Here is a 57,671-nt window from a genome sequence, read left to right on the forward strand (position 1 = left end):
GAATAACCTCAATCCGCATACCGGTAAGCTTGAGGCCTCTTAGTCCTTCTGCCATATTCTCATCGGTCACCTTATAATGACGCGCTACTGCTAGCGCAGCGAGCGCATTAATTACATTATGCTGTCCCGGCAGCGGAAGGGTGAAGGCTCGCTCCCCATGCCGCAGCGTGGTGAAGGTCATCCCCCCGCTGTGCGTCATCAGGCCGGTCGGATAATCATCATTGTCAGCCGACTGCCCGAAGCGGAAGGTATGCAGCCCTTCAGGCGTGCGGAATCCTGGCTCTGCCAGAACCTCGGCAAGCAGCGGCTCATCCCCGTTATAGATCAGCAGCCCGCCCGGCTGAAGTCCGTCCACAATCTCCAGCTTGGCTCTGGCAATCTCCTTGCGGGAGCCAAGCTGCAGCAGATGGGATTCGCCGACATTGGTAATCACCGCTACGTCAGGAGAAGCGAGCAGAGATAACAGGGCGATCTCTCCCCGTGAGCTCATGCCCATCTCCAGCACCGCGATTTCCACATCACTGTCCATGGAGAGAATCGTAAGCGGCAGGCCGATATGATTGTTGAAGTTGCCTTGAGTCTTGTGTACCTTGTACTGCACTTCCAGCAGGGCCGTAATCATATCCTTGGTCGTCGTCTTGCCGTTGCTTCCCGTTACGGCAACCACCCGGGGGGCAACCTCGGCCAAATAGGCGGAGGACAGCTTCTGCAGTGCCGCTAAAGTGTCCTCTACCAGAATAACCCCGCCGCCTGCGGGTGCTGGCCCCTTATCCCTCTGCCAGAGGGTAGCGGCAGCTCCCGCCGCCAGGGAAGCGGCCGCATAGTGATGGCCGTCGAAGTTCTCTCCAACCAGCGGGACGAACAGGCAGTCCGGCGATATTTTGCGCGAATCGGTTACGACTCCATGAATCTCTATATCCTTAGCTTCGGATGAGGACAGCTCTCCTCCGCACATTTCCGCGACATTATTCAATGTTCTAATAATCAATAGCTTCGGCCCCTTATCACTTCTTTGGCAACGATGCGGTCATCGAAATCATGAACGACTCCCTTGATCAGCTGATAGGTCTCATGACCTTTCCCCGCAATCAATACTACATCGCCGGGGCTTGCCATTTCAATAGCTTTTGTGATGGCTTCCCGCCGGTCCGGGATCATCTCGTAGCGCTCACGGGCTACACCATCCTCGCGCAGACCCGCCTCAATATCGGCCAGAATCTGCAGCGGGTCCTCCGTCCGGGGATTGTCGGAGGTGACCAGCACATGGTCGCTGTATTTAGCAGCTATTTTGCCCATAAGCGGCCGTTTGGTCGTATCGCGGTCCCCGCCGCACCCAAAGACCGTGAGCACCTTGCCCGTTGCGAATTCACATACCGCCTTCAGCACATTCTCCAGACCGTCCGGCGTATGCGCATAGTCAACGATGACTGCGAAATCCTGCCCGGCATCCACCGATTCGACCCGGCCGTCCACGCCCGCTACCGACTCCAGACTGGCCTTGATGTCCGCAAGCGGCACATCCTCCAGAGTAGCAGCCGTAATGGCCGCAAGCGCATTATAGACGTTGAACTTGCCGACCATGCGAAGCGAAATATCCGTCTCACCTTTAAACGTCTCCACGTGGAAAAATGTTCCTTTAGAAGTGATCGATATTTGCGATGCCCGGACATTAGCGGCCTTGTCGATACCATATGTAATGACCTCCGCTGCGGTCTGGGCGGCAAAATAGGCGCTGGCTTCATCGTCGGCATTCAGCACGGCATATTTGCGTTCTTCCTTCCACGGGGAGATCACGTTGCCGAGCCGCGAGAAGAACAAGCCCTTCACTGCGCGGTATTCCTCCATCGTATGGTGGTAATCCAGATGATCCTGGGACAGATTCGTAAAAATCGCTGTGCGGAAGTCGGTCCCTTTCACCCGCCCCTGCTGGAGCGCATGCGAGGATACTTCCATCACACAGCACTGCACGCCCTTAAGCGCCATATGATTCAGGCTGCGCTGAAGCTCCAGCGATTCCTGAGTCGTACCGGACATCGGATAGCTCTGACCGTCATACCGCATCTGGATGGTACCGATCAGTCCGGTCTTCACCCCATGATCCTGCATGATCCGTTCAATCAGATAAGTGGTGGTCGTCTTGCCGTTGGTGCCGGTGATGCCGATCAGCTTCATCCGGCTGCTGGGTGAACTGAAGAAGGCATTGGACAGCACAGACATGGCATAACGGCAGTCATCCACCACGATCTGCGGCAGGTCAATGTCCAGCTTCCGTTCGCAGACCAGGGCAGCCGCGCCCTTGGCGGCAGCCTGCGGCGCGTAATCATGTCCGTCCACCGTATGTCCGGGCAGACAGATGAACAAATCGCCCGGACCCACCTTGCGTGAATCGGCCTGCAAATCCGAAATTTCTACGTCTCCGTCCCCGTATAGACGGGCAGCGGCCAGACAAGAAGAGAGTTCCTTTATTAACATACCTATCCCTCACTCTGCATAAAATCATTATATTTTGGGTAAATTATCCATCTAAATCATTATATGATATGTCTTAAGGTTCACTTGGCGTTCCCATGTAAATCCGGATAGTGGAGCCCTGCTCTACTCTTGCCCCGGCCTTCGGTGCCTGGTTGATCACGGTATTGCCTGAGCCGGAACGGACCAGCATGAAATTCATGTTCAGGTCCTCGTAGATATCCTGAACGGTAGCTCCCGTAAGATCAGGGACCGTCACTATGGGGGTCTCGCCGTACTTATAAGTTCTTGGCAGCTGATCCGTACGCTTAGGAACCTTGAGGTACAGAAGAGAATCCTCAAGAATATTCTGGACAATCGGAGCGGCAACTACACCCCCGAACTGAATTCCCTTCGGGTTATCGACCGCCGTATAGACCACGATCTGCGGATCATCCGCCGGTGCAAAGCCGATAAAGGATACGATATGCTCCGTAGGAGAATACCGGCCGTTGATTACTTTCTGTGCTGTCCCTGTCTTGCCGCCCACACGGTAGCCGTCAATAAATGCCGGCCGGCCTGTGCCTTTGGCAACCACGCTCTCAAGGGCAGCCCGCACTTTCTTTGAGGTCTCCTCCGAGATCACCTGCCGCACTTCCTCCGGTTCGGTCTCAGAGACAACGTTCCCGGTATCCGGGTTAATCCAGGCCTTGGCCACATGCGGAGTATACAGCTTGCCGCCGTTGATGGCTGCCGATACTGCAGCAATCTGCTGGATCGGCGTGACGGATACCCCCTGGCCGAAGGCAGTGGTCGCCAGCTCCACCGGGCCCACCTGGGCCGGCTTGAACAGAATCCCATTCGCTTCCCCATTCAGATCGATGCCCGTCTTGCTCCCGAAGCCGAAATCACGGATATATTTGAACAGTGTATCCTTACCCAGACGCTGCCCCAGGGCTACGAAGCCCGGGTTACAGGAGTTCTCGACCACTTCAAGGAAGGTCTGGCTTCCGTGTCCGCCCTTCTTCCAGCAGCGCAGCTTCGCTCCTCCTACCTCAATATAGCCCGGATCGAAAAAATGCTCATGCTGCAGATCCACCTTCCCCTCCTGCAATGCCGCAGCCAGAGTTATGATCTTGAAGGTAGAGCCCGGTTCATAGGTCATCCAGATCGGAAGATTACGGTTATATACCTCGGCATCGTACTCCTGGTAAGTCCCCGGTTCATAACCCGGCCGGCTCGCCATCGCCAGAATCTCGCCATTGCGGGGGTCCATGGCAATAGACCAGGCCCCCTGCGCCTGATACTTCACCATAGCCTGATCCAGCTCACGTTCCATAATGGATTGAATCTGCTTGTCGATGGTCAGCTGCAGGCTAAGTCCATCCTGCGGCTCGGTGTACTTCTCGGAGGACCCGGGCATCAGCCGGCCTCCGGCATCAGAGAGGTAGGAGATATTGCCCGCGCTCCCCTGAAGCAGCTTATCATAGATGCTCTCGATCCCGGTAATCCCCTGATTGTCGATTCCAGTAAAGCCCAGAATATGTGCGGCAAGATCCCCGAAGGGATAATACCGTTTGTTATCCTCAGCGACAACGATGCCCGGCAGCTGCAAATTACGGATGCTCGCGGCAAGCTCCATCGTAATTTTGCGGCCGCCGGGCTGCAGTTTCACTGAGGCTTTCTTTTGGGTCAGCAGCGTGACCAGCTTCTCCTCGGTCATGCCGAGCAGGGGAGCCAGCCGCTTCGCGGTCTGTTCCTTCTCCTTCACCTGTACAGGAATGGCATAAACCGTTGGTGAGCTGATATTGTAAGCCAGCGCCACGCCTTCCCTGTCCAATATCTCACCGCGTTTGGCGGTGAAGGGGATATTCCGCCGCCATAAATCCTCGGCCCTCTCGCTCAGCTTCTCACCCTGGGTTAACTGTACATAGGCAAGACGCACAGCCAGCGCGCCGAACAACACGGCCAGTCCCAGCAGCGTCCATAGCATTCTCCGCCGGCTTACGACTTTTGATACCTTCATTGTGATCTCCCCGCTTTCGCTCATAGACATGATCTCTTACCTTCATGACTATTCGGGACAAACAGGGGTTAGAACAAGCCTGCCAAGGCGTTACTCCGCAGCATTTTCCGTATCGGTGTCACCCGCCAAGGCTACGGGGATATTCTCTCCATATTCATTAAGAGGACTTAGCTTCAGTGCTACCTGCGTTTTGCCCTTGTTCTTGACCTGACTCTGCTCTGTGACATAGCCTTCTCCCTCAATGGAGATGCCCACCTTCAGCAGGTTCAGAATCTCCAGCGCATCGCGCAGGGACTGTCCGCGCAAATCAGGAAGCGTCAGATTCTCTCCCTGCTCGCTTAACAGATAGATCCGCTGGCCGGCTGTTAAGGCAGTGCCTTTCTCAGGGTACTGGCTAACTACATTAGCACCTTGACCGACCGCTTCAAAATCAAAGCCCTGATTAATGAGCAGTTGTCTCGCTGCCTTCACCGTCTTGCCGGTCAGATCCGGCGCTTTGCGCTGGACCACAGCCTCGGCCTTCACCGTCTTCTTGTCGGCAGGACCTGTGACATCCCCCGCTTTGGGCACGCCCATATAAGGAAGCGCATGGGAGACGATATCCTTGAAGACTGGACCCGCAGCAGCACCGCCGCCGGCAGCATCGGCAGGCTCGTCAATGGTTACGAAGACCACGATCTTCGGATCATTGGCCGGTGCGTAACCGAGGAACGCGGAGCGAACCTTGTCCCGGTCATACCCGCCCTTACCATCTGGCTTGATCGCAGTACCTGTCTTACCTGCTACCCGGTATCCCTCAATGTAAGCATGTCTGCCGGTTCCGTGCTGCTGATCCGCCACTACCTGTTCCAGATAGCTGCCCGTCTCCCGTGCGCTTGCCTCTGAGAGCACCTGACGTACAACCTCCGGCTTGGTGACCGTGGTCTTGCCGGTATTCGGATCGGTAACCTCCTTCACCACATGCGGCACCAGCAGCTTGCCGCCGTTCGCAATCGCCGCCATGGCCGTGAGCTGCTGAATCGGGGTCACCAGCAGCTTGCCGTGACCATAGGCAAGTGTAGCATTCTCTACCGCCCGGTTCGGGTCCGGGTTGACAAGCCCGGTGATTTCGCCCGGAAGATCAATTCCTGTCTTCTCACTAAAACCAAAATCATTGATATACTTCAGCAACTTGTCCTTGCCCAGCATCTCGTAACCGAACTTAACAAAGGCAACGTTACTGGACCGTTTGACCCCCTCCAAGAAGGTGATCGTCCCGTATCCGGCCCGGTTCATATCGAAGATTGGCTTGCTGTACCCTTTGATCCGGATGGAGCCTGATTGAAACTTTTCATTCGGATTGAACAGCTTCTCCTGCACAGCACCGGCCAGCGGGACGATCTTGAATGTTGAACCCGGCTCGAATCTTGTCATAATCGCATGATTAAAGAAGCCCGCCGCATCCTGATTCTGATCGTAATATTCATTCGGGTTAAAGGTCGGCATGTTGGCCAGACCCAGAATCTCCATCGTGTTCGGATCGGCAGCAATGACACTGATCGATTTGGGCTTATACTCGGCAAAAGCCTTCTTCATGGCCTCTTCAATATATAATTGGATCGTGCTGTCGATCGTCAGCTTATAGTTGCTTCCATTCACCACAGGCTGGAACGTATCCTTGGAATCGGGCAGCTTGATGCCCTTACCGTCACTCTGGTAATCCAGCTTCCCATCCGTTCCGGAGAGCTGTTTGTCCAGGAGCTTTTCCAGTCCCATCATTGCTTTGCCGTCTCTGTCTGTGTAGCCCAGAATATGCGCAGCAAGCGAATCCTTAGGATAATAGCGCTTCTGCTCCCTGACGAGCCCGACTCCGGTCTCCAGCGTATCATGTTCTTTCTTAAGCTTCTCTACAAAAGCCTTCACTTTATCGGCCATATCCTGGTTAATCTTCCAGCCTTCATTACGGATCTCACGGTTCTTCAGATATTTTCCGTCTTTATCCTTGGCCTCCACCAGCTTCTTCAGCTCATCCACCGGTTTGTTCAATAGCTCATGCAGGCCCTGAATCACCTCTTCGCCGATCTTTTTCTCGGCAATGACCTGAGGGTTAACCACCACCGTGTAGGCCGGCACATCGCTGGCCAGAACACTGCCGTTACGGTCTTCGATCACCCCGCGGACAGCCTTGATGGTTGAAGTATGCGCCCACTGCGTAGCTGCGGCCTCCTGCCACTCCTTGCCTTGCAAAACCTGAATCCAGAATACTCTGGCGACTAAAACAAGAAAAAAGAGGGTAATACACCCTCCTATAAACAGCGTGCGAAGTTTGATTCTCTTAACCATAAGGTACCTCACAACCTCTATTATTGCGATTGCCGTTCATCGCTGATTATTTACCGGCCTTTTCAGTAGCCTGGCTGCTAAGCGGAACATAGATGGTAGAGTCCTCAGAAGGGACTACAAAACCCATTTCCTTCGCCCGCGGGACGATCGTCTGCTCCAGCGTCTGCTTCTCCATCTGAAATGTTGCAATTTGTTTTTTGCTGTTGGCAATTGCGCTGTCCAGCTTCTGGGCCTGCATATTCAAATCGTAAATATGGACGTAACGCCAGATCAGGGAGGCTGCTACCAGAATAAAGGCTCCCAGCGTCAGCATGTACAAAAGCTTCTCCTGCAGCGGCAGCACTCTGCGCCTGGTGACAACTTTCGTTTTCTCACGGTACAGCGGGTTTGCCGTTTCTTTTCTCTTAGGTTGAACTGCTAAATTTCCGCGGGTATAAGCCATCTCTGATTCTCCTTTATCGTCATCTACAATTTCTCAGCGATACGCAGCTTGGCTGAACGGGCACGCGAGTTAAGCTCCAGCTCTTCTTCTCCCGGCACAATGGGCTTGCGGTTCATTAGCTTCAAGGTACCTTTGGCACCGCATACGCAGTACGGAAGGTCAGGCGGACAAGTACAACGGCTTAGATAGCTGCTGAAAATCTGCTTGCAGATCCGGTCCTCCAACGAGTGAAAGGTGATAACGGATACCCTTCCCTCAGGCGCCAGACAGCGTACAGCCGCATGCAGCCCTTCCTCAAAAGCACCCAGCTCATCATTGACGGCTATCCGCAGCCCCTGAAAACTCCGCTTGGCCGGATGTCCTCCGGTCCTTCTTGCAGCCGCAGGAATGCCTTCCTTGATCAGTTCGGCCAATTCACCGGTGCTCTCCACCGGGCGTTCTTCCCTGCGCTCAACAATCTTCCGGGCAATCCGCCGTGAGAATTTCTCTTCTCCATACTGGAAAAGCACCCTGGCAATTTCCCGCTCACTCCAGGTGTTGACGATATCCGCCGCCGTCAGCTGTGCCGACTGGTCCATCCGCATATCCAGCGGAGCGTCATGATTGTAGCTGAATCCGCGTTCCCCCTCGTCAAACTGCGGAGAAGATACCCCCAGATCAAAGAGAATCCCGTCTACTTGAGGAACTCCGTCCTTCTGTGGAACAAACGGCAGTCCCTTCAGAACCTGCTCCAGATCGCGGAAGTTGGTCTTAACGGTCACCACCTTGTCGCCGTATCCGGACAATCTCTCCTTCGCATTGTTCAGCGCCCAGTCATCCTGATCCAGACAGATCAGCCGGCCCTCACCGCTAAGCTTGGATGCGATAAGGGCGCTGTGCCCGGCTCCTCCGAGCGTACAATCTACATATAGGCCATCCTTCTTGATGTGCAGCCCTTCTGTCGCTTCTTCTTTTAGTACCGTGATGTGGTGAAACAAGCTGCATCCCTCCAAGGCAGTAATTCGAAATGGTATGTTTTATAGATCAAAATTGAAATCCACCAATTTCTCGGCGATTTCGTTGAACGATTCTTCTGACTGTTCGAAGTACTGCTCCCATAGCTGCTTGTTCCAGATCTCCACCCGGTTCGAAACGCCCAGAATAACACAGTCCTTGTCCAGCTTGGCATATTGCCGCAGATTACCCGGCAGATTCACCCTGCCTTGCTTGTCCCATACACACTCAGTCGCTCCCGAGAAAAAAAAGCGGCTGAACGCACGGGCATCCGATTTCATCAGTGATAGGCTTTTAAGCTTTTGCTCCATGATTCCCCATTCTTCCATGGGATAAACAAACAAGCATGAGTCCAGGCCGCGGGTCGCAACGAAGGAGGTTCCGAGCATGTCACGGAACTTGGCCGGGATAATAATCCGGCCTTTATCGTCAATGCTGTGCTGGTATTCCCCCATAAACATGCTTGGTCCCCACCTTTAAATCCCGATTCCCCACTTTGCCCCACTTTTCACCACCTAAGCATAATAGATTCGCCATTAAAAATCAAAAACCTTTTTCCGGAGCAAGGTAATTTTTTCTTATTTGTCAAGAGGCTATTCTTGCAATCCCTGCGGACATGCAAAAGCCCGGGCCAATGTGATTGGCTCCGGGCTCGTGCAGATCCATATCCTTAGTCGTTCAGATTCCAGCTGTCCAGATACTCCACTTGCGCCTGTGTCAGGCTGTCGATGGATATCCCCAGACTTTCCAGCTTGTAACGCGCTACCTGCTCATCCAGCTCATAGGGTACATTCTCCACTTTGACGCCAATACTCTTATAATTATCATTCACATATTTAAGGGACAAGGCCTGGAGTGCGAAGGTGGTATCCATAATCTCTGCCGGATGACCATCCGCTGCGCCAAGGTTCACCAGACGTCCTTCAGCCAGGAGATACAGCTTGCGTCCGTCCTTAAGCTTATACTCTTCGATATTCTTGCGCACCGTCCGCTGGGACACCGAGCGCTCAGCCAGCTCCGGCTTGTTGACCTCCACATCGAAATGTCCGGCATTGCAGAGAATCGCGCCATCTTTCATCACATCATAATGCTCACCGCGGATTACGTAACGGTTGCCAGTGACTGTAACGAAGAAATCACCGTGCTTCGCAGCTTCCGAAATCGGCATGACATGGAATCCGTCCATGTGGGCTTCGACCGCCTTGATCGCATCCACTTCTGTAACAATTACGTTCGCCCCAAGCCCCTTGGCCCGCATCGCTACACCTTTACCGCACCAGCCGTAGCCGACCACAACCACTGTTTTACCGGCCACAATCAGGTTAGTGGTGCGGACGATGCCATCCCATGCCGACTGTCCTGTACCATAGCGGTTATCGAACAAATATTTGCAATAAGCGTCATTTACCGCCACCATCGGGAATTTCAGCATGCCTTGCTTCTGCAGTGCCTTCAGCCGAATGATGCCTGTTGTCGTCTCCTCCGCCCCCCCACGGACATTCTCCATCAGGTCGGGACGCTCGGAGTGCAGCAGGGTGGCGAAATCACCGCCGTCATCGATAATGAGATCCGGCTTGCTCTCCAGTGCCCGGATGTTCAGTGCCTTGAACTCTTCCGGGGAAGGATTGTACTTGGCAAATACGGTAATGCCGTCCTCAACGAGTGCCGCACACACGTCGTCCTGGGTAGATAACGGGTTGGAGCCTGTAATCGTCACCTCAGCGCCACCAGCCTGCACTACCTTGGCCAGATAAGCGGTCTTGGCTTCCAGATGAAGGGTGATTGATACCTTGAGCCCCTTGAACGGCTGCTCGGCTTCGAACTGCTCACGGATGCGGTTCAGTACCGGCATATGCTGGCGAACCCAGTCGATTTTGAGATGCCCCTCAGGTGCAAGCGACATATCGGCAACAATACTGTTTTGCTTGGATATTGAACTCATGGTAGGACCCCCTAGAATAATTTGCTTACATATAAATAATACGGTGTGTTCCACTGTAGTCAGCAGACACAGCCATCAATTCCTCCAGCCATTCCAATCCGTACCGGTTCAGATAATACATCATATTATAGACCCGCTCCTGAAGCTTGCCCAGCGGCATTAGCGATAGCTCGATCCGTTCCCACTGGCGCAGTGCAGCTTCATTCTGCTTCTCCATCGCATCCAGAGCTTTGCCCTGCAGGAAGGAGATCTGGTCGATAATCTTATCCTTGTTATTGCTGCCCAGCTTCAGCAGACCCGCCTGAATGCTCCCAAGCTGTTCGATCAGCGGCTCATACATCCCTGAGAATGCTGCCTTGATCTCTTCGAATTTGTCTTCGAGCTTCAGCTCATCCTGAGCGCTCAGCCACGCTTTGCGTTTATCATCCAGACCCGTCTGCACATCCGTGAAGGACAAGCCGTATTTATCCATATGCTTGTGAAGTGTTCCCTCAATGACTGAAAAAGACATACGCGGAATAATAAGCGGCATCTGTCCGTCCATGATCTTGAAGGCTTGCTGTGGAATTGCCCAGTAAGCCATTTCCCCTTGTCCAAGCACCGTAGCGAGGACAGGAAGCACATAATCCTGCATCAGCGGACGGGTTAGCACATTGTTGCTGAACCGTTCGGGATGGCTCTCCAGCAGCTCCAGCAGCTCAGAACGGGAGAACGAGACTGTCGCCTTCCGGTCTGTGAACCGTCCCTCCACCTTATGGAGCAGAAGCCGTGCACCTTCATGGATATAGAAAAGATTCGCATTGCCGGGCGTCACATCAGCCTGTAGCTCATATCCGCTGTCCGTAATCCGTTCAGCCGCTGCCAGATAAGCTGCCTCCAGCTCGTCATTCCGTTCAATCATGGAAGCGAACATGGGCGCTTCCAGCCTGCGCAGGGCAGGATCGGCAGAATCCAGCAAAATCAGTCCGAATTTGCCGAACAAAGACCCCAGCAGCTTCGCAAACGCCTCCGTCATATTCCCGGCACCCGTTGATGCAGCCGTGACCAGCTCCATCAGTTGCGGCTTGAACTCACTGTCCTGCAATAAGCCGTCCAGCTGCGCAACCACTTGAAGCCAGCTCTCGGCATCCACCTTGATCTCACTGACCGAGGACCGGGGTCCTTCACCTTTATCCAGCTTAATCCGGGTAATTTCGCCGGTCCGGTTCAGCACATAGGTATGATTGACCTCATCCCAGTCATGATCCTCCCCCGCAATCCAGAACAGCGGCACGACGGGCCGTCCAAGCTGAGCCGCCGCCTCCCGGGCAGCCTGAATGGTCGTAATGGCCTTATAGACCACGAAGAGCGGGCCGGTGAACAAGCCGCTCTGCTGACCGCCGGTCACCACGAGAGTTTCTGGCTGCTCAAGCAATTCAAGCGAATGAAGAACTGCCTCATGCGTATTGTGCTTCCCGTTGTAGCTGCGTAAGTATGCAACTACTTCTGCGCGGTCTGCCCGCAGGCTTCCGGTACGATCCAGCCATTCAGCGCGTTCAGCCCGGCTCTCCGGGACGCGGAAGTCCCCGCCATACAAATGTCCTACTGCTTCATATTGATGTATATAGTCACTGGCGAGCGCAGATCCGCCCGGCAGTGGTTCCGGTACAACATTCATGGATTGTGGCCTCCTTGTTCTGCAATAACCTGCTGCTATATGTAATTCATAAATCGATAAACCCTTTATGATTGTATCCAAAGTTAGGGGCGGCGTCAAAGAAAGAAACACCGGGCTCATCCATCAAGCCCACACGATGAAACAATAGGCGAGAGCTAAATGCTCCCGCCTACGTTCCACCTGCCATTTTAAGTTTAGGCAAACTGCTTGGCCACGAAATGTCCTTTGGACACCTCAATCATCTCAAAGTCGCTGTCATTTGTTTTTTCGCCAGCAGCATAAATCGGGCTGCCCAGCTCATCATGCAGATGAATGCGTTTTTTGTTTGCCTCCACCTCTGGGTCCGGAACCGGAATCGCAGAGAGCAGGGATTTGGTATATGGATGGAGCGGATTAGCGTACAATTCTTCACTTTCCGCCAATTCTACCATTTTGCCCAGGTACATAACGGCCACACGGTCACTGATATGCTTAACCATGGACAAGTCATGCGCGATGAAGAGATAAGTAAGTCCAAGACGGTCCTGCAGCTCCTTGAGGAGGTTAACGACCTGTGCCTGGATGGAAACGTCAAGTGCCGAGATCGGCTCATCACAGACGATGAACTTAGGGTTCACGGCAAGCGAGCGGGCAATCCCGATACGTTGGCGTTGTCCGCCGGAGAACTCATGCGGATAACGGGTAGCGTGATCATGGTTAAGACCAACCATATCCAGCAGCTCTTCAATCCGCTTCTTGCGTTCCTGCCGGCTTCCGGCCAGATTGTGAATATCCAATGCTTCGCCAATGATGTCAGATACCGTGAACCGCGGGTTAAGCGAGGCATACGGGTCCTGGAAAATCATTTGCATATCACGGCGCATAGCCTTCATTTTGCCGCCGGACAATTTGTAGATATCTGTACCATTATATTTCACGCTTCCTGCAGTCGGCTCATACAAGCGAAGAACTGTACGGCCGGCAGTAGTCTTGCCGCAGCCGGACTCCCCTACCATACCCAGGGTTTCGCCTTCGCGAATCGAGAAACTAATATTATCAACAGCCTTAAGAACTCTTCCCTTACCAACATTGAAATACTTCTTAAGACCTTCTACTTCAATCAGATTCTTGCTCAAATTCTTACTCAAACGAACTGCACCTCCTTGGCCATCGAATGCAGATTCCAGCAGCCCGCCATAATGCGTCTCACTGAACTCTGTGGCGCCGGGATCAACTCCTTCACAGGGCAGCCATTGCTTCGCTGCAATGCGCTGTGAGCGGATAACCGACCGGCGGCTTAATCAGATCCGGGGAAGTTCCGATGATCGGAATCACCGGCTCGCCCTTCTTGGGGTCAAGACGCGGCACCAGCCGCACAAGACCCTTGGTGTACTACGATAACCCGGTCACATCACACGGCAATTACGCCAGGGATATGTAATCAGGATGATGGAGGTCCCAAGCGAATGTTGCACATCGCCGGAGACTGCGTGGGAGATATTGGTTAAAGCGAGCCTGCGCATTCACACTTTAATAAGTTGATTATACGCTGCGGCCGCTGACATATTCTGATGTCAGATCAAAACTTCGGTTATCTGTTTGCCCACTTGGATCATTGGGTTCAAAGATGTCATCGGGTCTTGAAATATCATGCCAATATCTTTGCCGCATGGGTTCCACCATTGTTTACTTCCTATTTTTTCAGCTTAGGGTCAAGCGCATCACGCAGACCGTCACCAAAAATATTAAAGGAAAGCATCGTTAAACTGATGAGAATCGCAGGGAACAGGAACCGCCACGGATAATACATCCAGCCAGTTAGTGAGTCACTGATCATTGAACCGAGTGAAGCAATAGGAGCTTGTACACCAAGTCCGAGGAAGCTCAGGAACGCTTCGGCAAAAATGGCATTCGGCACAGACAGCGTAATCGTTACGATAATCGGTCCTACAGCATTCGGCAAAAGATGCTTGAACAGCAGTCGCCTGGACCCTGCACCCATTGAACGCGAAGCCAATACGAACTCACGGTTCTTCAGCTGCATAATCTCCCCGCGCACAATCCAGGACATGGTAATCCAGCCTGTTATCGTAAGCGCCAGGATGATCGTTCCAAGACTTGGCTCAAGTACAACTAAGAGCAGGATAACAACCAGCAGGTACGGAATGGAGTACAGAATTTCAGAAATCTTGTTCATAATGTTGTCTACGCGGCCACCGAAGTAACCCATGATTCCGCCGTAGATCACCCCGATAAAGAGGTCAATTGCAGCGGCTGCAAGACCGACAATCAGTGAGATACGTGCGCCGTACCAGGTACGGACAAAGATATCACGGCCCAGATCATCTGTACCAAACCAGTGGTCGGATGAAGGAGGCTTGTTGGTGCTGAGCAAATCGTTAGAATAGTAATTGAATTTTGAGAAGAACGGAGCAATAATCGCAGCCAGCACGATCAGTCCAAGAATACCAAGCGCAGTCATTGCCATTTTATTCTGGCGCAGACGTTCCCAGGAATCGCGCCAAGCGGACAGACTTTCGCGCTGAATGACTTCAGCCTGCCGTTCATCAATTCCGATTTGATGGAAGTCTTCCGGTTTCAGGTTCGCATCCTGCGATACCAAGTTTTTGTCAGAAGCCACTCGTTAGCCCTCCTTTCCGCCAGTTAGTTTGATACGCGGATCTATAAACACATAAGCAATGTCAGTGATAAACCGTGCTACCATAAGCAGTACACCATAGAAGATGGTGATTCCCATAATTACAGTATAATCGCGGACACCAATCGCTTCGACAAATTGCTTGCCGATACCACCGATACCGAAAATCTGCTCGATTACTACAGAACCTGTTACGATGTTAGCTGTCATGGGTCCCATATAGGTTACAACCGGCAAAATCCCGTTGCGCAGCACATGGCGGCTCAGAATTGCTGCCCAGCTTAGGCCTTTGGCCTTAGCCGTCTTGATGTAATCCGCATGCAGCACCTCCAGCATACTGGAGCGCGTCAGCCTCGCTATGAAGGCTATCGGCTGCGCTGATAGTGCAGCTACAGGCAAGAAATAATACATTGGCCCCTTAAATCCGGAGACCGGGAACATGTGGAACTTGTAGGCAAACACATATTGCAGCAGCGAGGCGACTACAAAGCTCGGAACCGCAATCCCCAGCACCGCCAGCACCATTGCTGCACTGTCAATAAACTTGCGGTGATAGAGTGCCGCCATCATGCCGAGAAAGACTCCGACAATAACCGACACAAGAATTGCGATAAGCCCCAGCTTCAGAGACGCCGAGAATGTTTGGCCGATCAAGTGGGTTACATCCTGATTCAGACGCTTCATGGATACACCCAGATCACCTTGAGCGATTTCACCCAAATACTTAACATACTGATGATAGAGCGGCTTGTCCAATCCATACTGCTCGTATAAACGCGCTCTTATTTCTGGTGGAATCTTCTTTTCAGCCGTAAACGGGTCCCCCGGAATAGCTTTCATCAGAAAAAAGGTCGCTGAAATCAATACAAACAGCGAGACAACCATATAGAAAAACTTATTGGCAATATAACGGGCCATCCCCATCAACACCTCCTTTGACTTTTTTCAAGACACATAATTAGATTTTATGAAAAAAATGGCCATTTGTCTAATTTCTTATTTTGTAAGTTCGTGAAATCTTTAACAAAAATCCTGAAATGCAAAAAAAAGGGATATATATGGAATTCCACATATATATCCCGAAGTGTATTGCACCCTTCAGACTACCACTATTCAGTTAAGCAATCTCAAGGTCCAGCAAAACTTAGTGCTCGAGGAGATATCCGCGAGTGAAGTCAATTGCACCGCTGAAGTCAAGAGTTACACCTTTGAGGTACTCTTTAGTCAGGGAGTTGTTTGTGTAGTAGTAGAACGGAATCAGAATCATATCATCCTGAATGATCATTTTCTCAGCTTTGGCAAACATTTCTTGGCGTGCTGCCAGGTCGGAGCTTGTTTTAGCTTCGTTAATCAGCTTGTCATACTCAGGGTTAGCGTAACCTGTATCATTGTTACCGCCGCCTGTTACCCACATATCCAGGAAGGTCATTGGATCATTGTAATCCGCAGTCCAGCCAGCACGTGCGATCTGGTAGTTCAGGTTCTGACGGTTGTCGATAAATACAGCCCATTCCTGGTTCACAGTGTTTACAGTGATATCCAGAGCCTTTTTCCACATATCAGCTACAGCCAAAGCAATTTTCTTGTGGCCTTCACTGGTGTTGTAAGACAATTCAACCGGTGGCAGTGCAGTCAGACCTTCTTCAGCCAGACCTTCTTTAAGCAATGCTTTGGCTCCTTCAATATCTTCCTTGAAGTAGTCGTCTTTAACTGCATTACGGAATTCACCGTCAGCGCCGGCAATACCCGGTGGTACATAACCAAATGCTGGGATTTGTCCACCCAATGTTACGTTGTCGATCAGAGCCTGGCGGTTAATAGACATTGCCAGGGCTTTACGGATTTTAACGTTGTCGAACGGTTTTTCAGTGATGTTGAATTCATAGTAATAGGTACTTGCGATACCTTTTCTCTGGAACTCGTTAGGAAGCTCTTTTTGTACAATTGGAATCTGCTCTTGCGGGATTTCGCCGTGTGGTGCGCCAGCGCGGTCAAGTTCGCCGTTCTTGTAGCTCAGCAGTTCAGTTGCGCCGCTGTTAACCAGGGAGAAGTCGATTTTGGCCAGCTTAACGCTTGCAGCATCCCAATACTTATCGTTCTTGCTTACTTGCAGGGATTGGCCTGTAGTCCACTCAGTCAGGGTGAACGCGCCGTTAGTGATCATAGTGTCTTTACTTGTAGCCCATTTAGCATTACCCTCAACAGATTTGTGTACAGGGTAATAAGTATAGAAGGACAGAAGTCCAAGGAAGTAAGGAGTTGGAGCCTTCAGCGTAACTTCAAGAGTTTTCGCATCTACAGCTTTTACGCCCACTTGACTGAAATCTGTAATTTTCTTTCCATAATATTCTTCAGCATTCTTCAGGTAGTACAGTTGATAAGCGTAAGGTGCAGTAGGATCTGTGTTAGGGTCGAGCACGATTTTCCATGCGCGAACGAAGTCAGCAGCTTCTACAGGGTCACCGTTGCTCCACTGTGCATCACGCAGGTGGAACGTATATACCAGTCCGTCAGCGGAAACATCCCACTTCTCGGCAATACCTGGCTCAGCTTGGCCAGTTTCATCATTCATGCGGGTCAAGCCTTCATACATTGTCTTCAGGACGGTATTGGCTTGGCTGTCCTGAGCTTGTGCAGGGTTAAACGTAGGTGGTTCTGCAGTCAGGTTAACTCTAAGTGTCTGGTCAGCAGCCAGCTTCTCGTCACCTGTTGTTCCTGTGTTCGTGCTGCCTTCGGGTGCAGTCGTCGCCGCTGCATTGGTGCCGCTGTTCGTATTGTTCTTGTTTCCGCCGCAGCCAGCAAGCACTGTGCCGATAACTAAAACTAATGCGAACATGAGCAATAGACTTTTACTCTTCTTCATCTAGCAGTTCCCCCTAAATAGAATGTGGTATATGGTTTATGATTATACAACCAGTGGTCAAAAAAATCTAGAGCAATATTTTCTGAAAACGACTTTTTTTTAATTCTTTAAAATTTTGTGACGTTGACGCTTCACCGGAGCAGTGGAACGTTACATCGCTTGTGATATGTATTGAATGAGGCCTACCACCATAAATAATACGTAGCCTACGCCCAGGAAAAAGAAAGAAAGCCGCCAAACTGCACGAAGCAGCCGTTTTCCGTCCACCCCTCCTTTGAGGCGGTTTTGCGCGCCGCCAATCAGTCCGGCGGATATTAATACAATAAGTAGTATAAGAAAGAAGCCAAATGATGAGTCGAAAATAATATTAAACAATCCGGAAACTGACAGCAATAAAAACAAAGTCGTTACGTCCATCGCCATCATCATTGTTTTTCTCTTGTCATGCCTCAGCCCGATTCCTGCGAAATACACAATTAAAAAAGGAACAATCGGAATAACGCTTAACACGCCGAACGAATTCCGGAGAAATTCCAAACAGCCTCACCCCTCCCTCACAGTCATGCCTTCTACCAGTCCGCAGATCCCGCGGTGCAGTGGCGCCTGAACGCCCTGCTGCAGCCCCATATTCACAATGCTTCCGTTAATCCAGCGGATTTCCGTCTCCCTTACAGCAAGCACATCAGCCAGCATCGATGATGTATTGCCCGAGGTCGCACGGCATACTTCAAGAATGGCTTCCCAGGCACCCTGCTCCAGGGTGATCCCGCAGGCCTCGAATATCCCGATTGCCTCTGTATACAGTTCCCTCATAAGGTGTACACGTTCAGGAGAGGCCAGCAATTCGCCGTTCTGGACCCGCCAAATGGCGGTTAAAGGATTAATTACAGCATTGATTAGAAGCTTCCGGTAAATGATGGTATCCACTTCTTTCGACAGAGAAGCGTGAAATCCTGCTGAGGCAAGAGCTTCTATGAAACTAATTATGGCCGCAGGATCAGACGCCTGCATATCAGTTTCATGAATATAAGTAGGGGAGCTGCTCTTCCCTAAACATATTTCCCCTTTACCTGCATGAATAACCTCTGTTAATGTTTTCCTCTTCGCCGCCTCTGTCGTTACAGCCGCCCAGATGGATGATTCCGGCAACAGCTCCCGCAGCAGCTCCAGATGTCCATAGCCGTTCTGGAACCCTATGATTACAAGCTTCCTGTCTCTTAGCGGCAGGAGAATCTCAGGCAGAGCCTCATGAAGCACCTTCTGCTTGACCGTTAACAGCGTAACCTCCCCGGGCTCGGCGAGCTGACACTGTGTATATTCTTCTACCGGTGCAGCGGAGAAGCTGCTGCCTGGAAGCAGCATGGACTCCCTCTCATCTTCATAGCTGACAGTCAGCCCCTGTTCGGTTAGCGCCCTGCTCTGCCCCTCACTCCTGCACCATATCCGCACTTCGGCTCCGCCGGCGATCAGCCTGCCTGCAAGCAGCAGCCCCAGTGACCCAGCACCTATCACATCGATTCTCATGCTAACCCTGCCCCCTGCCAAGCTCCAATAATTTTCCTAATTATATCCTGCTTGTCTCTGCAAAAGCAAAACAAAAAACCCTGCTAATCCGTTGCTGTGACGCAATCGGACGCAGGGCTCGCTGCCTAAATCTTCTATTCAATCCGTTCCAGGTTTCCGTTCGCATCCATTTTGAAGCGGGTTTTCTCTTCATCCTCTTCATTAAGAAAAGCCAGCCTGCGCGCACGGTCCATAATCTGGATCAGCGCCTTGTAATCATCATTGACCACACGGTAATCACTCTGGGCAAGATTCACTTCTCTGGATAAACGTTCATTCTCTACTCTCAGTTCAGAGAGCTCTTCTTCCTTCTCCCGCAGATCGCGCTCCAGCATTTTAAGCTGTCTTCCGGCCTCCTGGAACGTTCCCTTCCATTGCCGCAAAAAGCGGATCACTGCATCAATAGACAAACTGTTCTCGCTTAATCCTTCGCTGCGGCTGTAGTCTTCTTCCATATCACCAAGAATCAGTCCGGCTACCTGTGCTCCGCGCGAGGCAGGCTGTTTTTTCAGATAGCTCCGTTTCTGGCGCTGGCCTTTGGCAATCCCGATGGCATCCTCGTAGCTTTTGCGCACACAGCTGTTCCAGCGGAAACCGCACGCAGCCGAAGTTCTGCCGATTTTTTCACCCACCTCTTCAAAAGCAGCAAGCTGTGTGCTGCCTTCACGGATATGACGCAGCGTTATTTCTGCCAATATCAGATCATCTTCCGCACTCCAAGCATCCTGTCTAACGGCTGTCATAAAGCCTAACCCTCCTAACAACATCATGAAATAACCATCTTCAAAACCGGCAGCTCCGCCGGGTAGTGAATAGGGGATAAAAGCTGCTTACTCCATTTCTATGCCTCTATTAGAGTTCATAGAATCTATTTGATACTAATTTGTATTGCCAATTTGTCTGCACCTCATACTACCTTTGCTATAAATTCTCTTTTTCCGGGCAGATGGCTTGTGTCAATAATAAAAATCATATTTATTATGAATTTTTGAATTTTTTTCAATGAATTCGTTTACAGTGTTTTAGAGAGCCGTTATAATAAAGGGTAAGCAGCTGTTAGCCGGATTCATACTGGAAGGGGGACCCTCTCTTGGACCGCATGTTTCGCGTATTAGGATTTTTTACACTCGTCATCGGGCTTATGGCTTTTGCCGGTAATCTCACGGAAATGGCCCTGCTATTCTTTTTGCAAACCGCTTTTTTTGTCATTCTGGGCTACATGAAATTTACAGAGAAGACCTACATCCTGCTCTTTTGGGGGTATATGATCCTGACGTTTACAGGCTTCAGCTACTGGACGATATTTGAGATGGGCTTGCCGCTTTAACGCATATATATAGAAATGAACGGATATGGCTTCTTGACTTAAGGAAGCATTTCCGTTTTTTTGTTTGCAGAATTGTAGTTCCGGGACGTTCAAAACAGGGTATGATATTTTAACAGGCCGAAACATATAAATAGTACATACCTGTCTAACTCTGTTCAAGGTGGTGGTGCAAGTGGTATCCCGTAATACTGTTCGCCGGTTATTCGCAGCAATGGTCGTCCTCACCTGCATCGCTATGCCGCCGGCTTCTCCGGTCTATCTGTCCGCCGGTTCCGGCTTCACTTCTGGAGTCAGCGCTTCGCCGCCCTCCATGCCAGACAATGAAGAGACCCGCAAACTGCTGGAGCAGACGTTGTCCTCCGCAGAGATTGAACGCGAGATTGCCCGGATTACCGCAGAACAACAGACGCTGGAGCGCAAAGCCGCTGTGCTCGAGCAGGAGGCTGACGCCAAGCAGAGTAGTATCACGGATCAGCAGGAACGGGCGGGCGCCGTTGTTCGGGCCTATTATATGGGAGAACGGGATGGACTTCTTACAGCATTCCTCTCCGCCAAAAGTATCAGCAGACTGTTCGCACTATTCGATTATTATGAGATTATTATGGGGCAGGACCGGAGAACGCTTACGGAGTATGAATCGCAGTATAAGGATTTGAAAAGCACGCTCACGGCCGCCCGGCGCAGCAGTCAGGAGCTGGCAGAGCTCAAAACAGCGCTTGAAGAGCAGCGGAAGCGTGTACTTGCCTTGAATAAAGAAATTGAAGGCGGGATTAAGGCTAGTACAGATCCTGAGAGCATGGAACGGCTGCTGGAGGAGTTCAGCAAATATTGGGAGAATATCGGACTGCATGAGGTGCAAAAGTATTTCAAAGCGCTGGCTTCAGCCATGAAGCATCTGCCGGAGTTCGTCCAGAACCGGGACGGCGTGCTGGTGCGCAAGGGGATGACCTATAATCTGGCGCTTTCGGAAAAGGATCTGAATGAGTTCCTGGTTTCCCAGAACCCGCTGTTCCAGGATTTCCGGTTTGCGTTCAAGGACAATTCAATCTCGGCAACAGGTAAAAGCGGGGGCTTATCGCTGTCGCTGACCGGCCGCTATGCCATACAGCAGGAGCCGGTCAACGGCTTGATGTTCCATGTTGATCATGTGGTGTTCAATGGGCTGGAGCTGCCGGATACCACCCGTCAGGCACTGGAGGAAGAATTCGATCTCGGCTTCTACCCTTCCAAGATCGTCTCCTTCCTGCAGGCCACCGAGGTCGCAAGCTCGGACGGCATCCTGCGTGTGAAGCTATCGCTCTCATTCTAAAGGAGGCTTTACCACTGCTTCATAAGCGGCAGCATTCAGCTTGCCGGTTAACAAACCAAGCGCTGCCTCAGCTTTCCGGTTCCACTCCGCCTCAGAGCCGGAAAGGGGGGTGTTATCCTCTGCAAGGAACCATCCGGCATCCATGGGCAGCTTCCCGATCTTCGGCTGGTCTGAGCGGTATAGCTCATCCAGTGCAGGCAGACGGTCTGTGTTCTCCAGCCATTCCTGCTGAGCCGAGCTTGAAGTGACATAAGCGAGCCATCTGACCGCCGCTTCCGGACTGCCCGATTGTGCAGGAAGGGCAAAAAAACGGCTGTTAATCACCTCATAGTTTGGTACGCCCTCCTGCTTCTTCGGCATCTGCACCGCCAGTGTTGAATTCCCGTGCTTTTTCCACTCCGAGAGCGGCACGGCCGCCACCGCAAGCTTCCCCTCCTGCAGCAGCTCCCAGATCTCCTTATTGAACTGGCTGGTCAGATACAAATAACTACTCGCCGCTTCTGTCCACCGGGCCTGCTCAAGGCTGACGGAGCGCAGACTGCTGCCCATGCTATGCAGCACAGCGGCATACCCGTATGGATTCCGCGTATCCATTGCCAGCAGATACCGGTTCTTCTCCTTTTCCTGCTTCAGCCGGACAAGCAGCTCATTCCACTGCTCCAGACTTGCCGGCACCTCCGCAAAGCCTAATCCAGCAAGCCGTTCAGGTGAATACACCAGAACGTATGGATCGATATCCAACGGCACTCCCCAGTTATATCCGTTCCATTGCATCTGCGGAATAAGCATCGTAAGCGGGGTGCTCCCGGGAACACTCTGGTAGATATCTACAGGCAATAGATAGCCCCGGGTCGCCAGATCATAGATGCTGTGACCGTCCAACATCACAATATCCGGGCTTGTCCCGACGGTTAACTCCTTCCGAACCTGTGCTCCCCCGTCTTCCGCTTCTACATTCTTAAGGATCACACTGGCTCCGCTGGATAAGGAATACTCCTTACTGATCTGCTCCAGGACGCTGAATTCCTCCGTACTGAGCGAGACGCGGACCTGGAGGCTTTCGACTTCCCCTGCTTCCCCTGAAGGAGGATGCTCTGATTGGTCCAGCGGCTGTCTGGGCGGATAGCTTCCATGATCCGTATTCAGTTCCATGCTGGGTGACAGGCTTGTCAGCGCCAGCAGCAGAACTGCAAACAGCAGCCAGTAATTTTTGCGTTTCAGCACATGCGCTCTCTCCTTCAGCGTTTCTTATTCCTCATTTTAGCAGAGATGCGGGCGCTTGTCTCGGGTTGTGAAACCGTTCTCTTTATATAGAAGGAAACGGCGGGATTGTTCTGTGCAGGTCAAAACCCGGGTGCGCAAGACGCTGCGTGTGCGGATTATTCTTCCGATCGCTGTTAAAGCCCGATTTCTTATTCAATAAAGGATTAGATGTTGAAATCCGTCTTTAAAGGCGAACGCTACGCTTCTCCAGAACAATTCCGCTCCCTCCGCTGATCGCACCTTTTAACTGCACAAAAACTCTCCCGCCGCTTCCGGGGGCGGGCAGGAAAAAGCCGGGAGTGGTGTTCTCCCGGCTCTGATTGTACTTACTCACCGGCTGGTTGCCGGTTGAATGACGGCTTTGCCCGCTGAGTTGTGAACTGCAGAAGTGATAAACAGCTGCATGAGACATTTGTGAGGGCTATAGCAAATCCGCAGCCAGCTGCGCCAGATGCGAACGCTCGCCCTTTTCAAGTGTAATATGTCCGCTAATGCCCTGTTGCTTGAACTTCTCAACAATATAACTGAGGCCGTTGCTCGCCGCATCCAGATAAGGGTGGTCAATTTGCTCGGGGTCACCCATCAGGATCACCTTACTACCCTCGCCGGCCCGGGAGACAATCGTCTTCACTTCGTGGCGGGACAGGTTCTGCGCCTCATCAATGATAATGAACTGCGACGGGATGGAACGGCCGCGGATATAGGTCAGCGCCTCTACCTGGATACTTCCCAGCCCCATCAATATTTTATCGATATCCCCTGCCTTCTTGGTGTCGAACAAGAATTCCAGGTTATCGTAAATCGGCTGCATCCATGGACGGAGCTTCTCATCCTTCTCTCCCGGCAGATAGCCGATATCCTTACCCATCGGTACGACCGGGCGGGCAATCAGCAGCTTCTTGTATTTGTGTTCATCCTCTACCTTGAACAATCCGGCGGCCAGCGCCAGCAGCGTCTTGCCTGTTCCTGCCTTGCCTGTGATGGTCACCAGCGGAATATCATCATTCAGCAGAAGCTCAAGCGCCATCCGCTGCTGCGCATTCCGGGCGCTGATCCCCCATACCGCATCGTTGCCGAGATAGAGCGGCTCCAGACGGGAGGCATCGCTGTTGACCTTGAGCAGCGCGGATTTGCCGCTGCCGATCTCATCCTTCAGAATGACGAATTCATGCGGATACAGCGGATAGGAAAGCGCCAGCTGCTTCGTGGGCAAGAACCGGTGACTGTAATATTCATCAATCAGTGAAGGATGGGCCATCAGCGACTGGCAGCCGGAGTAGAGCTCATTCAGATCACCGGTGCGGTCGGACAGATAATCCTCCGGGGTTATGCCAAGCACATCCGCTTTGATGCGGACGAGAACATCTTTACTTACAAGTACCACGGGACTCGGGTCAGCCTTCTCGTTCTCCTCATGGAGATAATTGAGCGCTACAGCCAATATCCGGTTGTCATTCGAGACTTCGCCGAACATCTCCTGTACCTTGACGAAGCTGCGGTGGTTAAGCTCCACCTTCAGCGTACCTCCGTGGTCCAGTACCACTCCGCTATGCAGGTGGCCCAGCTCCCGGAGTCCGTCTAACAGACGCGATACGGTGCGGGCGTTGCGGCCGATTTCATCGGCATTACGCTTCTTGGAGTCGATTTCTTCCAGGACTACAGCAGGAATGACCACCTCATTCGCCTTGAAAGCAAAAATCGAATTGGGGTCGTGCAACAGCACGTTAGTGTCCAGTACGAATATCTTTTTCATGTTATCCCCTCCACAGCGCCTGGTTTGATTGATCATACATAACTCTTTTCAGCAAGGGCAAGATAAGGTAAATCACTAATTCTCAGGCTGAAAGGAGTACGCACATATGAGAAAATCAATGTGTCTGTTGCTGGTACTGCTGCTGCTGACAAGCTGCGGTATCGCTAATAAAGAGACATCACCCTCTCCTCAGGATAAACAGTCGGCTGAAGCGGTACACAGTCAGGGGAACCGCGGAGTGCGGACACTGTCGGAAGATGGTACAGCCGTACAGGAGCCTACCCCGGATTCGGGACAACCTTCAGAAGGCAAGCACGACAGCGATGTTGCACTTAAGGATCATTTTGAACAATTAGCGCGAAGAGTCCCCGGTGTGGAAGGCGTCCACTGCGTCGTTATGAACAACGTTGCCGTGGTCGGCATTGATGTGGACGGCGCCCTTACCCGTTCGCGGGTGGGAAGCGTAAAATATTCGGTAGCTGAAGCGATCCGAAAGGACCCCAAGGGTATAAGAGTGCTAGTTACTGCCGACATGGACCTCAGCAGCAGACTGGCCGAGATGGGCAAGCATATCGCCAAGGGGAACCCGGTCTCCGGATTCGCCTCCGAGATGGCCGACATTATCGGCCGGATCATTCCACAGCTGCCCGAGGATATAGAACCGCAAGGCAATACAAGGTAAGCTGATTTCAAAAAAAGCCTAGTGATAGCACACTAGGCTTTTTGCATGGCGGCAAACACTTGACCGTCCAGCTTCTCAGCCGCACGTGCATCGTATACCTTCGCATATTTCGGAGCAGATTCCAGGTGCGCACCGTAGAACAGCGCATTGCGGACTGCTTCAATCTCAATATCAAAACAGCACATCTTGAACGGAACATCCGGCAACGGGTCCAGCCGAACCGCAGCATGACCGTTAATGGCATGCACCGTCCCTTCGCCAAACACCGTAATCGTTACCCTCGGGTTAACCTTCATGTTGTTCACCAGTCTGGAGCGGTGGTCCACAGCAAGGCGGACGATAGAAGGGCTAACAGCATAGATCCAGGAGATCGCAGTCGACGTAGGACCGCCGGATTCTGCATCCACAGTGTTAAGAAGAACAAACGTCTCCGATTGCAGCATAGCTAGCAGAGTTTCATTGAGCTGAGCAACGGCTTCTGACATAGTTACAGGCCCCCTATGCGGCAAGAATGCATTCAATTTATTATATTATAGCACAGGACGAAACTTGCATTCAATTTGCAGATTGTACCCAAAAGCTTGCTCAAGGCTGGCCTGAGACCACGGCAGCTGAAGCACCGGATATCCGGTCCTTTAGGCTTTTCTTGGCCGCGTCCAGCTCCTTATCGTTAATATATACATAGGGACTGCGCCAGGTTCCGGTTACCGGTACATATTCGACATTCTCCTTGGAAATATCCCAATAGGTAGCGATTAAGCTTTTGATCTGCGCATTCTCAATATCACTTTCCAGATTACTATCCACTGCATCCAGCACCCGGCCGATTTTGAGGACCCCGCCCAGCGACTGCATTTGTGAGATCAATGAAGTCAGCACTTCATTTTGGCGCTTGTTGCGCTCGAAATCATCCGAAGGCTTCGTAGCCGGCTTGCAGTTGGACTTGCGGTAACGCACATAATCCAGCGCTTTATCTCCGTTTAGCTTGGCCTCGCCTTTTTTGAGATTAATATCGGTGCCATCCACACTGTCTGTGTAACACATATTCGCACTGATATTAACGTCTACGCCCCCGAACTCATCGACAATATCCCGGAAGCCCTGGAAATCCAGCACGGTAGTATAATCGACCTTAATGTCCAGATATTTGCTCATCATCTTCTTCATCTCATCCTCAGCCAGAGTCCCGGAGGTCTTCTCCTTGCTCTTGAAGCGGGAGTAAAAAGCATTGATCTTCGTCTTCTTGTATCCGCTAAGCTCAACATATGTATCGCGGGGCAATGAGATTACCGTTGCCGATTTCGTCTCCGGGTTCAAGGCCGCGACCATGATCACATCTGTCAGGTTGGACGGGTGCTTCGGACGGTTGTCCGTACCGAGCAGCAGCATCGTCAGCGGCTTCTCCGAGGCGGATTGTCCTGCCGCAACCGGCTGGTCCACTCCGAATCCTCCCTGGTCAACCTTCCAGTACAAATACCCTGCGTAGCCTAATGCCGCTATCACGGCGATCAGGAGAATGACGAGCAGCACTCTCATCAGCCGGGCGAAGAATCCGCGCTTTTTGGCCTTTCGCGGCTTTTTCTTTGCGGTTGTGGTTGAAGCAGCAGATTTGGGCTGCTGCCGGTTAGAGGTGGTGCTTCCTTGCTGGCCGTTCCTTCTGGGTGGCAGATTGCCCTTGCTTGTATTCATAATCCATTTAGTTCCTTTTCATTCAACTGGAATAGAAGTAGATAACTTCGTAATAACTTAGACGAAGCCGGTCATCAAAAGTTGCGCTCACTGCCGTTTTGCAGCCGCTGCAGCCTTCCGCTTCTGCCGGGCCTCCACCAGGTAGCGGACCCGCACAAGCAGCATCAGTCCGACCGCTACCAGCAGGCACTGGATGATCGGCAGCTTGTCGTGCTGGAAGATAAGGAGCATACCCGAGCCTGCCGCCATCATCAGATAGAGCACGATCTCTTTGCCAATCGGCAGCTTCTGGTTGACGCGAAATACTTGGTTATACACATAGGTCAGTAATACAAAAATGACAATATAAGCGATAACTGGATGCTCAGCGAACCAGCTTTGCATAGCCCGTCACTCCTCCCGGATAATAAGTTACGCTTACATTATATCACCCGCAGCTGTTTTGTACTGCTATTAATCCCTGCAATTTGAAAGATCCCTTGCCGGTAAAATAATAAAAGCCGCCGGATTATTCATCCGGCGGCTTCATTGTCATCCGCTTACGCTTGACTGGCTTGCGCCGCCTTACGCTGCTTCTCTACACGCTCGCGCTCGCCCTTATTCAGGATCTTTTTGCGCAGACGTACAGATTTAGGAGTGATTTCACAATATTCATCATCATTCAAATATTCAAGCGCGCCTTCCAAAGAGAAGGTACGTGGTGTCTTCATTTTTACAGTATCATCTTTGCCGGAGGTACGCATGTTGGTAAGTGCTTTTTCTCTGCAAATGTTAACGATAATATCGTTATCACGAGTATGCTCGCCTACAATCATACCTTCATAAATTTCAGTACCTGCATCCAGGAAGAGAATACCACGATCCTCAACACCCACGATTCCATATTGGGTTGTTGTTCCACTTTCACTGGCTACAAGCACACCTTGATGACGTCCGCCAACTTGGCCGCCAAGCAGTGGAGCATAGCTATCGAAGGCATGGTTCATTACACCGTAGCCGCGTGTCAGCGTCAGGAAATGTGTGTTGTAGCCGATCAGGCCGCGTGCCGGAATCAGGAATTCCAGACGGACTTGGCCGGTGCCGTGGTTGATCATGTTAACCATCTCGGCTTTACGGCTGCCCAGACTTTCCATAACTGAACCCATGCTATCTTCTGGAATGTCAATCATGAGGCGCTCAAGCGGCTCAGATCTAACACCATCGATGTCTTTAATGATTACTTGTGGTTTAGACACTTGCATTTCATAACCTTCACGACGCATATTCTCGATCAGAATACCAAGGTGAAGCTCGCCGCGTCCAGACACGATAAACGCATCAGGACTGTCTGTTTCATCCACACGCAAGCTCACATCGGTTTCCAGTTCTTTGAACAGACGCTCACGAAGCTTACGGGAAGTTACCCATTTACCTTCTTTACCAGCAAAAGGACTGTTATTTACAAGGAAAGTCATTTGCATAGTTGGCTCGTCAATCTTAAGAACAGGCAGTGCTTCCGGATTTGCCGGATCAGCAATGGTCTCACCAATGTTGATGTCCTTGATTCCTGCGATAGCAACAATATCCCCTGCGCCCGCTGATTCTGTTTCAATACGTTTTAGACCTTGGAAGCCAAACAGCTTCTCAATACGCGCAGTTTTGCTCTTACCGTCACGCATAATAACTGTTACTGACTGACCCTGTTTGATCACACCGCGGTTAACACGGCCAATCGCGATACGGCCTAAATATTCATTGTAATCCATCAAAGTCACTAGGAATTGAAGCGGATCTTCTACACTTTCAGTTGGAGCCGGGATATGCTCAACGATGGTTTCGTACAGAGAAAGCATTGTCTCATCTTGCTTCTCAGGGACCATGCTTGATGTTCCGTTAAGAGCTGATGCATACACAACCGGGAACTCCAATTGCTCATCACTGGCTTCAAGCTCGATGAACAAATCAAGTACTTCATCAATAACTTCCTTCGGACGAGCAGCCGGACGGTCAATCTTGTTAACGACAACGATTGGAGTAAGTCTTTGTTCCAAGGCTTTACGCAGAACGAATTTCGTTTGCGGCATGCAGCCTTCATAAGCGTCAACAACGAGCAATACGCCGTCAACCATCTTCATGATCCGTTCTACTTCGCCGCCGAAGTCAGCGTGTCCAGGTGTATCTACGATGTTAATCAGGAACTCTTTATAAGTGATTGCTGTATTTTTAGCTAGGATTGTAATTCCACGTTCCCGTTCGATATCGTTAGAGTCCATAGCACGTTCTTGAACGTGCTCGTGCGCGCTGAAAATCCCGGACTGTTGAAGAAGCTGATCGACGAGTGTTGTTTTACCATGGTCAACGTGGGCAATGATCGCAATGTTACGGATATCTTTTCTTGAATGCATGATTTGTATCCAAATCCTCTCATTTATCAAATTAAAAATGTTTAAATTTATAGCATGTCACGGCAGTCTCACAAAAGAAGCGCCTGGCAGAAAGCCGACGCTCCAACATTCCTTAATTTTATAGTGAAAGCACTATGAAAAGCAAGTCTTTTTCTGAAAAAAACGTTACCAAGTCCGCTTATTTTTTCTATTTTTGCCTAAAAACTGACTCAGCGGGGGGCTTACCAGCCTCCGGTCCACTTATTACGGCTTCCGGGTCTGCCTCTTCCCAGCATCAGCCACAGGCCCGCAGCCACCAGAACAGCACCAAGCAGATACAGTGCCCCAGTACCCAGCAGGGTGAATACAACCAGCACTACGCTAAGCAATCCAAGGATAACAGCGGCGGTGGTTAAGCCTCCGGTTCTGCCTGAAGCATACAGCGAATATTCGTACAGTCCCACTGCGATCCCCAGCAGAAGAACAGGCCATAAGTGTCTCATGAGGTCCCAGCCCCAGGTGTTGCATAAGCCGAAGAGCAAGCCGTACACCGATAGTATGCCCGCAGGAATGAGTACAGATGCAGAAGCGCGGCGGGTGAAAAAGAGCACATGCAGGAACAGGCCCGGAACCAGAATGATGAGCGGCCATAAGGCCCGTCCCAGAAAACCGAACACCCCCAGCTTGCCCAGCAGGATCACAAGGCCGGCGGCGGCGATGAACACACCCAGTTTCATGTCATTTTTGGAAGACATCTTTCACCTATCCCTTCAAAATTTCGTGTCTTTTCACCAGTCCTTGCCCCTTCAGCAGACAAATCCGGCGACAGGTTTCCCTTTATTTTATCTGATAAACGCATAAAACACCATCATTCTTCAGCGCACCCTCCTGAGGGCATTCTCTTGAAAAAGAAATAAGGCTGCACCAAAGCCTTCCAGCTTTTGGTACAGCCTTATTATTGCCGGTTATCAGCCTGCGGATACTTTCCTGCGCTTCAGCATGCCCGTAACAACCACGATAATTCCCAGCAGCATCGGCAGCATAGCATGAAGCGTTGGCAGCAGGAAAGAAATCACCGGTCCGAATTTGGCATCCTGCAGCAGCATGTTCCCGGCAGTATACGCCAGAATATAGGCGCCGATGAAGACCAGCACCGGGAAGCGGTGCAGCCAGCCCACGATAATGCCGCTCCCCCAGACCACAATCGGAATGCTGATGGCAATCCCGATCACGATCAGCGCCAGATCCCCCTTGGCAAGCCCGGCAATCGCCAGCACATTATCCAGACTCATGATGAAATCCGCGAGCAATATGGTGCGCACCGACTTCCAGACACTGGGGCTTCCCTCGATTCTAAGCTCATCCTCGTCCTCCAGCAGCAGCTTGAAGGAAATCCAGAGCAGCAGCATGGCCCCTCCGGCTTCAATATAGGGAATCTTGAGCAGCAGCACTGCGGCGAAGGTCAGGATACAGCGCAGCAAGACCGCTCCGGCGGCGCCCCACCAGACGGCCAGCTTCCTGTGCTTCTCCGGCAGATTCTTGCTGGCCATTGCAATGACCATAGCGTTGTCTCCGCTGAGCACCAGATTAATCATTAGAATTTCACCAAGCAGCAATAATGAATCCATCCACCTCAGCCTCCCTGAACTCCATGTATCTACATGTATGCCTCAGGGCGACAAGCTATGCTTCTTGTCCCGCTATTTTGGAAACTGCGCATGTAAGGCCAGACTGCTGCGTATATCTATAGTCTCCGGCTGACTGCCTGCCGAGGGGGAGCAAGCTACCAAACCTATAGGAGTGACCCGGGATGAATACATCCGCTGTGGATTTCATATTATCTCTGCTGAATATCGTGTTCCTTGATCTTATTCTGGCGGGCGACAATGCCATTGTCATCGGCCTGGCTGCGCGCAATCTGCAGGGAAGCCGGCAGAAGCAAGCGATTCTGCTCGGCACAGGCGGTGCGGTCATCCTGCGGATTATCGCCACCATTCTTGTAGTATGGCTGCTTAAGATTCCATGGCTACTTGCAATCGGCGGACTGCTGCTGATCCTTATAGCCTTCAGGCTGCTGTCCGGCAGCAGCGAGGATGCGGATATTCACGCAGGGGGCACCCTGTGGGCGGCTGTGCGGACGATTGTGATAGCCGATGCGGCCATGGGACTGGACAATGTCATTGCCATTGCCGGTGCAGCCAATCATAATATTACGCTTGTTGTGCTCGGGCTGCTGATCAGTGTGCCCATTGTAGTCTGGGGCAGCACGCTGTTTATCAGGTTGATCAACAGGTACCCTTGGATTATCTATATCGGCTCAGGCGTGCTTGGCTTCACAGCCTCCACCATGATTGCCAGCGAGAAGCTCATTGCCCCTTACTTCAAGGCACATCCGCTGCTTCACATTGTATTCATCGCCGCAGTGATTGCCGGTATCCTGGCTGCGGGGCACTGGAAGCGCCGCCGGACACACCTCGCTGTTCAGAACCACTCTTCCTGAAGGCCTGCCTGCGCCGGTACTAAGTCCTCTGGTTTCTCATTGCCATAAGGTGTAATGAGTACGGTCTCGGTGCCGGCAACCGCCGTATCGAGTAAGGCCTGATAGCCGGGCAGCGTTGCTTCAATCTTGTCTACAATCCGCATATTCGGATTCGTCGTCGGTGATTTAGGCACGAACAGTGTACAGCAATCCTCATAAGGGAGGATGGACAAGTCATACGTACCGATTCTCCGGGAGAGCTCCACAATCTCACTCTTGTCCATCATCACCAGCGGACGCAGCAGTGGCAGGCTTGTCGCGCGCCCGATCACATTCATGCTGGGCAAGGTCTGGCTGGCCACCTGGCCCAGACTGTCGCCGGTAATCAGCGCAAGCGCCCCCTCCTTCTCAGCAAGACCGGTAGCGATCCGCAGCATGGCCCGTCGCATCAGCGTAATAATCAGATTGTCCTGTCCGATCCCGGTAAAAGAGGTCTGCACCTCCGTGAACGGAACCAGGTGCAGCTTGATCACCCCGGCATAACGCGACAGGACGCGCGTCAAATCTACAACCTTCTGCCGGGCAAGCTCGCTGGTATAAGGATAGCTATAAAAGTGTATACACTCTACCTCCAGCCCCCTGCGCATGGATGACCAGCCCGCAACCGGACTATCGATGCCGCCGGAGAGCAGCAGCATGGCCTTGCCGTTAGTTCCCAGCGGAAACCCGCCGACACCGGCAATATTCTCACAGAAAATAAGAGTATGCTCTTCGCGAATCTCAATCCTCAGCTCCAGATCGGGAGACTTCACATCTACCAGCAGCCCCGGATAACCCTGCAGCAGCGGTGTAGCTATAAGCTTATTCATCTCTATAGAGCCGTAAGGGAAGCCCTTCCACACCCGGCGCGCGCTAACCTTGAAGCTGGTTCCCGCCGCCGGAGCTATAAGGTGGAGGAAGGTCCGGCTGGCCGCAAGAATATCCTCGAATTCCGGCCGGGAGACCTTCACCGGGCTAATCGAAGCGATTCCGAACACTTTTGCGAGCGCATCCGTTAATTCGCCTGCCGGTTCACCGTTCAGCTCGACATAGATCCGCCCGAATTCCCGGGTCAGCTTCACGTTAGGATACGGCTTCACCATCTCCTTCACATGGCGCAGTACGGTCTTCTCGAACCGGCTGCGGTTCTTTCCTTTCAGAATGAACTCCCCAAAGCGCAGCAGGAGCATATCGGCATAGTCCATGCTGCTTCCGTATCCGGCATTCGGTACTCCGGTACCTGTTCCTGTCTCTGTTGTTGTCATTGGTTACTTCATGCCTCCTTCTGCAATCTTCAAAGATTGAACGGCTGCCAGCAGCGCCTGCTCCAGCTGGCTGACATCCTGCTCAGTGTGGTTATCGCCGAGGCTGATCCGTATGCCGCCAAGCGCAGCAGCGGTATCCCTGCCCATGGACAGCAGAATCCGGCTTGGCTCGGCCAGACGCGAGGAGCAGGCAGAGCGCGTGGCGACTGCCATCCCGAGCTCCTCCAGCCTGCGGGCCAGAACCTCCCCCTTCATGCCGGGGTAAGAGAAGTGGACAATATGCGGTGCCCCGTCCTCTCTGCTATTCAGTACAAGCTCAGGAATTCCTGATATATATTCCTCCAGCTGGGCCTTCAGCGGACGAATCCGGGCGGTGAATTCCTCCCGCCGTTCCCCGCTCATCCGCATAGCCTTGGCTGAAGCTACAATATTCGGCACATTCTCTGTTCCGGCGCGCTTGCCCTGTTCCTGGGAACCGCCGGTCAGCAAGGGAAACACCGTAACCCCTTCTCTAACATAGAGAATCCCTGTCCCGCGCGGACCACGTATTTTATGCGCGGACAGGCTGTACAGATCAGCCTGCCAAGCCTTCAGTGGAGCCTCAAGCTTCCCGTAGCCCTGCACACCATCTACATGGAACAGGGTCCGGCGGTTCGCCGCCTTGACCAGATGTCCGATTTCGCGCAGCGGCTGCACCGTGCCAATCTCATTATTCACATGCATCACACTGACAAGCACCGTATCCGGCCGGACCGCAGCGGCAATCCGCGAGGGTTCAATCACTCCTTGCGGGTCAGGTGCTACGAAGGTTACCTCCCAGCCCAGCTGCTGCAGCTGAAGACAGCTCTCGTAGACGGAAGGATGCTCCAGCTCCGTAGTCACAATATGCCGTCCTCTGCTCTGATATTGCAGTGCAGCTCCTTTGACCGCCAGATTGTTGCTCTCGGTAGCTCCCGAGGTAAAAATAATTTCCTGCGGCAACACATCAAGCGCCGCTGCGCACACCTCTCGCGCACGCTTAATCAGCTTGTCCGCCTCTTCTCCCGCCCGGTGCAGGGAAGAAGGGTTGGCGAAGTGCTTCCTCATCACCTGCTCCAGCGTCTGCACAACCTCCTCATAAGGAGGGGCAGCAGCGGCATAATCCCAGTACAGCATATATCGGCGTTCTCCTTTGTTGATCAGAATTCATCCCTGCTTATATGGTGCAAAAAGGATCAAACGGCCTGCACCCGCATAAGCGGCGGGTGCAGATTCCGTTTGATCCTTTATATTATACCGCGAATTGCGCGCGGGCGCGTTCTATTTTGGCAATGTAGGCCTGAGTCTCCTTCGGAAGCTCGGAGAGGTTCGCCATAAGCTCTGCATCGCTGCTGACTCCAAGCTTATTCACCCGGCCCGGTCCGGCATTATAGGCAGCCAGCGCCATCTTCTCCTGTCCGTCATACCGCTTAAGCTGGTAAGAGAGGTATCGTACGCCGCCGTCAATGCTCTGAGCGGGGTCGAAGGGGTCGGAGACACCCAGTCCGTTCGCTGTTCCGTCCATTAACTGCATCAGCCCCTTGGCGCCCGCAGAAGATACAACATTGGGATTGAAGGAGGATTCCGTATCAATGACCGCCTTGATCAGATCAACCGGAACGCCGTATTTCGCGCTGGCGGTCTGAATCAGCTCTTCATAATCCGTCGGCACCGTCTGCGTTATTTCCCCGGAAATGCCTTGATTGGACTCTGCTGCTTCCCCAAGCTGCTGCCACAGCAGATTATCCATAGAAGAAGTACCTGCAAGAGCAACGTATGTGCTTTTATTGCTGCTGTCAGTGGCTTGAGACGTTCCGGCCGCCTGCTGAAGCATCGCAGTGAACGCTGCCGCCGAGGAACCCGTAACTCCAGGGGTGGCTTTGTCAACCTCACGTTTCAGGCTTGAGCTTCTTAAGTCTACCCATTTCAACTGGCCGCTTGGAGTAGCGGCATTGATTGACATGCTTCCATTCCTTCTTTCACGCTAAGTCTTATATTTGAACTTTACTATTTATTCACAGCAAATACTATATGCCTAAGCGAAAAAACAGACTTCAGACCTGCATAGTTAGGTCTGATAGCCTGTTTTGAAATCCGATGTGCGGGTTCAGCCTGCTCTAACGGGCAAATGGAATTAAGATAAAATAACTTAAGGTGGATACGATCCCCAGCCCCATCGACCAGGCCCCGGCTGATTTTTGTCCTCTGACATACGCATAATACCCCAAAACAGCGGCAATCGGCCCCAATATAATGGACCAGATGAATAGGGAAACAACACCGAAGCCCAGGCCGATATAGCCGACTCTCCGGTCCTCTCCCTCGCTCACGCCGCCCGTTGTCCGCTGAGCCTCGTCACTCCGTCCCACAGTACTCTGGAGCTGCGATGGGAGCGGACTGAGCTCAGCCGCATACTCCTCATTGTGGCTTCTGTCCCGGCGGGGATAATCGACTCTGCTGCGCGGGCGCAAAATAACCTTTCTGCGGGCGGAACGGTCCACTTTGGGTTCATCTTTCGAATTATCCATAAGGGCCTCCTTCTCAGGCGTTCGGCTTGAACGTCAGACAACAGGTTGCGGATGAGGTTCCGGCATGGTCATGATGATTATTGGCCGTTAGCTCTTCTGCGTATTCCTCCATGTAACGGCTGCCTGCATGCTGATCGATCTCAATGACAATTTCCTCGGCACGGCACAGGTTTTGTTCTCCCCAAAAATGACAGTTGCTCACACTGCATTTCACAAGCGGTTTGGCGTTTGTCATAATGATCACCTCGCCATGTATTATGCCCGCTGTGAAATCGGCTATGCGGCTCAGAGCCGCTCACCTGAAAATAACAAAAAGACCGCCCCAAGCAGCCATATCGGCAGTTGGGACAGCCTTTTGCAGAAATTAGATTAAAGACCGGACATTGGATTACACCTGATTCTGCATCCGCTTCTCCGTCAAATAATCATTCTCATAATAAGTCAGATCATCACGCAGTTCCTCAAAGACCTTGGTGATCTCCATAATGATGTCGCGTGCCGGACGGACAGGCTTCTTACGGAAACGGATCGCATCCTGCCCGGTATAGGCGTAACGTCCATCCTCCGAATAACTCTCATTCTTGGGATAGAAGAAGTTATTGACTCCGAGATGATATACATTATATAGCGCTTTTTGCGCGAAAGGTTCATCGAAGGTAGCGCGGCGCAGTGCAAGCCCAAGCTTCTCATTAGACATTTCCGAGAACACCAGCAGATGGCGGAGATCGGACAAAAACCCCCGATAGAAATGCAGTGTTTCTTCATCCTCTTCGGTAACAAGCTGCGGCAGTGCATGCTCATTCAGGAACAGTTCCATTTTTTCGATAACGGATTTAAGCTTCTCTCTCGTCGATTCACACAATTTCTGCACATTGGCTGCTGACATGGCGGTTGCTCCCCCTTATTGTTCCTTGCATTAGTAGTTGTTAATGACACTTGGACATTGCAGTTGGTTGTACTTCTCTCTTGATAGTATCACAAAATCTCCTAAGCCTCCACCGTACTGATACCGGAGAAGAATCCTGCTGCTGTAAAGAACGGTACAAGCCCCGAAGGCGCTTACTTTCTGATATTAACATAAAACCAAGGACGGCGGTATCCTTTTCTGCCATGCATAAATCCGGCTCCCCCTTCTAACCCTAACCGGTATACGAAACCAAGAAGGAGCGGAAATCATGTCCCGTAAAAATTTAACCGTCGCCGGTATATTCACTGCTGCGCTGACCGTGCTGCTGCTCACCTTTGCCCTGCGGCCGGAAGCAGGCGGTACCCTCAGACAAGCATCTGTGCCTGATCCCTCTCAGGAAAAAGCGATCAAGAAAACCACCCTTGTGCAGGATGTAACGGCCACGGACAAGCTGAACCGCATCGATGTAAACAGACATCTGAGCACCCTGCTGGCCGATATGCATCACGCTTCGCCTGAAGATATCTCAGCATATGCCAATAGCCTTCAGCAAGGACACGGGCATATTACCCTGCTGATGCTGGTTGATTTCCGCACCCGCAAGACGACCACCTATAAATCTTCCCTGCCCGAAGGAACCGATCAGGAGAACAAGCAGCTGCTTCACTATTTGAATACAGCCAAATCAGCGATCAAAGGCCACCAATCCTATGAATCTCCTTCGTTCATCATCGGCGGCAAAAAGTATTATTTCGTAGCCCAGCGTAACCGGGAGGGCCAAATCGCTGTCATCGCTCTGATTAACCAGAAGATTCTGGACCGAGTAGCACTGCATCAGCTCAAGAATCTGCGACTTATTCCGTACCCGAAGGAAGGCAAGTACCGGATAGAATCCGTCCACGCCGATACCTTAAAGGACATTACGGTCAAGACCGGACATGACAATGAGAACGCCAGCCATTACTACGAGAATGAGATTGTCGTCCGCTTCCCGAATGGGCATCCCACGGCGGCACAGCTTCAGACCATCGCCGCCGATATCCGTTGCAAGGAGCCGCGCAAGCTGGGGTATGCTTATATTTTCCGGTCAGACAAGATGAGTTACTCCCAGCTTAAGACTTACTTCGCCAAAAAGTGGCACCCGCTGTACGCAGAGCCTCACTATATGTATTTAACCAATGATGCGGTCAGCGAAAATACAGGAGCGAATGTCATTACCCCCAACGACCTGCTCTTCTCGACTTATCAGTGGAATCTGCCGGCGATTGAAACCCCGCAGGGCTGGAATCTGTCCAGGGGCAGCAAGGAGGTCATAATCGCCGTTGTGGATACCGGTGTTCAAGCGAATCACCCGGATCTGAAGGGCCAGCTGCTCAAGGGCTACAATGCGATTACCAGCGGCAGCACGCCGGATGACGATGTCGGACATGGCACTCATGTGGCCGGCATCATCGGAGCGTTAACCAATAATGAGGAAGGGGTAGCCGGTATCAGCTGGTACAACAAGATCCTTCCGGTAAAAGCACTGGATAATTCCGGGGCGGGCACCACCTATTCGGTGGCCGAAGGCATTATCTGGGCGGCAGATCAGGGGGCCAAGGTGATTAATCTCAGCCTGGGCAATTACGCCGACTCGCAGTTCCTGCATGATGCGATTAAATATGCCTATGACCGGGATGTGGTGATTGTCTCCGCCTCCGGCAATGACAATACGGAGCGGCCGGGATATCCGGCAGCCTATGAAGAAGTGATTGCAGTCGCCGCAACGAATGCGGCGGGAGAGCGTGCTTCCTTCTCCAATTACGGGGACTACATCGATGTGGCTGCACCCGGGGAGAGCATTGCCAGCACCTATCCCGATAATCAGTATGCTGCGTTATCCGGCACCTCAATGGCCAGCCCCCATGTGGCAGCACTGGCCGGACTGGTACGCTCCCTGAACCCTGCGCTGACGAACAAGGAAGTCACCGCGCTCTTGACCTCTAGTGCCATCGATCTGGGCACCACCGGCCATGATAAGTATTACGGCTGGGGCCAGGTGGATATCTACCGTACCCTGCAGGCGGCAGGAGGAGGCCAGGTTCCGCTCCAGCTGTTCCCGCAGCAGGTCGGCAAACAGCTCGATTCTATACAATAAGCTGCGCACGTTAGCTGCTAGGAGCACAAATGCCGTCCCAGCAGCAGCAGGAACTGGCGGAGTCCGCGCTCCATCCCATCCTGCGTCAGCTGTGAATAGCTTATGCGGATATGCCTGGAAGGCATATCTCCGGCATAGCAGACATCGCCCGGCAGGAAGGAGATCCCTTCCCGCTCGGCCAGAGCGTGCAGCTCCTCAATTCCGGGGGATTCCGGCAGCTGCAGCCACAGATTCAGCCCGCCCTCCGGCAGCTGCCAGGTTACCCCGGCTGGAGCATACTGCTTCAGCAGTCTCGCTGCCGCCTCCTGGCGGACACGCAGCGCCCACCGCAGCTTCGCTGCATACTCGTCATACTGTCGCTCAATAAAGGGCAGCACAGCCCGCTGGGTCAGCAGCGGACTGCCCAGATCACTGGCCGACTTGGCGGCGATCAGCCGGGAGAGGATATTGCCCTCAGCGGCGACACAGGCGATCCGGCAGCCGGGTGCAAGGACTTTGCTGAAGCTCTTCATGTAGACTACATGCCCGGCGGTATCCAGCGATTTAATGGATGCCGGGGGCGGCTGATGGAAGTACAGGTCACTGAACGGATCATCCTCCACTATGAGACAGCGGTAGCTGCGGGCAAGCTCCAGCAGACGCTGTCTTCTTGGCATGCTCATTGTGACCCCGCTCGGATTCTGGAAGGTCGGATTGGTATAGATGAGCTTGGGCGGCCTCCGGTCACACATCGCTGTAAGCAGGTCCACCCGCATACCGTCCCCGTCCATCGGCACGAAGATCATCTCAGCCCCCCGCCCGGCAAAAACATCAATCGCCCCCGTATAGCTGGGCGCCTCCAGATACACCGTATCCCCCGGACCGACAAAGGTCCGGGCGACCAGATCGATCCCCTGCTGGGCGCCGCTCGTGATCATCAAATCACCGGCGCCCAGTGCGATTCCCCGGCTCTGCAGGTGCCTGCGCATCACCTCACGCAGCTCCGGGTCCCCCTGAAAATTACCATAGGTAGCCATCAGCTCAGGCTGCTCCTTCACAAGTACAGCCATGGTCGTGCCAATCGGCCCCAGTGGAAGCAGGCTGCTGTGAATGGACGCCAGATGAAAGGGATAGTCCACCTCAGAATAATCGAAGTTACGCCATAGCTGGGCCCGTGGCAGATAGTCATCATAACCGTCCTGCCACCTTGCCTCTGCCCCTTGCCTGCTCCGGTCCCGCTCTGCCACATAGCAGCCCTTACCCTGGCTGCACAGAATATGTCCGCGCTGCTCCAGGTCAGCATAGGCCTTGCTTACCGTTACCTGGCTCACCTTCAAGGAGGATGACAGACCTCTAACGGACGGCAGCCGCGTACCCGGCTGGAGCAGCCCCGAGGTGATCCGCTGCGCGATCGTCTCACTGATCTGCCGGGGCAGCGATTTGTCGCCGCTGCGGAGTAAATCAATATGCATGGCCCGCCTCCTCCCAACTGTTATATTTACCGTTTTACTGTTATACCGCTATACCGTTATGATACTACAAAATTCAGAATAGCAGGGAGCATGAATATGAAGATCAACTATGCGGACATGACGAACCATCTGGGGTCCTCCGCAGTCCGCGATATCCTTAAGATCACACAGGGCAAGGACATCATTTCGCTTGCCGGAGGACTGCCTGCAGAAGAGCTGTTTCCGGCAGAGGCGATCCGGGAGGCCTACAGCCGCGTACTGACTGGAGATCCTTCTGCGCTGCAATACGGACTGACAGAAGGCTATCTTCCGCTGCGTGAACAGATTGCCGCCAGACTGGGGCAACAGGGCATCCCTGTCTCCTCCGAGGAAATGATCCTCACTACCGGCTCCCAGCAGGCCATAGATCTGCTCTGTAGAATTCTGCTTGATCCGGGTGACACCGTACTTGTGGAGGCACCGACCTATCTGGCCGCCTTGCAGGTACTGGGTTCTTACCGTGCAGACATCCAGGTTGTTAAGAGCGATGAGGAAGGGCTGCTGCCGGAGCATCTCGAAGAGCAGCTTCGCGTACACCGCCCTAAGCTCCTCTATGCCGTGCCCACTTTCAATAACCCTTCAGGCGCAACCTGGAGCAGGGCACGCCGTGAACAAGTGGTGGAGCTATGCCGGAGATACGGCGTGCTGATGCTGGAGGATAATCCATACGGAGAGATTACGTTCGATGAATCACCGGAAGCCTATCCGCCTACCCTCGCAGCCATCGACAGGAATCTGGGCGGGGATACCTGCGTGGTCTATACAGGTACTTTCTCCAAGATCGTAGCTCCGGGACTGCGGACAGGCTGGATCATTGGCCCCGCCGGGCTGGTCAAAATGATCGCCAGAGCCAAGCAAGCCGCCGATTTGCACTCCAGCACCATCGATCAGCGCGCCCTGCATGAGCTGCTGCTCACGTTCGACCTCGAAGCCCATATCCGGCTGGTCTCCCGGGAATACAAGTCACGGATGAAGCTGCTCTCGGCAGAGCTGGCTTCGCAGAGCTGGCAGGATACATCCTTCCTGGAGCCGCGCGGCGGCATGTTCTTGTGGCTGAGCCTGCCTGCCCGGATTCATACCGCAGAGCTGCTGCCGCTGGCTGTGGAGCAAGGGGTTGCCTTCGTTCCGGGCGAAGTCTTCTATTCGGAGCAGCCCATGAAGAACACGATGCGCCTGAATTTCACTCATACCCGGCCGGAGCTGCTGCCGCTTGCAGTGCAGCGCTTGACCACCGCACTGTCCCGGTATGAGGAGCGTTTGCTGCCGCTATAATTCAGTTTGCTCTTAACCATTGGCGCATCCAAGTTCTCGCACACAAAAAGGCGGCCCCCATCAGGAGGCCGCCGTCTTATTATTCAGAAATTGTGATTACTGTAATGTCTTATTAAAGTTGTCAGTTAGGAAAGTTTGCCGTAAGCCGGGTTCTGTGCTCGTTGTGGTTCAGACGGGAACTACCCTCCCACCATAAGCGACAATCATCTATCTAGGCCATACATTACTGCACAGCTCCAGCGACCAACCTAGACACGCCTCAGGCGAAGGCTGCGGCTTCCGGTTAGGGAAGCTGCTGCGTCTCATTAGGTCTTGCTCCAGATGGGGTTTACCAGGAACGAAGTCACCAGCGTTCCTCGGGGTCTCTTACACCTCGGTTCCATCCTTGCCTGTGCCGCCCGAAAGCGGCCATCGGCGGTCCATTTCTGTGGCACTATCCTTCAGCTCGCGCCGACTGGACGTTATCCAGCACCCTGCCTTGTGGAGCCCGGACTTTCCTCCCGCATGCGCTCTCACGCATACCGGCGATTGTCTGTCAAACTTTCCGAAACAACATTGTATATTATACAGATATGCATAAGCCCGCACAAGTGTAAATAATTACAGCCTCCATGAAATACAGTTACATGAAATGAAAAGGCTCGGTATTCAGCGCAGAAGCATGTACCCCTGTGCTATACTTATGCTCCGTCAGCTTGCCGGCCAGAAACTCCGCTACCTTCACCTTCATGATCTTCTCCGCATTATGGCCCGGATCGATCAGGACGATTCCCGCGAGGTGCGCATCCTGTGCGGTATGGTAATCGATATCGCCGGTCACCAGCACATCCGCTCCCTTGAAGATAGCGCTACTGTAGTACTTGGCACCGGACCCGCCCATGACTGCTGCCTTGCGGATTGGACGGTCCAGATCTCCAACTACCCGCACGCTCTCCACATCCAGCCCGCGTTTGACCGTATCGATGAACTCACCAAGCGTCGCCTGCTCCTTCAGCTTCCCCACTCTTCCAAGTCCAAGGCTGCGGCCTTTGAGGTCCATGGAATACAGATCATAAGCCACCTCTTCATACGGATGAGCCTTCAGCATGGCCTGTACCACCTTGTTACGGATCGTATGCGGCACAATCGTCTCGATACGGACCTCTTCAGCCCGCTCCAGCTTGCCTGGCGTGCCGATATACGGGTCCGTGCCCTCCTGCGGAATGAAGGTGCCATAGCCTTCGACATTGAAGCTGCAATGGCTGTAATTGCCGATCCAGCCCGCTCCGGCGTTCAGGATAGCATCCAGCACCTTCTGATGATGATCCTTCGGCACAAATACAACGAGCTTGGACAATTGCTCTGTATGAATATCCTTAATCGGTGCGCCATTCTCAATGCCGAGCGCTTCCGCCATCCAGTCATTCATTCCGCCTTCGGCCACATCCAGATTCGTATGGCTGATGTACACGGCAATATCGTTTTTGATCAGCTTCTCATATAAGCGTCCCGCCGGGGTATCCGTCAGAATCCCTTTGATCGGCCGGAAAATCACCGCATGGTGGGCAATAATCAGATTACAGCCCTTGGCAATCGCTTCGTCCACAATGCTCTCATTGACATCCAGCGCCACCAGCACCCCGGTGATCTCCTTCTGGAGACTGCCGACCTGAAGCCCGACATTATCCCATTCCTCAGCCAGATGCTTTGGGGCAAGCTGCTCCATATATCCAATTACGGTCTGTCCTTTGGCAAACATTCCAGCACCTCCGCAATCCGTTTAATCTGAAGCTTGATTCTGCTGCGCTTCTCCTCAGCCGCCTCCAGCTCCGAACGTGCTAGCGAGGCCAGAATGCTCTCCAGCTTGGAGATTTCACCCCGCCATTTGGCGGCGAACACTTCATTCGGCGCTTGCAGCAGCAGCGGGCCCATCTCCAGCAGCAGCGCCTGATCAAGGGCAACATTGCCTCCGGCAAGTAGGCGCTCGCTGTACAGCTCTTCATTCGTCCCCGCCGCTTCAGCGCCCTCAGGGACAGCGGTCAGGATCTCATAGATTTTGCCGTCTTCCTCCAAAATATGCTCCGAGACCAGCACCCAGCCGCTCCGCAGCAGCCAGCGGCGCAGATTATCCTCGCCTACATTGGGCTGTAGCGCGAGCGTCTTCACTCCGGCCAGCTTGCCGAGCTTCTGCCCGCGTTCCAGAATGGCCGCGATCAGCGAGCCGCCCATGCCAGCAATGGTAATGCAGTCCGCTTCCCCCGGCTCCAGCACCTCCAGCCCGTCTCCGCGCCGTACAGCGATCTTTGCACCAAGTCCTGCTTCCGCAACACCACGAAGCGCCGCGTCATAGGGTCCCGGATTTACTTCTCCGGCAATAGCCGAAGGCACACGGCCGCTCTTCACAGCGGCAACAGGCAGCAGGGCATGATCTGAGCCGATATCGGCAAGTCTGCTGCCTGAGGGTACCTGCTCCAGCAGCAGCTGAAGCCGGTCTGATAATTTTACATTGTTCATGAGGCCACCCACGTTATCCATTTTTTTCTGAAGAGGAACAGCAGCGCAAGGCCCACTGCAATCTTCAGTATTAATACAAGCGAGGTCCATTCCGGGAATCCCGCTCTGAGCCATAGCGCATCCACCTCCGGCATCAGCCAGAGGGCAACGCCCGCCCCCAGGTACACCCCTGAGACCCCGCTAACCTTGTGATACATCAACCAGCTCATCCAGATCATAAGCACACACAGCGGAAGCCAGAGCAGCTCCAGCTCCAGCAGAGAGGCGTCCGGCCGGACATTCCCGAAGAATCCCGCATAGAGCAGAGCCCAGAAGGCATATCCGCAGAAATGAAGCAGTCCGATGCGCAGAAAAAAACCAAGCACACACCACAGCAGCCCGCAGGCCGCAATCAGCAGCGGTATCCAAAAATCGGCATCCAGCTTATGCAGCTCAATCAGCCACAGTCCGAATCCCAGCGTTAAAATGCTGCCAACTCCCGCCAGCATCAGGCTGATCATCTTGTTGCGGTTCAGGTAAATCGCCGAATACCCATAACAAATAATTAGGACACTGAGCGCTGTAGCAAGTTGCAAAGGCCAGGGAAAAACGCTAAAATAAAGACTAATCAAGAAAATCAAGGAAATAATTCCAAAACCAAACAGCCAAATTTTGATGCTTCCCTGCTGGAGATTCCGTAAGGATACCGGGTTGCTGTCTTCCACCTCTGCCTGATCATCATACAGGTTGGTCAGGAAGTCACAGTATTGCTCAGGCAGAAGCTTGCTTCTTCTCCAATATTGAATTTCTCTTAATATAGTATCACGTTTCTCCAGGTTCAACCGGCATCCCTCTTTCCAGAACTTGCCTTCACTCTATTTCAAGCGCCCGCACACAGCGGGGCTTCAGCATTGATCCCTTAACAACAGAAGAGGACCTCCTGCCACCGTGCAGCAGAAGGTCCGGTTGTAAGGTCTATTCGAGGAAATCCTTCAGCCGCTTGCTCCGGCTAGGGTGACGCAGCTTGCGAAGCGCTTTGGCTTCGATCTGGCGAATCCGCTCGCGGGTTACGCCGAACACCTTGCCCACTTCCTCAAGGGTTCTCGTCCGTCCGTCATCCAGTCCGAAACGCAGGCGAAGCACATTCTCTTCACGCTCAGTCAGCGTGTCCAGCACATCCTCCAGCTGTTCCTTCAGCAGCTCATACGCTGCTGCATCCGCAGGCGCCAGCGCCTCCTGATCCTCAATGAAATCTCCCAGATGCGAATCATCTTCCTCACCGATCGGTGTCTCCAAAGATACCGGCTCCTGGGCAATCTTCATGATCTCTCTAACCTTCTCAACTGTAAGCTCCATCTCGGCTGCAATCTCTTCCGGCGATGGCTCGCGTCCCAGCTCCTGCAGCAATTGACGGGAGACCCGGATTAGCTTGTTGATGGTTTCGACCATATGCACCGGAATACGGATCGTCCGCGCCTGATCGGCAATCGCACGCGTAATCGCCTGACGAATCCACCAGGTCGCATAGGTACTGAATTTGAAGCCTTTGTTATGGTCAAACTTCTCAACTGCCTTGATCAGACCCATGTTGCCTTCCTGAATCAGATCCAGGAACAGCATGCCGCGTCCGACATAACGCTTGGCGATACTGACCACGAGCCGCAGGTTCGCTTCCGCCAGTCTCCGCTTCGCTTCCTCATCACCATTCTTGATCCGCATCGCCAGTTCGACTTCATCGTCAGCCGATAACAGCGGCACACGGCCGATTTCCTTCAGATACATCCGGACAGGGTCGTTGATCTTGATACCCGGAGGCAGTGACAGATCATCATCGAAGCTGAAGTCGTCTCCCTCTTTGTCCTCATTATCCTCGCTTGGACGGAGGCTGTTCACCTCTTCATCGTTCTCATTGACAACCTCGATCCCCAGATCGCTCAGCTGTTCGTAGAATTCCTCCATCTGCTCGGGATCTTGATCGAATGGCGACAATTTCTCCATGATATCTTTGTAATTAAGTGATGATCTTTTCTTCCCGTGATCAATAAGCTGGTCCTTAACCTGATCCAGAGTAAATTCCGCTTCCAGTTCAGTGTGCTGATCGTTCGCCATAATTCGACTCCCTCCTCCCTAGGTACATCCTGTCAACATTTCATTGTCTCTCTAGGGCTAAAATTTCACTTGCTATTTGTGCTGCACGCAAAAAGTCACCGGATTTCTCCGCCTGAATCATCTCTTCACGCTTGGGTTCAATTTTGCGCTGCAGAGGATACTTCCGCACTTCACGAATACAATCGTCCAGAACCTGCGTACTCCAGTCCGGAGGGGTGTCCATCATGGAGATCGCCGTTGCGGTCTTCTCCAGACGGTCATCCTGAAGCGATGATAGAAACCGGCTGATGCCGGGTGGTTTGCCTTGCGCATAGTAAGCATATAGATAAGCGGCTATTGCCGCATGATCATCAATATTGAACTCTTCCCCGAGCCGTTCACCCACATAGGTCGCCGCTTCCGGGTCTTGAATCATTAATGATAACAGACGCCGTTCCGCAACATGGTAAGCAGGCAGCAATGTAGGTGTCTGCACTTGCCCTTTTTTATGCCTACCATTATTCCACCTGTTATCGTTATTATCCCCTTCGGGGTTGTTTTTTTGCATCGAGGCCCGAAGTAAATTGCAATCCTGCTTCAGACTGTCGTAAGATAGCTCAAGCTCGGAGGCGATTTCCCGCAGGTACACCTCCCGCTCCGTTGAAGAAGGGAGCCCGGCGATAATCTCCAGAGCCTCCTTGACATAGGCAATTTTGCCGTCTTCCTCTAGGAGTATATGGTTTTTTTTCAGATATATAAGCTTAAATTTGATGGATGACACAGCAGAGTCAATCACTTGTTCCCTGAATCTGTCCCCGCCATGCCGGGTGATGAATTCATCCGGGTCCAGGCCGCTGGGAAGCAGGGCTACCCTGACCCGCAGACCGCTGGCTTCCAGGATAGGAATGGCCTTAAGGGCCGCAGCTTGTCCCGCCTTATCTCCATCATAGGAGAGAACAATCTCATCTCCCAGGCTTTTCATCAGCGCCACATGGCCCTCCGTGAGCGATGTGCCCATGGTCGCTACCCCGTTATGCACACCTGCATCCCAAGCCGAAATGACATCACCGTATCCCTCGAACAGGACGATTTGCCGCGTTTTGCGGATGGATGCTTTGGACTGGTGCAGATTGTACAGAATCCGGCTCTTGTTGAATAACCGGCTCTCCGGGGAATTCAGATATTTCGGCTGCCCTTCACCAAATATTCTCCCGGCAAAAGCAATGGTCTTGCCCATGCGGTTAGCAATCGGAAAAATGACCCGGCCGCGGAAGCGGTCCAGATATCCTTTGCCTTCCCCCCGGACAGACAGGAGTCCGCCCTTCTCCATCTCGGCGAGATCAAAGCCCCGTTTTTCGAGAAACTGCAGCAGTGTATCCCAGCGGTCCGGCGCATAGCCAATCTGGAACTGGTCAATCATTTTATCGCTGAAACCACGGTTTCTTAAATACTCCATAGCGGCAGTGCCGTATTCCGTGTTCTTCAGCAGATAATGATAATACTTCGCGGATAAATCATACGCCTGAATCAGCCGGTCCCGCTCTGGATCGGGGGCAGCCAGCGCCCCGCCTCTTCCCTCAGGAACAGGGATATCACTCTCTTCCGCCATGATTCTGACTGCTTCGGGGAAGGATAATCCTTCGATTTCCATCCTGAATTTGATGGCATTTCCGCCCATACCGCAGCCAAAGCAATGAAAGACTCCCCGGTCAGGGGTGACAGTGAAGGAAGGTGACTTCTCCGAATGGAACGGGCAGAGGCCCCATAAATATTTACCCTGCTTGGACAGATGGACAACCTTACTGACTGTATCGACAATATCATGCCGCGCCAGCACGTTCTCGATAACCTCTTCGGGAATAGGACCATGTCCGCTAGCCACTTCAACCACCTTCATCTCTTAACAGTTAAATATAATTCGCTATAGCTGGACATTCTCCTGCAAAATTGTTAAAAGTTTTGTCAGTTTATGTTGAAAAAGATTTTTTTCCTCTGCAGTAATCGCTTTGGGACCCTTGGAATAATGGCCCCGTCTGCGTTCTACCGCCTTGGCATGCCTGCTCTCCAGCATAAAATCCATGGTAGAATTCTCATATTCCTGGCCCCGGTTCGAAAGTGCCCGGCAGCGTTTGCCCAGCGCCAGCGCCGCCAGTCCATAATCCTGCGTAATTACGACATCTCCCGCAGAAATATGATTGGCGATATAGAGGTCGGCACTGTCTGCCCCGCGGTCCACCTGAACCACCGTAACGCCTTCTTCCGCCCGCAGCACATGATCATAGGAAGAGACCATCAGCACCGGAAGCCCGAAGCTGCGTGCCACGGTAATAATCTCCTGCTTAACCGGACAGGCATCCCCGTCCACAACAATCTTCCTTAGCGGGGAAGTTCCCAAGCTTAGCCTCACCAAATTCCTGTGTAATATATATTACGCTCCATACCGTCAAAAATCCTTCTTTCGTAAAGCATAAATACGGAACGAATGTCAACTACGCATTGGCACCGTTCCGTATATTTATACCCTAAACCCTCGATCTATACCATAAAACCGCAAACATTACTTAAAAAGCTGCCTAAATTACCACACCAGCTTGCCAAAATCAGCAAACAGCCTGGAGTCTGTATGAATGCCGGCCAGCAGCGCCAGACGGTTCGAGCGGACGGCTTCATCTTCGGCCATAACCATAACCGAATCGAAGAATCCGGTAACGGCTGCTTCAAGTCCCGACAGAATCTGCAGGGCTTCAGCGGCATGTCTGGAAGCAAGGGCTGTGCGGTAAGGCTCATGAATATTCTGCCAAGTCGCGTACAGCTTCTGTTCCGCTTCTTCCTTAAGCAGGGCTGGGTCGATGACTGCTCCTTCCGGAGCTTTGGCGGCCAGATTGCTGACACGGGTCAGCGAATCCATGGTGATTTTGAAATCAGCCACATCGGTTACAGCATTCATCAAGGCAAGACTTCTGCTTACTACATCAACGATATCATCGAATCCTGCCGCAAGCGCTGCATCCACAACATCATAGCGGACATTGTTGTCGGCTAACAGGCGTTTGACACGCAGACCGAAGAACTCATACAGGGTTATACGCAGTTCAGGGGTGAAATGTTTCTCTGTACGGGAACTTTCATGGACTTCCAGTGCCGCTGCAAAAATCTCCTCCAGACTGAGGCTCAGCTGATGCTCCAGCACGATCTGGACAATACCTGCCGCCTGACGGCGCAGGGCATACGGGTCCTGGGAGCCTGTTGGAATGATCCCAATGGAGAAGCAGCCGATAATCGTATCGATTTTATCAGCAAGGCTGACTACAAGACCTGCCTGTGTAGAAGGAACTGCATCTCCGGCGAAGCGCGGCTGATAGTGCTCGAAGACCGCTTTGGACACCTGCTCTGCTTCCCCGGCCTTGCGGGCATAATCCTCACCCATCGTGCCCTGTAGCTCAGGGAACTCACCCACCATCTGGGTCACCAGATCGAATTTGCAAATATCCGCCGTACGGCTGACTTCCGCAGCAGCCTCTGAAGACAGCTCAAGCTTCACAGCCAAGCGGTCAGCGATGGCACGGATGCGGCGCACTTTGTCACCTACACTGCCCAGCTCTTCATGGTAGACGATATTCTCCAGCTTGGCCAGAGCATCGTTAATTTGCAGCTTCTGGTCTTCTTCATAAAAGAATTTGGCATCCGACAAGCGGGCGCGCAGCACCTTCTCGTTCCCCTTGGCGATGACGTCCAGCGATACCGCATTCCCGTTACGTACCGTTACGAAGAACGGCAACAGCTTGCCGTCTTCACCAAACACCGGGAAGTAACGCTGATGCTCGCGCATAGAGGTGATCAGCACCTCTTGAGGAATATTCAGAAAGGCCGGATCAAAGGTACCAAACAGCACAGTCGGTGTCTCTACCAGGAACAGGACTTCTTCCAGCAGATCCTCTTTGATGGCAATCTTCCAGCCCTTCTCTTCCGCAAGCTTGTGGATTCCGCTTAGAATCAGCTCTTCGCGCTCCTTCACATCCACCAGCACATGCTGGCTGCGCATAGCTTCGACGTATGCAGCAGGCTCTTCTATTACGGCTTCTTCACCGAGGAAACGGTGGCCGCGGCTCACATTGCCCGCCTTGACTCCGGTAATCGTAAGGTCAATGATCTCTTGGCCGAAGAGGGCCACCATCCAGCGGATCGGACGGACAAATTTGAAATCATAAGCACCCCAGCGCATATTTTTCGGGAAAGTCATGGCACTTACAATGCCTGACAGGCCTTCAGAGAGCAATGAAGCTGTTTCGATACCGGTGCTACTCTTGGTCACATAGATATATTCCACGCCAGCGAGTTCCTTGAACGTGAACTGCTCCGGTGAAGCGCCCTGACTGCGGGCAAACCCTAGTGCAGCCTTGCTCCATTCGCCGCTGGCATCCAGTGCGATTTTGCGTGACGGGCCTTTGACCTCTTCGCTAACATCCTCCTGCCGTTCAGCAGCATCCTTCACCAGTACAGCAAGGCGGCGCGGTGTTGCATAGGCACTAACGCCCTGATGACTGATGCGTGAGGCCTCCAGCCATTTCGCCGTTCTGTCCTTCAATTGCTCCATCGCCGCGCGGATAAAGCGTGCAGGGATTTCCTCCAGACCGATCTCGAACAGAATATCCTTAGACATGGTCAGTACCTTCTTTCTTCAACAGCGGGAAGCCCAGCTTCTCGCGTTCCTCCAGATATGTCGCCGCTACGGTGCGGGCCAAATTGCGTACTCTCGTAATGAAGCCTGTGCGTTCCGTTACGCTGATTGCGCCGCGCGCATCCAGCAGGTTGAAGGTATGCGAGCATTTCAGCACGTAATCATACGCCGGGAAAACCAAATGGTTCTCCATCGCTCTGCGGGCTTCCTCTTCGTAGGTGTTGAACAGGGTGAATAGCATTTTGACATCCGAAACTTCGAAGGTATACGTGGAATGCTCAACCTCCGGCTGATGGAACACATCTCCGTACGTCATACCTTCTACCCATTCCAGGTCAAAGACATTTTCCTTATCCTGAATATAGGAGGCCAAACGCTCCATCCCGTAAGTAATCTCCACCGCTACCGGACTTGCTTCAATTCCGCCAACCTGCTGGAAATAGGTAAATTGCGTGATTTCCATACCGTCCAGCCAGACTTCCCAGCCGAGACCCGCACAGCCCAGGGACGGATTCTCCCAGTTGTCTTCGACAAACCGCACATCATGCAGCAAGGGATCTACGCCAAGTGCCTTCAGGCTGTCCAGGTACAGCTCCTGAATATTGTCCGGGGACGGCTTAATGATAACCTGGAACTGGTGATGCTGATACAGGCGGTTCGGGTTCTCCCCGTAACGGCCGTCGGACGGACGGCGTGAAGGCTCTACATAAGCAACCTTCCACGGCTCCGGACCCAGGGAACGCAAAAAAGTCATAGGGTTCATCGTACCCGCCCCTTTTTCCGTATCATACGGCTGGACGAGAATACAGTTCTGGGCGGCCCAGAATTGCTGCAGGGTCAGAATCATCTGTTGAAAGTTCATAACTACCGGCTCCTTCGCTTGTCAAGTGTGGTACTGCCTCTTGCTTATGACTGGCTCTTGCTGCTGCGCGATGGAGGCGGCACCAGCTTCTATGTACCTGCGGTGTGTGTTGGAAAAAGGGTCTCCCGGACAGCCACAAGCCAAAAAGCTCCCGCCCCCATGCCTGATGAACAGACATAGGGACGAGAGCTCAAATATGTTCTCCCGCGGTTCCACCCTACTTGATTACGTAAAAATCACGAAATCCACTTTTGATGCTGCCGCTTCCGTACTCCCGGGTGCCCTGTTCATGAACGTCGTCCCGCCAGGCTTCCACTACCCCCGGCTCGCTGCTGCGACAATACCGCCCACTACTTCCCCGATCCACGCACTCTCTCCAGTTCTGGAGCAAACACGGCAATCATATAAAAGAAACTGAACTTATAGTAACGGATAATTCGTGTTTCGTCAAATATTGTATTTATCAAGCTGGTCCAGGAAGCTCTGCGACTTCAGTCTGAGCCCGAGCTGCATATCCATGAATCCCCGCATGACGATCTTCAGCTCCGCACGGGTCTCAGGCTTCACATCGACATTCCCCAGCCTGGTCAGATCAAGTGCCGCGAAGATCCTCAGCAGCTTCAAGGCACGCGGGGAAATCTCCATGGCCGGAGGATCGTTATGCCGGCAGCTGCGGCAGAGCACTCCCCCCAGGCGGGAACTAATTCTTAGCTCTTCATCCGGCTTGTCCTTGCCGCAGACAATACAAGAATCAAGCTGAGGGCCGTAACCGGCGGCTTGCAGCACTTTCATTTCAAATACATTATTGATAATACCGGGCTCTTTGTCTTCCTCCAGTGCATTCAGGCAGGCGGTCAGCTGGCGGTACCAGAAGCTGCCTGTCTCTTCATCATGCAGTACTCGGTCGAGCAGCTCACAGGCATAAGATGCATAGGCTGCCTTGACCAGATCCTCCCGCAGCGGATGATGGGACTTCGTGATCTCTCCGGCATTCAGTGTTCCCAGTCCGCCATTGTTGCGGAAGAACACGAATTCGCCTGATGTGAACAGCTGGATCAGGGCAGCATGACGGCTTTTGACCTTCTTGGCGCCCCGCACCAGAACCCCTACTTTACCGGCGTTCTCGGTGCAAAGCGTAATAATGGCGTTCCCTTCACCGTAGTCCATGCTGCGGATGACGATCCCTTCCACCCTGTATAGCATGCCTCTTCCCCCAACCACTCGGCAAGCAACCAGTCCTTATTGCGCTTCTTCATCGATAGCCATCTCTTCCTCCGCCGGCAGCGGTCCGCTGCCCTCGGGCGAATCCCCAGCTTCCCTGTACAGCAAATACGCATCGAGATCTCCAGTCATTGCAAAATACTTCCACGAAAAATTCCGCATTCGTATTCATCCTTTCTTCGGAAACACGATGTCTCTTCAGACTTAGGATGTGCGATGCCCCAGGATCTATCCGTGTAATTCCTGCCAACAAAGAAGCAGCGGGAGAGGTGATCAGTCTTTGTGGAAGCCCAAATCACGCAGTACGCGGTCCTGGTTACGCCAGTCTTTTTTCACCTTCACCCATAATTCCAGGAAAATCTTCGAGCCCAGCAGGTTCTCAATATCCGTCCGCGCCCGGCGTCCGACTTCCTTCAGCAGAGCCCCCTGCTTGCCGATAATGATACCCTTCTGGGAATCGCGCTCGACAAAAATAACCGCCGAAATATGCACAACCCCATTCGGTTCCACGTTCATATCCTCAATCGCCACTGCGATGGAATGCGGCACCTCTTCACGGGTCAGATGCAGAATCTTCTCACGGATCAGCTCCGCGCAGACGAACTGCTCAGGGTGATCGGTAATCTGGTCGTCCGGGTAATACTGCGGGCCTTCCGGCAGGTATTTCTGGACTTGCTCCAGCAGCGTGTTGACGTTATTGCCCAGCTTGGCAGAAATTGGTACGATTTCGGCGAACGAATGCAGCTTGTTATATTCCGTAATCATTGGCAGCAGCACTTCAGGCTCGATCTTGTCAATCTTGTTCATGACCAGAATTACCGGTGTCTTAATCGCGCCCAGCTGTTCCGCGATATAGCGGTCGCCGCCGCCCATACCCTCAGAGGCATCCACGAGGAACAATACCGCTTCCACTTCATGCAGCGTGCTCATCGCCGTCTGATTCATGTAATCGCCCAGCTTGGATTGTCTTTTATGAATACCCGGGGTGTCCAGGAATACGATCTGTGAGTTATTCGCCGTATATACCCCGTGAATTTTGTTGCGGGTGGTCTGCGGCTTGTCCGACATAATGGCGATCTTCTGGCCGATTACCTGGTTCATGAGTGTTGATTTACCTACGTTTGGTCTGCCGATAATGGCGACAAACCCTGATTTGAATTTCATATGATCTTCCTTCCTATTTGTCTAACAACTTGGTCAAAAGCGTTCGATCCCCCTAAATCCCCCTTCGCCAAGGGGGACCCCAAAGGCCCCGGCCCTCTGGACACCCGGAACTGGCGTGGGCGCTGCGGTTGGCGCGGTAAGAGACTGTGGAGCACGATCGCTTTCTGTTCCCTGCGGGAACACGCTTGACTGCGGCGCGGTTGATTGGTTAAATACAAGGCGCAGATCCATGTGCTTCCCGCGCCCGCATCTACACGCACACGCGCACACACAGTTAATTGTATTTTGTGCAGCAGAATAGGTATATTCATGCCGCATTATTAGATCTATTGTATTTCATACAGTTGATCTACGGCAAACAGGCCATAAACAGGTTAATTTCCATTTTCAATTGCACGAAATACAACAGAACCTTGTTTTGGACCAATTTTGGCACATTCTATTGTACGTTATACAGTAGAGTTCCCAACAGCAATATGTTGCAGTCCTCAAACCAACCTCCTGCGCTTACTCTGGGGCCTGTCCCTGTGTGAGATCCGCCGGGCCGAAGGCGCCGGGGAGCAGATCACGCACGGTAGTCTCTACAATATCGCCCTTCAGGTTGCCGAGAATGACCGGCATATCGGGGCCGCACAGCTCGACCATCACCTGACGGCAGACGCCGCAAGGCGATACGGGGCCGTCCGTGTCGGCTACGACTGCGATGGCTTTGAAGGTACCTGGCTTATGCCCGTCCGCAATGGCGCGGAACATGGCCGTCCGCTCCCCGCAGTTGGTGGGACCGTAAGCGGCATTCTCGATGTTGCAGCCGTGGTGGACCTTGCCGTCCTGATCCAGCAGCGCAGCACCTACCCCAAAGCGGGAATATGGTATATATGCATTGGCTCTTGCCTTGATCGCTTCCTGAAGAAGTAGCGCAGAATCCATAGTTGTCCTCCTAAAAGTTTTGTAAGCATACGCTTCTTCGATTAGTCTTCGTACAAAACTCTCTTCGTAAACATAACAAACTTAACCCGGTTTTGTCGTTCTATATTTAAGAAGCACTAAAGAAAATAACAAAAAGCAAAAGAAGCGGAGGGGAAATTTGGAACTGTAGGAGCGGTAGCGACCGCCTTTGTCACCGGATTTCAACCGCGAACAGCGGAATAAATCAAGAAATCTGGGGACAACAGCGGCCGGAAGTCCAAATGTTCACCGCAGTGACGATGAAGCTTCAAGTTTAAATCTTAAGTGCGTCTTATAGTCTTATATAATTAAAGATGACGGAGCGCGCAAAGCGGGTCCGCCTCTTACACCAGCTGAAGTTGTAAACTGATTATGACATAAGACCTGTGATCCAGTCCATCACGGGATGATAAAAAACATAGATTCCGGCAATCACGGCAAACACCGCCGTAAGCAGCACGGCTCCTGCGGCGGTATCTTTGGCCTTCTTGGCCAACGGGTGAATCTCAGGCGAAACCAGATCAATCGTCGCTTCAATCGCCGTGTTCAGCAGCTCGGCTGTCAGCACCAGCGTAATGGCGAGCAGCAGCAGCATCCAGCTTGACAGAGGAAGCCTGAACACAGCGGCGGCGGCCACCACCAGAACAGCAAGGCCGCTGTGCACCTTCATGTTCAACTCCGATTTGAATGCTGCTGCAATGCCGTGCGCTGCGAAGCGAAAGGAATGCCAGAATTTTTTGTGGCCCACCGCCGTATTCTTGACCATTAGCGTATCAACCCGACCTGAGCCAGAACCTTCTCCTGCTTGGACATCATTTCGGCCTCAGCCTCCGGCTCCTGATGATCATAGCCCAGCAAATGCAGGAACCCGTGGACAAACAGGAAGCCCAGCTCCCGCTCCAGCGAATGACCGTATTCCACAGCCTGCTCCTGTGCACGGGTGACCGAAATGATGATATCCCCAAGCACATTCGGCACTTCTTCCAGCTCTTCGTCTTCATCCGCTAAGTCATATATAATCTCCAGCTCGTCTTCTCCGGCTTCATTCATTGCGAAGGAGAGCACATCTGTCGGGCGGTCAATGCCGCGGTACTCCAAATTCAGCTCATGAATGCGTTCGTTATTGACGAAGGTCAGATCCACTTCCCCCGTGTCAATCCCTTCCGCTTCCCCTGCTGTCTGCAGAATCCGCTCCAGCAGTTCGATCAGATCGCCGTTAATTTCATGTTCATCCTGTTCATTGTTCCAAACGACGCTCAGACTCATTTTTGATGGCCCCTTCCTCTTTTTTGGGCTTGCGCACATCCTCGGGGTATTCAATCCGGGAATGGAAAATGCCCATTACAGTCTCTTTCAGTGTCCGCGAAATAATATCCAGCTCCTTGATGGTCAGATCGCATTCATCGAACTGATGGTCATCCAGCCGGCTTTTGATAATTTTCTCAATCATGGTCTCCACCTGCACCACGGTTGGCTTGCGGAGCGAACGGACGGCGGCCTCCACACTGTCGGCGATCCCGACGACTGCAGATTCCTTCGACTGCGCCTTCGGGCCGGGATAACGGAAATCCTCCTCCGTGAAGTCCGGCTCCACCCCTTTTTCCTCTGCAAGCTTCAATGCCTTATGATAAAAATAATGCAGGAACGTCGTGCCATGATGCTGCTCCGCAATATCGCGGATCGGCTTCGGCAGCTTGTATTCCTTCTGCATCTCCACCCCGTCCCGGGCGTGGGCCACAATGATCGATTTGCTCAGCTTCGGCTCAATCGAATCATGCGGATTTTCCATATTGTTCTGGTTCTCAATGAAATAAAACGGCCGCTTCGTCTTGCCGATGTCATGATAATACGAGCCGACCCGGCACAGCAGGCCGTCCGCACCAATCGCTTCAGCCGCAGCCTCGGACAGATTGCCTACCATCACGCTATGGTGATAGGTTCCCGGCGTCTCTATGAGCAGCTTACGCAGCAGCGGGTGGTTCGGGTTAGACAGCTCTACGAGCTTCAGTGCCGACAGAATGCCAAACGTTACCTCGAAGAACGGCATCAGGCCAATGACCAGCACTGCAGTAAGCAGCCCCCCGGCGAAAGAGAAGCCCAGGGCATATAACGTATTCGTCTCGTTCCATACGCCTCCGCTCAGCATGGTCAATATGGCTACTGTCAGGCAGCCGAGCAGGGACACCATAATTCCGCCCTTCAGCAGTGTTGAGCGCTGTCCGGCACGGTGCGTTGAGAAGATGGCAACATAACTCACGATTAAGGCAAAAAATCCGAAGGTGAAATCAAATATAGTATTCTGCTGGACATTCAACAATATGCTGGCCAGGACACTGAACAGAATGGAACAGAAATAGGCTAAGGTCATGTCCAGCAGCATGGAGATCAGCATCGCGCCGAGGGCCACAGGTGCCAGGTAGCCTATATAAGTCCGCACATCTGTCTGCAGGAAGGCCGTCAGCTTCATCATAACGATGGTAATGATAAAGACCAGCACCAGCATTAACAGCTGAGAGTTATTGTATTTGAAGCCTGAGGCTCCGCCATTATAGCGGATGAAGGTCATCAGGCCAAAGGACAGCAGCGCAGAGAGCAGCAGCAGGCCGAGCTGCGGCCAGTAGTTAATCTCTTTGCTGAGCAGGCCGTTCTCATCCAGCAGCTTATACAGCTCAGGAGTAATCTCCTGATTCTTGGCGACCAGCACATCCCCCTGCTCAATGAATACATCCGGCGTATTCTGACGGGCCTGCACCTTCGCTTCCTTGGTCGCATCCTCGTCATAGAATTTGTTGGCCGTAATGACCAGACGCACCAGCTCCTGCACCA

General features: G+C 52.6%; 52 protein-coding genes, 1 other RNA gene and 1 pseudogene (2 of these 54 running past the window's edge). 6 read left to right on the forward strand and 48 right to left on the reverse strand.

From position 1 onward, the window contains the following. The 17 genes and pseudogenes from murF to NST43_RS22745 all read right to left on the reverse strand — a co-directional run. Positions 1 to 985, reverse strand: partial view of a UDP-N-acetylmuramoyl-tripeptide--D-alanyl-D-alanine ligase gene (gene murF / locus NST43_RS22665; RefSeq protein ID WP_339225508.1) — the 5' portion only. Its footprint begins 425 nt before the window's first position; the window shows 985 of its 1,410 coding nt (coding positions 1-985); its start codon is at positions 983 to 985; the stop codon falls past the left edge of the window. Beyond that, positions 985 to 2,472, reverse strand: a complete 1,488-nt coding sequence (locus NST43_RS22670; RefSeq protein ID WP_339219542.1) for a UDP-N-acetylmuramoyl-L-alanyl-D-glutamate--2,6-diaminopimelate ligase — start codon at positions 2,470 to 2,472, stop codon at positions 985 to 987. The genes murF and NST43_RS22670 overlap by 1 nt, the downstream gene beginning before the upstream one ends. 73 nt (positions 2,473 to 2,545) lie before the next feature. Beyond that, entirely contained in the window at positions 2,546 to 4,474 is a 1,929-nt protein-coding gene (locus NST43_RS22675) for a stage V sporulation protein D (RefSeq protein WP_209988507.1), read from the reverse strand. A 90-nt stretch (positions 4,475 to 4,564) separates the two neighbouring features. Next, positions 4,565 to 6,796, reverse strand: a complete 2,232-nt coding sequence (locus tag NST43_RS22680) for a penicillin-binding transpeptidase domain-containing protein (protein WP_339219544.1) — start codon at positions 6,794 to 6,796, stop codon at positions 4,565 to 4,567. Positions 6,797 to 6,842: 46 nt separating this feature from the next. After that, on the reverse strand, positions 6,843 to 7,238 hold the full coding sequence (locus NST43_RS22685) for a hypothetical protein (RefSeq protein ID WP_339219545.1): 396 nt from the start codon (positions 7,236 to 7,238) through the stop codon (positions 6,843 to 6,845). A gap of 23 nt (positions 7,239 to 7,261) precedes the next feature. Beyond that, complete coding sequence (rsmH, locus tag NST43_RS22690) at positions 7,262 to 8,215, reverse strand: 16S rRNA (cytosine(1402)-N(4))-methyltransferase RsmH (protein WP_339219546.1); 954 nt, start codon at positions 8,213 to 8,215, stop codon at positions 7,262 to 7,264. Between the two features lie 39 nt (positions 8,216 to 8,254). Then, positions 8,255 to 8,692: a division/cell wall cluster transcriptional repressor MraZ gene (gene mraZ, locus NST43_RS22695; protein ID WP_209987962.1), complete on the reverse strand. Its 438-nt coding sequence runs from the start codon at positions 8,690 to 8,692 to the stop codon at positions 8,255 to 8,257. Between the two features lie 209 nt (positions 8,693 to 8,901). Continuing rightward, positions 8,902 to 10,173, reverse strand: coding sequence for an adenosylhomocysteinase (locus NST43_RS22700; RefSeq protein ID WP_209987959.1), 1,272 nt, complete (start codon positions 10,171 to 10,173; stop codon positions 8,902 to 8,904). Positions 10,174 to 10,198: 25 nt separating this feature from the next. Further along, positions 10,199 to 11,830 carry a bacillithiol biosynthesis cysteine-adding enzyme BshC gene (gene bshC / locus NST43_RS22705; protein WP_339219550.1) on the reverse strand — a complete coding sequence of 544 codons (1,632 nt, stop codon included), beginning with the start codon at positions 11,828 to 11,830 and terminating at the stop codon, positions 10,199 to 10,201. A gap of 194 nt (positions 11,831 to 12,024) precedes the next feature. Beyond that, complete coding sequence (locus tag NST43_RS22710; protein WP_209988503.1) at positions 12,025 to 12,945, reverse strand: ATP-binding cassette domain-containing protein; 921 nt, start codon at positions 12,943 to 12,945, stop codon at positions 12,025 to 12,027. A gap of 8 nt (positions 12,946 to 12,953) precedes the next feature. Further along, positions 12,954 to 13,476 (reverse strand): annotated as a pseudogene (locus NST43_RS22715) (peptide ABC transporter ATP-binding protein); the annotation flags it as partial. Between the two features lie 26 nt (positions 13,477 to 13,502). After that, complete coding sequence (locus tag NST43_RS22720; protein WP_339219551.1) at positions 13,503 to 14,450, reverse strand: ABC transporter permease; 948 nt, start codon at positions 14,448 to 14,450, stop codon at positions 13,503 to 13,505. A 3-nt stretch (positions 14,451 to 14,453) separates the two neighbouring features. Continuing rightward, a complete protein-coding gene (locus NST43_RS22725; protein WP_209987953.1) occupies positions 14,454 to 15,386 on the reverse strand; it encodes an ABC transporter permease in 933 nt (310 codons plus the stop codon). 226 nt (positions 15,387 to 15,612) lie between these two features. Continuing rightward, the gene (locus NST43_RS22730; protein WP_339219553.1) at positions 15,613 to 17,331 is read right to left on the reverse strand and encodes a peptide ABC transporter substrate-binding protein; all 1,719 of its coding nucleotides are present in this window, start codon (positions 17,329 to 17,331) and stop codon (positions 15,613 to 15,615) included. Between the two features lie 150 nt (positions 17,332 to 17,481). After that, entirely contained in the window at positions 17,482 to 17,868 is a 387-nt protein-coding gene (locus NST43_RS22735) for a DUF3397 family protein (RefSeq protein ID WP_209987947.1), read from the reverse strand. Between the two features lie 6 nt (positions 17,869 to 17,874). Continuing rightward, on the reverse strand, positions 17,875 to 18,855 hold the full coding sequence (locus tag NST43_RS22740; RefSeq protein WP_339219554.1) for a ketopantoate reductase family protein: 981 nt from the start codon (positions 18,853 to 18,855) through the stop codon (positions 17,875 to 17,877). Positions 18,856 to 18,989: 134 nt separating this feature from the next. Continuing rightward, positions 18,990 to 19,637 (reverse strand): RsfA family transcriptional regulator, encoded by a 648-nt coding sequence (locus tag NST43_RS22745; RefSeq protein ID WP_209987941.1) that lies wholly within the window; start codon positions 19,635 to 19,637, stop codon positions 18,990 to 18,992. Positions 19,638 to 19,984: 347 nt separating this feature from the next. Here NST43_RS22745 and NST43_RS22750 point away from each other — a divergent pair, with 347 nt between their 5' ends. Both NST43_RS22750 and NST43_RS22755 read left to right on the forward strand, forming a co-directional pair. Beyond that, positions 19,985 to 20,221 carry a DUF2626 family protein gene (locus NST43_RS22750; RefSeq protein WP_074112261.1) on the forward strand — a complete coding sequence of 79 codons (237 nt, stop codon included), beginning with the start codon at positions 19,985 to 19,987 and terminating at the stop codon, positions 20,219 to 20,221. Positions 20,222 to 20,393: 172 nt separating this feature from the next. Next, positions 20,394 to 21,530 (forward strand): hypothetical protein, encoded by a 1,137-nt coding sequence (locus NST43_RS22755; RefSeq protein ID WP_339219557.1) that lies wholly within the window; start codon positions 20,394 to 20,396, stop codon positions 21,528 to 21,530. Here the strand turns inward: NST43_RS22755 and NST43_RS22760 are convergent. Next, entirely contained in the window at positions 21,522 to 22,754 is a 1,233-nt protein-coding gene (locus NST43_RS22760; RefSeq protein ID WP_339219558.1) for an extracellular solute-binding protein, read from the reverse strand. The genes NST43_RS22755 and NST43_RS22760 overlap by 9 nt on opposite strands. 460 nt (positions 22,755 to 23,214) lie before the next feature. Beyond that, positions 23,215 to 24,546, reverse strand: coding sequence for a PhoH family protein (locus tag NST43_RS22765; RefSeq protein ID WP_036724299.1), 1,332 nt, complete (start codon positions 24,544 to 24,546; stop codon positions 23,215 to 23,217). A 106-nt stretch (positions 24,547 to 24,652) separates the two neighbouring features. Between NST43_RS22765 and NST43_RS22770 the strand changes: the two genes are divergently transcribed. Next, positions 24,653 to 25,228: a YhcN/YlaJ family sporulation lipoprotein gene (locus NST43_RS22770; RefSeq protein WP_209987933.1), complete on the forward strand. Its 576-nt coding sequence runs from the start codon at positions 24,653 to 24,655 to the stop codon at positions 25,226 to 25,228. Positions 25,229 to 25,260: 32 nt separating this feature from the next. On the opposite strand, the gene NST43_RS22775 is transcribed toward NST43_RS22770, so the two are convergent. The 6 genes from NST43_RS22775 to NST43_RS22800 all read right to left on the reverse strand — a co-directional run bounded on the left by NST43_RS22775 (position 25,261) and on the right by NST43_RS22800 (position 30,908). Beyond that, the gene (locus tag NST43_RS22775) at positions 25,261 to 25,713 is read right to left on the reverse strand and encodes a pyridoxamine 5'-phosphate oxidase family protein (RefSeq protein ID WP_036690242.1); all 453 of its coding nucleotides are present in this window, start codon (positions 25,711 to 25,713) and stop codon (positions 25,261 to 25,263) included. Positions 25,714 to 25,813: 100 nt separating this feature from the next. Next, positions 25,814 to 26,917 (reverse strand): LCP family protein, encoded by a 1,104-nt coding sequence (locus tag NST43_RS22780; RefSeq protein ID WP_339219560.1) that lies wholly within the window; start codon positions 26,915 to 26,917, stop codon positions 25,814 to 25,816. 87 nt (positions 26,918 to 27,004) lie between these two features. Further along, on the reverse strand, positions 27,005 to 27,301 hold the full coding sequence (locus tag NST43_RS22785; RefSeq protein ID WP_209987927.1) for a YlaH-like family protein: 297 nt from the start codon (positions 27,299 to 27,301) through the stop codon (positions 27,005 to 27,007). 155 nt (positions 27,302 to 27,456) lie between these two features. Continuing rightward, positions 27,457 to 29,301 carry a translational GTPase TypA gene (gene typA / locus NST43_RS22790; RefSeq protein WP_209987924.1) on the reverse strand — a complete coding sequence of 615 codons (1,845 nt, stop codon included), beginning with the start codon at positions 29,299 to 29,301 and terminating at the stop codon, positions 27,457 to 27,459. A 221-nt stretch (positions 29,302 to 29,522) separates the two neighbouring features. Next, on the reverse strand, positions 29,523 to 30,035 hold the full coding sequence (locus NST43_RS22795) for a hypothetical protein (protein WP_339219563.1): 513 nt from the start codon (positions 30,033 to 30,035) through the stop codon (positions 29,523 to 29,525). Between the two features lie 213 nt (positions 30,036 to 30,248). Further along, on the reverse strand, positions 30,249 to 30,908 hold the full coding sequence (locus NST43_RS22800; protein WP_209987918.1) for a TerC family protein: 660 nt from the start codon (positions 30,906 to 30,908) through the stop codon (positions 30,249 to 30,251). Positions 30,909 to 31,090: 182 nt separating this feature from the next. Here NST43_RS22800 and NST43_RS22805 point away from each other — a divergent pair, with 182 nt between their 5' ends. After that, positions 31,091 to 31,780: a TerC family protein gene (locus tag NST43_RS22805; RefSeq protein ID WP_339219566.1), complete on the forward strand. Its 690-nt coding sequence runs from the start codon at positions 31,091 to 31,093 to the stop codon at positions 31,778 to 31,780. Here the strand turns inward: NST43_RS22805 and thiI are convergent. The 6 genes from thiI to NST43_RS22835 all read right to left on the reverse strand — a co-directional run bounded on the left by thiI (position 31,762) and on the right by NST43_RS22835 (position 36,495). Further along, positions 31,762 to 33,003 (reverse strand): tRNA uracil 4-sulfurtransferase ThiI, encoded by a 1,242-nt coding sequence (thiI, locus tag NST43_RS22810; RefSeq protein WP_339225509.1) that lies wholly within the window; start codon positions 33,001 to 33,003, stop codon positions 31,762 to 31,764. The genes NST43_RS22805 and thiI overlap by 19 nt on opposite strands. Positions 33,004 to 33,066: 63 nt before the next feature. Then, positions 33,067 to 34,218 (reverse strand): cysteine desulfurase family protein, encoded by a 1,152-nt coding sequence (locus tag NST43_RS22815; RefSeq protein ID WP_339219568.1) that lies wholly within the window; start codon positions 34,216 to 34,218, stop codon positions 33,067 to 33,069. 115 nt (positions 34,219 to 34,333) lie between these two features. Next, positions 34,334 to 35,044 (reverse strand): lytic transglycosylase domain-containing protein, encoded by a 711-nt coding sequence (locus NST43_RS22820; RefSeq protein WP_339219569.1) that lies wholly within the window; start codon positions 35,042 to 35,044, stop codon positions 34,334 to 34,336. A 154-nt stretch (positions 35,045 to 35,198) separates the two neighbouring features. Further along, positions 35,199 to 35,609, reverse strand: coding sequence for a hypothetical protein (locus tag NST43_RS22825; RefSeq protein ID WP_339219571.1), 411 nt, complete (start codon positions 35,607 to 35,609; stop codon positions 35,199 to 35,201). A gap of 13 nt (positions 35,610 to 35,622) precedes the next feature. Continuing rightward, positions 35,623 to 35,847: a DUF1540 domain-containing protein gene (locus tag NST43_RS22830; RefSeq protein WP_339225510.1), complete on the reverse strand. Its 225-nt coding sequence runs from the start codon at positions 35,845 to 35,847 to the stop codon at positions 35,623 to 35,625. A gap of 150 nt (positions 35,848 to 35,997) precedes the next feature. Then, positions 35,998 to 36,495, reverse strand: a complete 498-nt coding sequence (locus NST43_RS22835; protein ID WP_209987901.1) for a YpuI family protein — start codon at positions 36,493 to 36,495, stop codon at positions 35,998 to 36,000. A gap of 289 nt (positions 36,496 to 36,784) precedes the next feature. Between NST43_RS22835 and NST43_RS22840 the strand changes: the two genes are divergently transcribed. Further along, positions 36,785 to 38,653, forward strand: coding sequence for a S8 family peptidase (locus tag NST43_RS22840; protein WP_339219572.1), 1,869 nt, complete (start codon positions 36,785 to 36,787; stop codon positions 38,651 to 38,653). A 17-nt stretch (positions 38,654 to 38,670) separates the two neighbouring features. On the opposite strand, the gene NST43_RS22845 is transcribed toward NST43_RS22840, so the two are convergent. Beyond that, complete coding sequence (locus tag NST43_RS22845) at positions 38,671 to 40,104, reverse strand: PLP-dependent aminotransferase family protein (RefSeq protein WP_339219574.1); 1,434 nt, start codon at positions 40,102 to 40,104, stop codon at positions 38,671 to 38,673. Positions 40,105 to 40,200: 96 nt separating this feature from the next. On the opposite strand from NST43_RS22845, the gene NST43_RS22850 reads away from it, so the two are divergent. Next, complete coding sequence (locus NST43_RS22850) at positions 40,201 to 41,415, forward strand: PLP-dependent aminotransferase family protein (RefSeq protein ID WP_339219576.1); 1,215 nt, start codon at positions 40,201 to 40,203, stop codon at positions 41,413 to 41,415. 126 nt (positions 41,416 to 41,541) lie between these two features. On the opposite strand, the gene rnpB is transcribed toward NST43_RS22850, so the two are convergent. The 16 genes from rnpB to NST43_RS22930 form a co-directional block, all read right to left on the reverse strand. Further along, positions 41,542 to 41,959: RNase P RNA component class A (gene rnpB, locus NST43_RS22855), an RNA gene on the reverse strand. 78 nt (positions 41,960 to 42,037) lie between these two features. Next, a complete protein-coding gene (locus NST43_RS22860; protein ID WP_339219577.1) occupies positions 42,038 to 43,153 on the reverse strand; it encodes a Nif3-like dinuclear metal center hexameric protein in 1,116 nt (371 codons plus the stop codon). Then, positions 43,129 to 43,908, reverse strand: coding sequence for a class I SAM-dependent methyltransferase (locus NST43_RS22865; RefSeq protein ID WP_339219579.1), 780 nt, complete (start codon positions 43,906 to 43,908; stop codon positions 43,129 to 43,131). Before NST43_RS22865 ends, NST43_RS22860 begins: the two co-directional genes overlap by 25 nt. Continuing rightward, the gene (locus NST43_RS22870; protein ID WP_339219581.1) at positions 43,905 to 44,729 is read right to left on the reverse strand and encodes a hypothetical protein; all 825 of its coding nucleotides are present in this window, start codon (positions 44,727 to 44,729) and stop codon (positions 43,905 to 43,907) included. The genes NST43_RS22865 and NST43_RS22870 overlap by 4 nt, the downstream gene beginning before the upstream one ends. Positions 44,730 to 44,862: 133 nt before the next feature. Further along, positions 44,863 to 45,996, reverse strand: coding sequence for an RNA polymerase sigma factor RpoD (gene rpoD, locus NST43_RS22875; protein WP_036690273.1), 1,134 nt, complete (start codon positions 45,994 to 45,996; stop codon positions 44,863 to 44,865). A gap of 40 nt (positions 45,997 to 46,036) precedes the next feature. Then, entirely contained in the window at positions 46,037 to 47,857 is a 1,821-nt protein-coding gene (gene dnaG, locus NST43_RS22880; protein ID WP_339219583.1) for a DNA primase, read from the reverse strand. 39 nt (positions 47,858 to 47,896) lie between these two features. After that, complete coding sequence (locus tag NST43_RS22885) at positions 47,897 to 48,370, reverse strand: YaiI/YqxD family protein (protein WP_339219585.1); 474 nt, start codon at positions 48,368 to 48,370, stop codon at positions 47,897 to 47,899. Between the two features lie 183 nt (positions 48,371 to 48,553). After that, the gene (glyS, locus tag NST43_RS22890) at positions 48,554 to 50,635 is read right to left on the reverse strand and encodes a glycine--tRNA ligase subunit beta (RefSeq protein WP_339219587.1); all 2,082 of its coding nucleotides are present in this window, start codon (positions 50,633 to 50,635) and stop codon (positions 48,554 to 48,556) included. After that, complete coding sequence (gene glyQ / locus NST43_RS22895) at positions 50,628 to 51,515, reverse strand: glycine--tRNA ligase subunit alpha (protein WP_339219588.1); 888 nt, start codon at positions 51,513 to 51,515, stop codon at positions 50,628 to 50,630. The genes glyS and glyQ overlap by 8 nt, the downstream gene beginning before the upstream one ends. Before the next feature lie 447 nt (positions 51,516 to 51,962). After that, positions 51,963 to 52,718, reverse strand: coding sequence for a DNA repair protein RecO (gene recO / locus NST43_RS22900; RefSeq protein ID WP_209987877.1), 756 nt, complete (start codon positions 52,716 to 52,718; stop codon positions 51,963 to 51,965). 36 nt (positions 52,719 to 52,754) lie between these two features. Further along, the gene (locus NST43_RS22905; protein ID WP_076075837.1) at positions 52,755 to 52,898 is read right to left on the reverse strand and encodes a YqzL family protein; all 144 of its coding nucleotides are present in this window, start codon (positions 52,896 to 52,898) and stop codon (positions 52,755 to 52,757) included. A 111-nt stretch (positions 52,899 to 53,009) separates the two neighbouring features. Next, positions 53,010 to 53,900, reverse strand: a complete 891-nt coding sequence (gene era / locus NST43_RS22910; RefSeq protein ID WP_209987874.1) for a GTPase Era — start codon at positions 53,898 to 53,900, stop codon at positions 53,010 to 53,012. A 507-nt stretch (positions 53,901 to 54,407) separates the two neighbouring features. Continuing rightward, entirely contained in the window at positions 54,408 to 54,827 is a 420-nt protein-coding gene (locus NST43_RS22915) for a cytidine deaminase (protein WP_209987871.1), read from the reverse strand. Between the two features lie 388 nt (positions 54,828 to 55,215). After that, positions 55,216 to 55,611, reverse strand: coding sequence for a diacylglycerol kinase family protein (locus NST43_RS22920; RefSeq protein ID WP_339219589.1), 396 nt, complete (start codon positions 55,609 to 55,611; stop codon positions 55,216 to 55,218). Beyond that, positions 55,611 to 56,111 carry an rRNA maturation RNase YbeY gene (gene ybeY / locus NST43_RS22925; protein ID WP_209987866.1) on the reverse strand — a complete coding sequence of 167 codons (501 nt, stop codon included), beginning with the start codon at positions 56,109 to 56,111 and terminating at the stop codon, positions 55,611 to 55,613. Before ybeY ends, NST43_RS22920 begins: the two co-directional genes overlap by 1 nt. Beyond that, positions 56,083 to 57,671, reverse strand: partial view of an HDIG domain-containing metalloprotein gene (locus tag NST43_RS22930; RefSeq protein ID WP_209987863.1) — the 3' portion only. Its footprint extends 691 nt past the window's final position; only the last 1,589 of its 2,280 coding nucleotides appear in the window; its start codon lies beyond the right edge, outside the window; it ends in the stop codon at positions 56,083 to 56,085. Before NST43_RS22930 ends, ybeY begins: the two co-directional genes overlap by 29 nt.

Origin of the sequence: Paenibacillus sp. FSL H8-0332 (genome assembly GCF_037963835.1) — a bacterium.
Lineage (GTDB): Bacteria > Bacillota > Bacilli > Paenibacillales > Paenibacillaceae > Paenibacillus_AQ > Paenibacillus_AQ rhizoplanae.

Bases quoted from the DNA above. Each gene is read 5' to 3' on its own strand.
- NST43_RS22670 (WP_339219542.1), bottom strand. From the start codon at position 2,472: ATGTTAATAAAGGAACTCTCTTCTTGTCTGGCCGCTGCCCGTCTATAC.
- NST43_RS22675 (WP_209988507.1), bottom strand. From the start codon at position 4,474: ATGAAGGTATCAAAAGTCGTAAGCCGGCGGAGAATGCTATGGACGCTG.
- NST43_RS22680 (WP_339219544.1), bottom strand. From the start codon at position 6,796: ATGGTTAAGAGAATCAAACTTCGCACGCTGTTTATAGGAGGGTGTATT.
- NST43_RS22685 (WP_339219545.1), bottom strand. From the start codon at position 7,238: ATGGCTTATACCCGCGGAAATTTAGCAGTTCAACCTAAGAGAAAAGAA.
- mraZ (WP_209987962.1), bottom strand. From the start codon at position 8,692: ATGTTTATGGGGGAATACCAGCACAGCATTGACGATAAAGGCCGGATT.
- NST43_RS22700 (WP_209987959.1), bottom strand. From the start codon at position 10,173: ATGAGTTCAATATCCAAGCAAAACAGTATTGTTGCCGATATGTCGCTT.
- bshC (WP_339219550.1), bottom strand. From the start codon at position 11,830: ATGAATGTTGTACCGGAACCACTGCCGGGCGGATCTGCGCTCGCCAGT.
- NST43_RS22725 (WP_209987953.1), bottom strand. From the start codon at position 15,386: ATGGCCCGTTATATTGCCAATAAGTTTTTCTATATGGTTGTCTCGCTG.
- NST43_RS22730 (WP_339219553.1), bottom strand. From the start codon at position 17,331: ATGAAGAAGAGTAAAAGTCTATTGCTCATGTTCGCATTAGTTTTAGTT.
- NST43_RS22740 (WP_339219554.1), bottom strand. From the start codon at position 18,855: ATGAGAATCGATGTGATAGGTGCTGGGTCACTGGGGCTGCTGCTTGCA.
- NST43_RS22745 (WP_209987941.1), bottom strand. From the start codon at position 19,637: ATGACAGCCGTTAGACAGGATGCTTGGAGTGCGGAAGATGATCTGATA.
- NST43_RS22765 (WP_036724299.1), bottom strand. From the start codon at position 24,546: ATGAAAAAGATATTCGTACTGGACACTAACGTGCTGTTGCACGACCCC.
- NST43_RS22770 (WP_209987933.1), top strand. From the start codon at position 24,653: ATGAGAAAATCAATGTGTCTGTTGCTGGTACTGCTGCTGCTGACAAGC.
- NST43_RS22775 (WP_036690242.1), bottom strand. From the start codon at position 25,713: ATGTCAGAAGCCGTTGCTCAGCTCAATGAAACTCTGCTAGCTATGCTG.
- NST43_RS22780 (WP_339219560.1), bottom strand. From the start codon at position 26,917: ATGAATACAAGCAAGGGCAATCTGCCACCCAGAAGGAACGGCCAGCAA.
- NST43_RS22785 (WP_209987927.1), bottom strand. From the start codon at position 27,301: ATGCAAAGCTGGTTCGCTGAGCATCCAGTTATCGCTTATATTGTCATT.
- typA (WP_209987924.1), bottom strand. From the start codon at position 29,301: ATGCATTCAAGAAAAGATATCCGTAACATTGCGATCATTGCCCACGTT.
- NST43_RS22795 (WP_339219563.1), bottom strand. From the start codon at position 30,035: ATGTCTTCCAAAAATGACATGAAACTGGGTGTGTTCATCGCCGCCGCC.
- NST43_RS22800 (WP_209987918.1), bottom strand. From the start codon at position 30,908: ATGGATTCATTATTGCTGCTTGGTGAAATTCTAATGATTAATCTGGTG.
- NST43_RS22805 (WP_339219566.1), top strand. From the start codon at position 31,091: ATGAATACATCCGCTGTGGATTTCATATTATCTCTGCTGAATATCGTG.
- thiI (WP_339225509.1), bottom strand. From the start codon at position 33,003: ATGGACTATGCCGATATGCTCCTGCTGCGCTTTGGGGAGTTCATTCTG.
- NST43_RS22815 (WP_339219568.1), bottom strand. From the start codon at position 34,218: ATGCTGTACTGGGATTATGCCGCTGCTGCCCCTCCTTATGAGGAGGTT.
- NST43_RS22820 (WP_339219569.1), bottom strand. From the start codon at position 35,044: ATGTCAATCAATGCCGCTACTCCAAGCGGCCAGTTGAAATGGGTAGAC.
- NST43_RS22825 (WP_339219571.1), bottom strand. From the start codon at position 35,609: ATGGATAATTCGAAAGATGAACCCAAAGTGGACCGTTCCGCCCGCAGA.
- NST43_RS22835 (WP_209987901.1), bottom strand. From the start codon at position 36,495: ATGTCAGCAGCCAATGTGCAGAAATTGTGTGAATCGACGAGAGAGAAG.
- NST43_RS22840 (WP_339219572.1), top strand. From the start codon at position 36,785: ATGTCCCGTAAAAATTTAACCGTCGCCGGTATATTCACTGCTGCGCTG.
- NST43_RS22845 (WP_339219574.1), bottom strand. From the start codon at position 40,104: ATGCATATTGATTTACTCCGCAGCGGCGACAAATCGCTGCCCCGGCAG.
- NST43_RS22850 (WP_339219576.1), top strand. From the start codon at position 40,201: ATGAAGATCAACTATGCGGACATGACGAACCATCTGGGGTCCTCCGCA.
- NST43_RS22860 (WP_339219577.1), bottom strand. From the start codon at position 43,153: ATGTTTGCCAAAGGACAGACCGTAATTGGATATATGGAGCAGCTTGCC.
- NST43_RS22865 (WP_339219579.1), bottom strand. From the start codon at position 43,908: ATGAACAATGTAAAATTATCAGACCGGCTTCAGCTGCTGCTGGAGCAG.
- rpoD (WP_036690273.1), bottom strand. From the start codon at position 45,996: ATGGCGAACGATCAGCACACTGAACTGGAAGCGGAATTTACTCTGGAT.
- glyS (WP_339219587.1), bottom strand. From the start codon at position 50,635: ATGTCTAAGGATATTCTGTTCGAGATCGGTCTGGAGGAAATCCCTGCA.
- glyQ (WP_339219588.1), bottom strand. From the start codon at position 51,515: ATGAACTTTCAACAGATGATTCTGACCCTGCAGCAATTCTGGGCCGCC.
- recO (WP_209987877.1), bottom strand. From the start codon at position 52,718: ATGCTATACAGGGTGGAAGGGATCGTCATCCGCAGCATGGACTACGGT.
- NST43_RS22905 (WP_076075837.1), bottom strand. From the start codon at position 52,898: ATGCGGAATTTTTCGTGGAAGTATTTTGCAATGACTGGAGATCTCGAT.
- era (WP_209987874.1), bottom strand. From the start codon at position 53,900: ATGAAATTCAAATCAGGGTTTGTCGCCATTATCGGCAGACCAAACGTA.
- NST43_RS22915 (WP_209987871.1), bottom strand. From the start codon at position 54,827: ATGGATTCTGCGCTACTTCTTCAGGAAGCGATCAAGGCAAGAGCCAAT.
- NST43_RS22920 (WP_339219589.1), bottom strand. From the start codon at position 55,611: ATGGTCAAGAATACGGCGGTGGGCCACAAAAAATTCTGGCATTCCTTT.
- ybeY (WP_209987866.1), bottom strand. From the start codon at position 56,111: ATGAGTCTGAGCGTCGTTTGGAACAATGAACAGGATGAACATGAAATT.